This window comes from Paenibacillus sp. Marseille-Q4541 (assembly GCF_018310695.1).
Classification (GTDB): domain Bacteria; phylum Bacillota; class Bacilli; order Paenibacillales; family Paenibacillaceae; genus Paenibacillus.
Window position 1 is genome coordinate 1 of the sequence record NZ_JAGXCY010000039.1, and the last position, 41612, is coordinate 41612.

Genomic DNA, 41612 nt, shown 5'->3' on the forward strand with positions numbered 1-41612 from the left:
GGTAGAACTTCAGCCTTCCAAGCTGATAGCGTGGGTTCGATTCCCATCACCCGCTCCAATAATTAAAGTTAAAGTCTGGTGTAGTAGCTAGGCTTTTTTTTGTATATATTTATAGCCTTATGAACAATTAATTTAATTATATAAACTGTTTACTGTTTTAAAAATTAAACTTGTGATTGATGCAATTACAAATATCTTCACTAAATAGTTTATAGCGGATAAAACTAAGGATCAGAACAATTGATGAGCTCAAGGAAATCTGTAGTATTTCGATAAAAGAAGCAGTATTTTACATTAAAAGTTACAAAAAACCTGTATTTTCTATCACAAAACTAAAGATTTTCACTGATTTTTATTGTATCATGTTATGAAGGTGTCATTTTTTACGTGAAATTTGTAATTAGCTGGAGATAGGAGGATAAGCATGACAGAACTTACGGCAACCGCGAACAAAAGCAATTCAAACAACTTGTTGCGTCGAGATGTGCGGTTTCTTGGCAATATACTCGGTGAGGTTCTTGTCCATCAAGGAGGAAATGAACTTCTAGATGTAGTAGAAAAGATTCGTGAAACTAGTAAGGCTTTACGAGCTGAATATACACCGGAGTTGTATCAAGATTTCATAAACATGATTAAATGTCTAGATTCTGAGAAGCGTCATCAAGTTATAAGAGCTTTTGCGGTTTACTTTCAATTGGTGAACATCGCGGAACAGAACCACCGTATTCGTCGCAAGCGCGATTATGAAAGATCAGCAGGAGAGTCAGTTCAGCCAGGATCCATTGAAATGGCTGTTCAAACTTTGAAGGAAAAAGGGTTTGGATATAATGATGTGCAAGATATTCTAAGCACTCTTTCACTTGAGCTTGTAATGACTGCGCACCCTACGGAAGCAATGCGTCGTGTTATTCTGGATATACATAAACGTATATCGGAAGATGTCATGCTATTAGATAATCCCACGCTAACGCTCCGGGAACGTGAACAGCTGCGGGAAAAATTACTGAACGAAGTCATTACTCTGTGGCAAACGGACGAATTGCGGGATCGCAAACCGACAGTACTTGATGAAGTACGAAACGGAATGTACTATTTCCACGAAACTTTATTCCATGTATTACCTGATGTTTATGAAGAACTTGAGCGTTGTTTGCAAAAGTACTATCCAGAACATCGCTGGCATGTACCTACTTATTTGCGTTTTGGATCTTGGATTGGTGGAGACCGTGATGGCAATCCGTCCGTAACTTCTGATGTAACTTGGGAGACGCTTCGAGTACAGCGCAAACTGGCGATTCGTGAATATAAACGAATTTTGATTGAGCTTATGGGGAATTTAAGTTTCAGTACGAACATCGTGAATGTATCCGATGAATTAATTGCTTCTATTGAAGAGGATCGCAAGCATGTTGTCATTAAGAAAGCAGATATATGGCGTAATGAGAAAGAACCATACCGTATTAAACTTGCTTATATGATTACGAAGCTTAATAACGTCCTAGATGAGAGCAAATCGGGTCAACCAGATCGTTATGATTCAGCAGATGAATTAATTCGAGATTTAGAAGTGATCGATTGTAGCTTGCGTCATCATTATGCTGACTATGTTGCAGATACGTATATTAAGAAAACGATTCGCCAAGTAGAACTTTTCGGATTCCATACCGCTACACTAGATATTCGTCAGCACAGCCAAGAGCATGAGAATGCAATGAAAGAAATCTTAGCTCATATGAATATTGTTGAGGATTATTCAGCACTCAGTGAGGAAGATAAAATTAATCTACTTGCTGGCTTGCTCGATGATCCACGTCCTTTGACGTCATCCCACTTTAAATACAGTGAGAGTACGCATGAATGCTTGGAAGTATATCGTACCATTTACCGAGCACAAAAAGAGTACGGTCAAAATTGTATTAATAGTTATCTTATTAGTATGACACAAGGTGCAAGCGATCTGCTCGAAGTAATGATCTTTGCCAAAGAAGTCGGATTATATCGTACTGAGCCTGATGGCACAGTTGTATGCTCGATTCAATCAGTACCTTTATTTGAGACAATTGATGATCTGCATGCAGCACCGCAAATTATGAAACGTCTCTTTGACTTACCTGTATATCGCAGAAGCGTTCTTGCAAGAAATGATGTGCAAGAAATTATGCTTGGTTACTCCGATAGTAATAAAGACGGCGGAGTTGTTACAGCGAACTGGGAACTGCTTGTCGCAATGAATGAAATTACGGCAATGAGCGAGCAATATGGAGTGAAGTTGAAATTTTTCCATGGTCGTGGTGGAGCACTTGGACGCGGAGGAATGACACTGAATCGTAGTATCATGGCTCAGCCGCCTCATACGATTGGTGGAGGAATTAAAATTACTGAGCAAGGAGAGGTTATCTCTTCTCGCTACTCACTAAAAGGTATTGCTTATCGTAGTCTGGAACAAGCTACTTCTGCTTTATTAACGGCTGCAACAGCTGCTCGTACGGAAGAAGTAGATGTGAAGGAAGAAGAATGGAAACAGATCATTAAGACGATTTCTGAAGTGTCACTTGAGAAATATCAAGATCTAATTTTCCGAGATGAGGATTTCTTTAATTTCTTTAAAGAATCAACTCCTTTACCTGAGATTGGAGAACTTAATATTGGTTCCCGTCCATCGAAACGTAAGAACAGTGACCGTTTTGAGGACCTGCGTGCGATTCCTTGGGTGTTTGCATGGACACAGAGTCGTTATCTCTTCCCAGCTTGGTACGCAGCCGGTACGGGTTTACAGAGCTTCTATCAAGACAAAGAAGAGAACCTGAAAGTTCTGCAACATATGTATCATAACTATCCTTTCTTTAGCACCTTGATTGATACGGTGCAAATGGCTGTAGCAAAAGCAGATATGAATATCTCGAAGCAGTACACTGCTATGGTTAAAGATGATGAGGTGCGTAAGCGGATTGCAGGACTTATTAAAGAAGAATTTAAATTAACCAAAGAACTTTTGCTTAAAGTAACCGGACAGCAGGAAATACTGGATAATGTACCTGTTATTCAAGAGTCGATTCGTTTGCGGAATCCATACGTAGATCCGCTCAGTTACCTACAAGTACAGTTGCTTAGTGAACTGCGTACGCTACGTGAGCAAGACGGCGATGATGCTGAGTTACTTCGTGAAGTACTTCTTACTATTAATGGAATTGCTGCGGGGCTTCGGAATACAGGTTGATTGAATGTAAACCCAAAGCAAAATGCAGATTATAAGTTTATTCATCATTCGGGGGCCTCTTGCAAAGGAGGCTCTCGTTTTGTTTTTTTTGTGACGTTTTTAACGGATTCCGGTTGAAATGATTGCTTTTTAGCTGTACATAGATTACGATTTGAATGATGTATGTCAGGCTACACAGGGCGGTACGAAAGACCCATCAGCAAGTCTGGGGGAATAGATGGTGGACAATTTGGAGAAACGGCTGGTTAAACTCATCCTAAAAGGAGACCAGCGAGCTTTTGCTGAGATTGTGGAGTTATACAAAGACAAGTTGTTTCATTTGGCTTATCGTATGCTAAACAATCGGCACGAAGCAGAAGATATAGTACAGGAAACTTTTTTGCGGGTATACCGGAATATGGAGAAATATGATCCTGAACAGAAATTTTCAACATGGATCTACCGTATTGCTACTAATTTGTGTATCGACAGGCTAAGAAGAAAAAAACCGTCGTATTCACTGGATGCGGAAATTGGTGATCAAGAAGGAACGGATGGCTATGCCATGCTTCCAAGTGATGACCGAACTCCTGAAAGTGAAGCTCTGTTATCAGAGACACAGCGTATTATTCGGGATGCAATAGAAACTTTGCCAGCTAAGTATAAATCCATTATGGTACTGCGGTATTTGCAGGATCTTTCTCTTCAGGAGATAAGTGATGTATTGGACATGCCGGTAACAACGATCAAGACGAGAGTACATAGAGGTCGTGAGTTTTTACGTAAAAAACTTGAATATAAACTTTAGAGATCGTTTTTTATTTTTAGCGAATAAATTAATGAAACGATCTCGGTCATTACTGCGTATAAAATGAAAGCGAGTCTTATGTTTAATACGTAGTTACACAGACGAGTTTTATTATAGACGTGAGACTTCATAGATCTTGAGGAAAGGATATGCTCATATGGATTGCAACGAAATCACCTCTTTAATGCATGAATATTTAGATGATGAACTATCGGCTGCCCAGAACGAAGGGCTCGAGAGTCACCTGTCGACATGTCCCGACTGCCGCATGCTTTTTAAAGAGTTAGAACAGACGGATATGCTACTTTTTGCGATGAAACATTATTCCCCGTCTGCTTCAAATGAGCTGACTGATCGGATCATGAGTGCTGTACCACAACCGAAGAAGCAGCAACTTTGGCTGAAATGGGTGAAGAGACACCCTGCAATTACTGCTGCTGCTGTATTTTTGTTTGTTATGTTGTCCAGTACTCTTAGCTTCTGGGATCAGAACGATCAGCTGATTGTTAGAGGTAGTGACTTGGATCAAATCGTAATTGAGGGGAATAATGTAATTATTCCAGAAGGAAAGTCAATCAACGGGGATTTAACCGTAGAAAATGGAACAGCTCAGATATATGGCAACCTAGAAGGAAATCTGACCGTTATTGATGGTTCTTACAATATGAAAGCTTCTACCGCACATGTTTCTGGGCAGATCAAGAGCATAGATCAGGCGCTCGACTGGATTTGGTATAAGTTAACAGATATTATGTCCGAAGTTGCTTATCGTTAAGATGGTATTGAATTGGTAGTCGTTGATGACAATTTTTTAAGAAACATTACCAGAGCACCTCGGCTGCGAGGGGCTCTTTTTTTCATAGAAAAAGGGCATAGTTTATAATAAATGGGTATTTTGAGGGTTGCTCGCTTGCAAGTTGTACTTTAACGTTATAACCTAGATATAAAGAAGAACATACTATGACTAACAACTTATTTAGCGTTTACTCAACAAGGGGATAACGGGGGCAATAGAATGAACTATTTTGCGGACTTAACATGGCAAGAGTCCATTAAAGACATTATAGATATATTAATTGTAGGCTACATTATATACCACATAATCCTGCTTGTTCGGGGTACGCGTGCTGTGCAATTGCTTAAAGGTATACTTTTACTCGTCGTTATTTGGGTAGTGAGTACCTGGTTCAACCTCTACACTTTGAGATGGCTAATGAATCAGTTCTTTACCTTTAGTGTGGTCGGGCTATTCATTATCTTCCAGCCGGAGCTTCGCCGTGCGTTGGAGCAACTCGGACGTGGAAAGTGGTTTAATCGTATAAGTGCAGATGATGAAGAGTTTAGCAGATTTACGAATGAACTAATTAAAGCAGTGAACTATTGTTCACGCCGTAAAATTGGTGCTTTAATTGTATTTGAAAGAGAGACAGGCCTTAATGAATACACCGAATCGGGGATTAAAATGAACTCTGTTTTAAGCTCTGAATTGCTAATTAACATCTTTATACCGAATACACCGCTTCATGATGGAGCTGTTATTTTACAAGGAAAACAAATATCGGCAGCTGCTTGTTATTTACCTTTATCGGAGAATCCTTTTATCAGTAAGGGGCTAGGAACACGTCACCGGGCAGCTATTGGTGTTAGTGAGGTTGCTGATGCGGTAGCAATTGTAGTGTCTGAAGAAACAGGTCAAATTTCCCTTGCGATTAATGGACAGGTTGTAAGAGATATTAAAGAAGAATCATTAATTTCGAAATTGCATGAAGAACTTCGCCCATCTTCTACACTTAAAGAAAAGCGCAACCCGTTCTGGAGACGGAAGGGGGGACGTCAGTAATGGATAAATGGTTCAATAATAACAATTTTGCTAAAATTTTGGCACTAGCTGTCAGTGTCTTGTTGTGGGCGATGGTTCATTCGAACGATGTTACAACGACACCTACAACGAACACTTCGATAGAACCTCGTGCTATTGATAACGTCAAAATCGAACCTTATGGTATTGATACATCTAAGTATGTATTAACTTCCATGAGTAAAACGGAAGTCGAAATGCAGGTTAGAGGGCAACGATCTGTACTTACCTCTGTATTTACCGACGAATATAAAGTAAGACTTGATTTAAGTAATGTGAGTCCAGGTACAACGACATTACCGCTTAGTCATGTTGTACCAAAAGGCGTGGAATTTGTCTCGATGGAGCCATCCAGCATAACTGTAACGATTGAAGAACTGTCGACGAAAGATTACGATGTGGATATCATTACAACAGGTACGCCAGCTGAAGGACATGCAGCAGGAACCCCAGTAGTTACGCCAAACGGACCGGTTAAAGTTACTTTGCCTGATAGCCAGCTTGCTGCCGTGGGGAAAGTGCAAGGCACTGTCAATGTAGATGGGGCTACTGATAATGTATCTGAAAAAAGAGTGGAGCTTGTAGCCTATGATCTGGATGGAAATGAGATACAAGGAGCGGTAATTGAACCTGCAACGGTATCTGTCGATATTCCGATTTCGGAGCAATTTACGAAGGTGCCTTTTAAAGTTCAGTATAAGGGTCAGTTACCCGAAGGTCTTACTTTAGCTAAAGTGGAAGCAAATGTGAATGAAGTGACGCTGTTCGGGAACCAAGAAGCTATTGCAGGCATAGAGTCCTATAGTGGAGTGACTTTGGACCTTAGCACACTTAAGGAAGCCGGAACAGAGACAGTTAAGGTGGACTTGACGCCGCCGCCTGGTTTTGAGAAAATCGAGCCGAGCTCAGTCGAACTCAGTGTGACCGTTGTTTCATCGGAAGAATCGACAATTAGTGAAAAAGTAATTCGCAATGTACCTGTAACACTTCAGGAACCTGGGGGAAGTTTCACAGCAAGTATAACTCGCCCCCAGAGCGGAAAGAAGGACATAACGATTTCAGGTCCGAGTGATATGCTGGATAATGTCGATGTTAGTGACATTAATCTGGTTGCGGATGCAAAAAACCTCAAGGAAGGTAGTCATGAAGTTTCTTTGAAGGTGGAAGCACCTGATTACGTAACGGTAAAAAATTCTGCTGATGATCTTAAAGTTACGATACAGATCAAAGATAATTCTGAAGAAACGATTGTGCCGCCAACCCAACCTGAAACGAAACCAGACGAAGGAGATGGGAATGAACCTCCTGAGGAAGGTACAGAAGAAGATCCGGATTCAGGGTCAAATGAAGGGAACAATGGCGAAAATACGGAGAACGAATCTGACGTAAATGATAGTCCAACGGGAACAAATGTAACACCGTAATACAGCAACACTGTATAAGCCATAATGATGCATTTTTTCTATTTTACAAGCAGAGATGAAAACCAATTATTAATAATGATGATATGACAAAAAGGGGTATAAACAATGGGGAAATATTTTGGTACCGATGGTGTTCGTGGTGTTGCCAACAAAGAATTAACAGCTGAAATGGCGTACAGTATTGGTCGCTGTGGAGGTTATGTACTTGCTGGCGGAGTAGAGCGCCCGAAAGTAGTAATTGGTATGGATACTCGGATTTCAGGATTGATGCTGGAGTCTGCTCTTGTAGCAGGTCTCTTGTCTATCGGGGCCGATGTTATTCGTCTTGGTGTAGTTTCGACACCAGGAGTTGCCTATTTGACGCGAACACTCAAAGCAGATGCTGGTGTAATGATCTCTGCTTCTCATAATCCGGTAGAAGATAACGGTATTAAATTTTTTGGTGGAGATGGTTTTAAACTGTCTGATGAAACAGAGAACCGTATTGAAGAATTGATGGATGCTTATGAAGATGAACTTCCTCGCCCTGTAGGTGGAAACTTAGGTGCACTTACAGTGAATGAACAAGCTAAATTCGAGTACCTTGATTTCTTGAAAACAACCGTTTCTTCCCGTTTTGACGGCTTGAAGGTTGTTCTTGACTGTGCACATGGTGCAGCTTATGAGCTTGCTCCTAAACTGTTTGCAGATCTTGGTGCGGAAGTTATTACGATTGGGGCTGAACCAACAGGTCTTAATATCAATGATCATTGTGGGTCTACACATCCGGAACAATTGAAAGAGGAAGTTCTTCGTCATGGTGCAGATCTTGGTCTTGCTTTTGACGGAGATGCGGACCGTCTTATTGCCATCGATGAAACAGGGGCAGAAGTAGACGGTGACTTTATTCTTTGCATTTGCGGAGATGCGATGAACCGTGCTGGAAAATTGAAGGATGGAACAGTTGTATCTACTGTAATGAGCAATATTGGTTTTTATAAAGCAACGGAAAAATTAGGACTTAAGACGGCAAAAACAGCAGTAGGCGATCGCTATGTCATGGAAGAAATGCGCCGTGGCGGGTATAATCTGGGTGGAGAGCAGTCTGGGCATGTCATTTTCCTGGATTACAACACGACAGGTGATGGTATGTTAACTGGAATTCAGCTTGTGAATACAATCAAAGAGTCCGGTAAGAAATTGAGTGAACTCAAATCGCTGATGAAACAGTATCCTCAAGTTCTTGTCAACGTGCGTGTTGAAGACAAGAGCAAGTATGAGGGGAACAAAGTCATTGAAGAAGCAATTGCGGTTGTTGAAAACAAACTGGGTGATAACGGACGTGTGCTAGTAAGAGCATCCGGAACAGAATCTCTGATTCGTGTTATGGCAGAAGGTCCAGATCGTGATGAATTGGAACAGTTTGTTGATCAAATCGCTGTTGTCGTGAAGAAGGAACTTGCTGTCTAAATGGCTAGAAAATAAAAATGAGCCTGTGAGACTAAAGACCGTTTCGCAGGCTTCCCTTTATGGGTATAAATGATGAAAATTAATGTAAGGTATAAAGCGCCATTGCAAAACTTACATCAGATGCATATAATGAGTTGTGTGATTCAGATATAGAAAGTGAGGATCGTAAGGTTACTAAGATTTACAAAGCGCCAGAACTTGTACCAGCGTACGGAACCAGTTGTTGTTATAACAATTGGACAATGGGCAAGTTGACGAGGTGGAGGTGTTCGGATTGTTCGGCGGGGACCTCCCGGTATTCCACCATACCGCTAATTCGAGAACGGAAAAGAAGCAGGTGACTGTTTTTACAACGAATCGATAGGTGATTGACCAAAATACAAAATTAGGAACATGCACGAGGAGAGCATAATTGCTTAATACCGCATGAGATTTGATATGCATTCATCGTGACATGAATATAGAATAAATACGGATTAGCTAAAGTAGCTAGGAAGCATAGGTACTATTTTTGGGGACAACGTCTTATGAAAACAGCTGTGTAACTTACCGTAAAGGGTTTGTCACCCGCATATCAGACAATTATTTCCTCATGCCTATTTTCGCATACTATGCATATTTCTCCTTTGCATGATTCACAATCGGAGGAATTTACCTATGTGTGGAATCGTTGGATATATCGGAAATAAGAATACGCAAAATGTACTCGTGGAAGGTCTGAAAAAATTGGAGTACCGTGGTTATGACTCTGCGGGGATTGCTGTCTTTACTCCAGAAGGTCTTCAAATTACAAAATCAATTGGTCGTCTCGCAAATCTGGAAGCGAAGCTGGAAACAGCACCGCTGCAAGGTAGTGCAGGGATTGGACATACACGTTGGGCTACTCATGGTAAGCCTTCGGATGAAAACTCTCATCCACATACAGATAACAGCTTGAAGTTCTCTGTGGTTCATAACGGAATTATTGAGAACTACATGGAACTGAAAGATGAATTGATTAGCCAAGGATGTAACTTTACTTCAGAAACGGATACAGAAGTTATATCTCACCTAGTTGCTCGTGAATACAATGGCGATATCGTAAAAGCTGTACAAAAAGCAATTACGTACATGCGCGGTGCTTTTGCACTTGGAGTACTCACCGAGTACGAACCAGATAAACTGGTTGCTGTTCGTCAAGCAAGCCCGCTCATCATTGGTATTGGTGAAGGTGAAAACTTTATCGGTTCTGACATTCCTGCTATTCTCGAATATACTCGTAATGTGTATATCCTGAATGACGGTGAAATGGCAGTACTGACACAGGATTCTGTCGAATTGATGACAATCGAAGGAAATTTTATTTCTCGGGAAATGATTCGTGTCGATTGGGATGCAGTGACAGCAGAAAAAGGCGGATTCGACCACTTCATGCTGAAAGAAGTTTACGAACAGCCAAAAGCTTATCGTGAAACGATGCTCGGCCGGATCTCCGAAGATCATAAAAAGATTGTCCTTCCAGAACTGAATATGACGGAAGAGCAAATCAAAAATATTAAGAACATTCAAATCATTGCTTGCGGAACAGCTTACCATGCAGGTCTCGCTGGACGTACGATGATTGAGCAAATGGCTCGTATCCCGGTAGAAACGGATGTAGCTTCCGAGTATCGTTACCGTTCGCCAATCGTAAACTCTGACACGCTCGTTATCGTTGTCAGCCAATCTGGTGAAACAGCAGATACGCTCGCTGCATTGCGTGAAGCACAAGCAAATGGTGCACACGTACTGGCGATTACAAACGTAGTAGGTAGCTCGATTGCACGTGATGCGAACGATGTACTTGCAACACTGGCTGGTCCAGAAATCGCGGTTGCTTCTACCAAAGCATACAGCTCCCAGCTTATCGCATTTGCACTCTTTAGCTTGTATCTCGCTCAAGTTCGCGGAACACAAACGGAAGAGACGATTGCAAATATCATTGCAGCAATGCAATCTTTGCCTGAGCAAGTAGAGAAAATGCTTGATCAAGCAGAAACGATTAAAGCTTATGCAGAGCAAATCTCTACGCACAAGAACCTGTTCTTTATTGGCCGCGGCGTAGATTACGCAGTAGCACAAGAAGGTTCCCTGAAGCTGAAAGAGATCTCTTATATTCACTCTGAGGCTTATGCTGCTGGTGAATTGAAGCACGGAACACTTGCTTTGATTGAAGATGGTATTCCTGTTATTGCACTGGCTACTCAAGAAGATGTTCTTGAGAAAACAGTTAGCAACATCAAAGAAGTGAAAGCACGTGGTGCAGATGTTATGGTCATCACTCATGAAGAGCATGTAGCGACATTGCTTAAATCCGTTGACCAAGCGTACGCAATTCCGAAGACTCTGCCAATCTTGACTCCAGCATTGTCTGTGGTGCCACTTCAATTGCTTGCTTACTATGCATCTCTTGCTCTGGGTCTTGATGTGGATAAACCACGTAACTTGGCGAAGAGTGTAACTGTGGAATAATACTATTATTATTATTATTAAAATAAACCTGGCTTAGTGAAACGAAATGTTTCCTATGCCAATAAAATTAATTCTTAACACGAGTGTGAATTGGACGATTGTCCGATTCACACTCGTGTTTTTTTGTTTCTGCATAACGATTATGTTTCTATTGAAAAATAGATATTGTGTATAATAATGATACGGAATATTCCATTATCAATTATTTCGAAGAAGTAAAGTATGGAGGATGAAAATGAAGATAGTAGAGCTACCCATTGAATTTGAATTTAATGGACAAAAAAACTACATATATCCTAGCTTAATTGTATTGAATAATGAGTTAACTCTGGTCGACACGGGATATACAAATTTCATATCAATCATCGAAAGTGAAATTGAAAACAATGGGTTTGAAGTAAAAGATTTAAAGAATATCATCATTACTCATTATGATGATGACCATATAGGTTCCGTATATGACTTCAAAGAAAAGTATCCTTGGATTCGCATTATCGCTAGCGAGTGTGAGTCTACATACATTAGTGGTGAAATGAAGTCAGAGAGATTGGTTCAAGCCGAGGAAATGCTAGAAAATATGCAGGGAAATGAAGCTGAATTTGGTAGATGGTTTGTTCAGCAGTTAAACCATTTGAAACATGTTTCTATTGATGAAAAGGTACAAGATGGGGATATGATTTTGGATAATAAATGTAGAGTAATAGCAACGCCAGGGCATACTTCAGGGCATATTTCATTGTATTTTCCAAGTTTGAAAAGTGTAATTACAGGGGATGTTGCTGTTAATGAAAATCATGAATTGCAAGTTGCTAATCCTCAATTTTGTTTGGATATGGAAAAGGCGGAAGAGTCTCTAAGTAAGATTAAAAATCTTAAAGCTGAAAGTTACTATTGTTATCATGGAGGAAAGTTACATATAAATGTCTGATAAAAAAGCCTATTAGGTCACCTGAAGCGTACTCCTTGGAATAGATATTTGGCCCCCCTTGATAATTCTGATGAATTCTAGGGGGATTTTTGTGGAAACAGAGGGACTAATAATACCCAATTCCCAATAAACGATGGATTATAATATATCGGGGACAAGGCGAGCTGGGGTTATTAGGTCAACAAGGCTGCCGAGAGGAGAGGAGATATGGGGAAAGTAGTCTTCTTACGTCGCTTAAAGTATTCGCCTTAAGGCGTAATTTAAGAAAAATTTAAAGTTTACCCCACTCTTTATTTAAGAAGTTTCTTCTATTCTAAGAGAAGTAGAATAAAGGAGGAACGAAAGGTGAAGAAGTGGTTTTTTGGACTTGTCGGATTATTGCTACCGAGTATTCCGTTCATCGAGCAGCTAAGCATTCCAGAGGATACTCACTACGAGATCTTAGTTAATAATGTCGATGGTATCATAATGAGGGTGTCTCAATGATATATACACAGCCGATTCTGGGAAAAATTAAGTCATATATCATTTGGATTCTCTTGCTTCTGTATATTTATTTCATCTTTAAAGTTATATTATTCAAGTTCCATCCTGTTGATATGGGGCATTTACTAGTTCAGCTCCAAAAAAGTTTGCAACATCCCGATATGATTGTGAATAAACTGGACTCTTCTGCAAACTTGGTTCTACTGAAAACCATTAAAAAACAGGCAGCGCATGTAACGATTCATAATGTAGTGAACCTATTAGGGAATTTTTCGATTTTTGTTCCTTTTGGGTTGTTAGTATCCATCGTATCTAGAAAAGTAAGTTCCGGATTTCTTGTATTGATGATCTCTTTTGCTTTGAGTTTATGTTTAGAAAGCTTACAGCTTATGCTCTCCATGGGCACATTTGATGTAGACGATCTACTCTTGAATACGGCAGGGGGATTCGCTGGGTATGTTATTTTCTATCTAAGTATGATGTTAAGAGGGATGCTCTCAGCCAACAACGTAGCTTAGCCTTATAGAATTGGGATAGACTAAGGACGGAGTATATACAAGGCTTGAGAGATATGTGAAGATGAATGATGCAGATCTACATCTAGGTTTCCTGGGATAAGGAAATCATGAGAGTGAATGTGCGATTAAGTGCTCCCGAAAATAGAGGCATAGGAGAGATTTTAATGCAGAGTCAATGTAATACTGTAGACGAGTATATGCTCAGTCTTGAGGAAAATAGAAGGCAAGCGTTAAGTATAGTCAGACAATTAATACTTGAGAATGCTCCGAATGCCAAAGAACTCATGAACTATGGAATGCCTGCTTATGAACTAAATGGGATGTTATGTGCGTTTGCTTCTCAAAAAAATTATATGAGCCTATACATGCTAAACACGCCTGTTCTTGAAAAATATAAAGCAAAACTGGGGAAACTCAGTGTAGGAAAAGGATGCATCCGATTTAAAAAAATTGAGGATTTACCGTTAGATATAATTAAAGAAGTAATCATTGAATCGGTAATTGCCAATCAAAATAATTTTAATGATCACTGTTAGCGGGATTCGTAAATGATCAAAGCCTGCGAGAAAATTTCTAGCAGGCTTATTTTCATCCTTACAGTGATCCCTGAACAGCAGCTAAACTTAGCTGCTTACTTCTTCATTTTCAACCACTTCAATCATAATCTGCGTTACATAATTTTCATTACCGCTAACCGAAATTTCATCCAGTATGTACTCCTCATAGGAGTAGTTTCCTATATGAATGCCATGTTCACGGATATAACTCTGCATTCTTTGGTATGTCTGTGCAATATGCTCATCAGAACCTTTGTGGTAGGCCACAATATAATTGCCTTTTGGTTTGATATGATAGGGAACACCTTTCATGTGCTTGGCAGTTTTATTGTATAGAAAAGTATAGTTTCCATAATCCTCTTTCATGATATTATCCCTGCTTACCATGGCACCGATTGGATATCCTGTATCGAGTTCGTTTGTATACAAATAATCAATAAACACGGCAACAGATTTTAAAAATTCCCGATCAGAGCAATCCAAAATAGATTCACTTAGAAATAAAAGTTCTTCTTCTTGATGAGTCATTGTAATCTTCGTAATATCAGCAGACAGTGCCGATTCGGTAATGCTGATTTTGGTTTCGATAATCTTCTGAAGTTGTCGCAAATCATGTATCTTCTTCTCCATCTCTAGTGACTTGCTCTTAAGGAGATCAATTAATTCTTGTGGAGTCTTGTTCTCGAAGAATCGTTTGATTTCCTTTAGGGGCATGTCTACTTCTTTTAATAGTTCAATTACATGAAAAATATCGAACTGATGGTACGAATAATAACGATATCCGTTCTCCGTCTTGATCTCGGGGGAGAGGAGTCCAATATCATCATAATGAAAAAGGGTCTGTTTTTTCACGTTACACAGTTTAGCGAATTCTCCTGTCGTGAAATATTTTCTTGCTATATCATTCATCTCATTAATTCTCCTTGACTATATGGTTACCGGATACTTTACGATGTAACTATACCACGTAAGAAGTTACGGGTAACAGGAACAGAAGGGATTTGGAATCATGAATATTTCGTTGCGTGAGGTAACGGAAGACAACAAGAAAGACATCCTACAGATTCAAGTGAAAGAGGCGCAGTCTGGCTATATAGAGACTGTGGAAGACTGTTTAGCCGAAGCAGCAGTATGTAGGATGTACAAACCGGTTGGACTTTATTTAGGGGAGTTATTAGTGGGATTTGCTATGTACGGATTTTTCCCGGAAGAAGGGAAGCAAGGCAGAGCCTGGATGGATCGACTGGTAATTGATGCTTCCTATCAGGGACAGGGACTTGGTACCGTTATGTTGGAAGCTTTAATAGAAAAACTTATAAGTGAATATGACTGTGAGCAAGTGTACTTAAGTGTATATGAAGACAATGTCGTCGCGATAAGAATGTACGAGAAAGCAGGATTTTGCTTTAACGGAGAGCGAGATGAAAAGGGAGAGAAAATAATGGTGAAGAAACTTACGTAGATTAAGCGAGTTAGAAGATAGATGCACCATTAGGGGAACCCCATTTTATGAATGGTAACAAAATAAAAAAATGAGATTACAGGTAACAGGTGACAAAAATGACGAACACAAACAATATGAATCTTAATGAAAATAGGAATGAATCAAATCAGATAAATAATCAGGATCAAACATCCATTGATCTTAGGACGAAAGACACGAAGAAATTATACTTCTCTTATTTAGTACCTTCCATACTGGGAATGCTGCTCATGGCGATCAATATACTCGTAGATGGAATCTTTGTTAGTAACGGGATTGGAACAGAAGCGCTCGCAGGTATTAATATCGCTGTACCGATCTTTTCGGTGTTGCTATCGATCTCGCTGTGGATTGGCATGGGCGGAGCAACCCTATATTCGATTGCACTTGGTGAGAATAAGCCAGAAAAGGCGCGGTCTATATTTACCCAATCCTTCTTTCTAGCTATGATCATTGTCGGTACGCTCATTATTGTTGGGCTTTGGAAGCAGAAGGAGATCGCCTACCTTTTTGGCGCAAGTGACGAGATTTTCCCTTATGTAAAGGACTATCTATCCATTATTTTGTTATTTGGTATCATTTATGTGATGGAAAATATATTAAGTATTTTTATACGTAACGATGGCAATCCAAAACTTGCGATGCTCGGGCTTGGGATTACGGCCATTTTAAATATTGTGTTTAACTATATCTTTATTTTTATGATGGATATGGGGGTAAAAGGAGCTGCTTACGGGACCGTTGTCTCTACCGCCATTGGGTTTATTGTTCTTCTGTCTCATTTTGCTCGGAAGGATAGTATCCTGAGATTCACTTCACTACGATTCAAGAGTACAACGATTCGGGATATTCTACAAATAGGTTTACCTAGCTTTATTGTGGAAGCTTCCATTGCGGTTACTGTAATTGCTTATAACATTACCTTCATGCATTTTGTTGGTGAGATGGGCGTAACGGCTTACGCGGTAATTAACTATGTACACACTGTATTTATCATGCTGTTTATTGGAGTAGGGGCAGCACTTCAGCCACTCGTAAGTTTCCATCATGGGGCCAATTTGTATGGCAGACTCCAGAAGTTTGTAAGACTCGGTCTTGGTACAGGTATTGTACTCGGAATCGGTATTTTGCTGACAGGCTGGCTCTGGGCAGAGCAGATCATCTCGCTGTTCGGAGTCACCTCAGAAAGTGTCATTGCTTATACCAAGCAGGGAATTTCTCTTTTCTTTATCGGATATGTATTCCTTGGATTTAATCTGGTATATGCTGAATGTTTTCAGGCGATTGAAAAAATCAAACTTTCCTCGGCTATTATTTTGGCGAGAAGCCTAATTTTGTTCCTACCCCTGTTATGGATCTTGCCAACTTATTTCGGCAGTGACTACATCTGGTTGGCGTTCCCGGTAGCAGAAGGGATTACTACGCTCGGGCTTATTATCGCGAGAATGACTACGAAATCGATGCAGCTTGCTCCTGAGGACGTAACGTCTCACTCTGTGGGAAGGGCAGAAGCTTAAGTATATGTATAGCTGAAAAGGAAAGGAGCAGTTCTTATTAAAGAGCTGCTCCTTTTTTATGTTTATTCACATTTAATTCCATAGATAATCCATCTGATGAAAGATTAACCTTATGAATCTTGTACGAAGTACCGTTTACATACTTTTGCTTGGGGTAACAGGTAGATTTTTTGATTGAGCCATACTTCGCCATAAGTATATGGAATATACCAGCATAATTACAATAATGATGTAATCAGTAACGGCTGGCCCTTTTGCATTACCCATAAATTGAAAGAAATTATTCAGTCCATGAAAGAGAATAGGAATGACGATGGATTGACGATGAACAACAAGCAAGGAAAGGACAAGGCCGACCATAAATGCATAAATAATCTGAAAAATCGTATCAATTAGAGACTGCCCACCAATCAGCTGAAGGGAGTGGGTGATAGCAAAAAGAAAGCTCGTCGTAAAGACGGCAATACGAAAACCTTTGGGAAGGAGCAGCTTAAGCATAAAGCCACGGAAGAACATTTCTTCTACCAAACCAATGACTAGAATCTGTATAACAAGCATGATAAAAAGATCAGGTAGAGAGGAAGTGTTCAGCCCGTGATTTCCTGTGACAATGAGGAGGAGTACAAGCAGCAGCGGCAAGGAGTACAGCAGAGCCTTCTTCGATGAAGAGGGTGAGGTAAAGAAATAGTGTTTCCATTTGTTTCCCACAAGCAAATAGATCAGAATACCGAGTGCGAGCGGGACAACACCAATAAACTGAAGCAGAGGGCTCTCAGGTGAAGTAATGGAGACGTAGGCTCCATTCGCTGTGAAAAAGACCATTAATAACAATTCAAGTCCAATGATACTGAGTACAATCCTTGTGTTCGTTCGCAAATGATAGCGCCCCCGATATGTATAATTTGATTACTGATAATAAATAGCTAAGTGGCTATCTATTTCAATAATATGATTATATTTCAAATTTGTTGTTATATGAAGTTTTATATAAAATATTACATAAAAAGCCCATTCCTTCACTTTGGAAGAGAATGAGCTAGGCTATCAAGTAGTTCTTGAATCAAAAACGTATTATACCGTCAGTTTATGTGACTGTTTTATGGAGTGACGTTCGCTTGCGGCCAGCATGATGGCTGCAACAGTAACGAGTACGAAACAGAGTAAGAAAGAATAACGGTACCCTACAATACTGGCTAATCCACCACCAACAAGACTACCAACCAGTCTGCCAATCGTAGATGCATTAGAGTAGAGCGTGGATGCGTATCCAGGCATGCTTGGAAGCAGATCTTGCATATAGCTGATACCAATAGCTGAGATAACGGCAACAAAGAAGGCTAGCAGAATCTGGGCTGCAAGCAGCTGCCACATGGCGCCTGAGGTAACAACGACGAGATAATAAGCTCCTCCCAGAATGGCACCACACATCATCAGGATGCGGTTACTATACTTTGCGCCTAATAGGCCTAGCATAATCATAAAAGGAATTTCCAAGGCGGCACAAATACTGCTGACAAGACCGACATCTCTTGTCGTCCCTCCTAGATTATTCGTAATAAAGAGGGCGGTATTGAGGTTGCTCATCCAATGGGATACATACAGCAGTGTCAGAATAAGAAAAGGAAGCAAGATCGTCTGATTCTGATGTAGCCGGATACTTTGCACTGTTCCTCCAGTGGCATTTGTCTTCAGCTCAGCATTTGATTTCAGGAAGAAGAAGACAAGCAAGGCAACAATGAGGAAGATTCCGATCGTTCCTGAGAATATTCCCTTAAAGCCAACTGCAGCCAGAAGCAGGGTACCGATCAAGGGACCTGTAATAAAACCAAGCGAGAAGGCAGAGCGCAAGGTAGAATTGGCAAAAGCATGATCAGTAGAACGACTCGCATTCACGGCTTCTCTAGCAATCGCAAATAATTGGGGCATCCCTGGTGCGCCTAAGGCTGTGAACACGGTCATATATATAAATAGGATCGTAAAATCTTTAATAAGCAAGTATCCGCTAAAAGCCAAGGCATTACACAGGGTGGAGACAAGATAAATGCTTTTTCGATTCAAGCCGAGATCAGAGCGTTTTCCAATAAGCAAACTGATCCATATCCCGGCAATTAAAGTAACCGCAAGGAAAATACCAAACACCCCGACAGATACTCCGAGTTGCTCAGTGAAATAAATCGATAGAAAAGGTGCGCTGAGTGAAATAGCCATTCCCTGTAGTAACATACACAAAAAGAGCAAGGCATAAGAGGGAATGGAAAATAGTCCAATGAGTCGTTTTATCATGATATCAAAGTTACTCCTCTATGATGTTAGATTAGATAGTCAATCGGGTTATAGTATACTTGAAAAAGACAGTAATAATATATACGATATTTGACTGAAAACCTCAACTATTTGGCTAAGGGGTGATTTTTTTCTATGGATATAAGACTGCATGCTTGTTCCTATTCTCTACATACTGATCCATATAAAACATCCTATACTCCGCCCCCATTCTATCTGCTTCGGCTTCAGGTGCTCGGTTTCGCTAATGCTCTTGTTCATGGAGAGATGAAACAAATCGCACCTGGTGATCTTCTCATGTACAGTCCAGGGGAACCTTATCATTTAAGAGTGGGGGAAGAGGGGGAAGAAACGGAAAGCGGCGATTATTTCTTGCTATGTGACGGAACTTGGGTGGATGAATGGTGGACAAGATATGAACGTGACACGTTAAAGCGGATTCCACTCGATGATCATCTTCTGTATTTGTGGCAGCAGCTATGTACCGAACAACACCGGGTAAATCGGAACAACCAGGAAATCATAGGTCATATGCTGTGTACATTTTTACTAACGATCGACCAGCTAATACTGGATTCCGGACAAAAGCGAGGACACGGTTCCCTACGCAGTAATGAACTCGTTGTCAAAATGAAACAATACATTAACGATCATGCACTGCGTCCTCTCCGTGTGGAAGAAGTGGCTCATCATGCCGGACTGAGTGTATCGAGAGCGGTACATCTATTTAAAGAGGTGACTGGTTATACAATCATCGGATACGCGGGTGAAATCCGGATGTCGCATGCTCTTGAACGGATTCAGTATACAGAAGCGAGCCTCGAGAGTATCGCATTCAGCTGCGGTTTTGGTACGTATTCGTATTTTCATAAATGCTTTAAAGAAAAGATAGGATGTTCACCAGGAGAGTTCCGTAAACGTCCTGTTATTCTGGGAAGAGAAGAGCAACATCATAGTACGATACAGACCATGTCTGGAATTTCGCCTGATGCTTATCGGTTTCTCCGCTCCTAATTCCGTAGGGAATGCTTCATCTTCTTGTTATATGATGCGTTTGGATTAACTGGGCTAAGGTTAAATATACACACAAGGTCATTGAGATTTTCATGACACAGAGCGCAGAAATATCAGTAATGAAGATAAAAGTTTATTCCTGTAAGGAGGAGAAATCATGGGACGTTATGTACAAGTTGAAGAAAACGTAAAAATTTACGTAGAAGATATTGGGGAAGGGACCCCGGTTATTTTCCTACATGGATGGCCTGCGAATCATAAGATGTTTGAGTATCAATTTTCCCGGCTACCTGCAAATGGATTCCGTTGTATCGGTATTGATTTCCGCGGATTTGGTAACTCGGATGCTCCATGGGAAAGCTACTCGTATGATCGGCTCGCCGATGATGTAAAGGCAGTTATTGATGAACTCAAAATTACCAATGCCACACTTCTCGGCTTCTCCATGGGCGGGGCTGTGGCGATAAGGTATATGGCCCGTCATAACGGATATGGGGTTGCGAGCCTCGTATTGGCAGGTGCAGCGGCACCTGTGTTTACCAAACGAGACGACTTTGATTATGGAATGGACCCGGCAGAGTTGACAGAGCAGCTGATTGACGCCACGTATGAAGATCGTCCGAAGATGCTTGCTAATTTTGGACTTCAATTCACTAAAACAAAGAGCAAATCTGAAATGATGATGTGGCTGGAATCTCTTTGTTATCAAGCTTCGCATCACGGAACGATTAAGGCGGCCGAGTCGTTACGGGATGAAGATTTGCGTCCAGATCTGAAACAGATCAACGTACCAACGGTAATTTTTCAAGGTGCGAAGGACAAAATATGTGAACCTGATCTTGCTAGGCTGACGAATGAGGCTATTGCTGGCTCTAGACTAATCGAGTTTGAGGAAAGTGGCCATGCAATGATGTTTGATGAACAGGCTAAATTTAATGAAGAGCTTTTACTCTTCCTGAACACAGAGGATTTGCTGCATCGGGGTGAGGATATAGATCGTATGAACGGTGTTACGAGATAAAAAAAGAAAACAGCCGTTTCCTTGATATAAGGGGACGGCTGTTTTGGTTAGGAAGAAGCGATGCCATGCATAATGGTGCCTACTAAAATATCTACTTCTTGCTTTGTGTGATCCACGTCAGGATGAGGATGAAAAATATGCTGTGTTAAGAAGTAACCGAGTATATTTGTAAAAATAGTTCGCAAGAGCAAAGCGTTTGGAAGATCCTTGAGCTGTCCTCTGGCTTTAAAAGAATCCATTACCATATACATTCGTGGAGCTGCTTGCTCCAGGAAAAAAGGGATAAACTGCTCACGGATCTCTTCGCGGTACACTATTTCTTTAATGAAAACCATGAATATTTCTTTATTTTGCTGGACGAATTCCAGTCGGTTATGAATGAGCGCTCTTAGAAAGTCAGCAAAAGAAGGCTGATTCTCCGGGTCAATTGTCTGAAACAGATCATCTGCCAGAGCAGGGATAGCCTCTTTCAAAAAAGGAATAACGATAGCAATCAGCAAATTTTCCTTCGTGCCGTAGTGACGAAAGATCGTCGCTTCTGCTACGCCAGAAGCTTTGGCAATTTCGCTAGTCGATGTATTGGCATATCCTTTACTGGCAAAAAGAAAGGTTGCATTCTCCAAAATCTTTTGTTCTTTTGCTGTAGTTTTCTTGGAGAGTTTCACTTGGGAGAGCATTTCATCAAGCAGGTTTGTTGTTGATTTGTTCATTTACGCTGTAATCTCCTCTACTACAAGGTACACATGTCTTCTATTATAACTTACGATATTTTTTAAGTCCCCATACATTCAGTAAAATGAACAACGCTGCAAAACAAGCCAATATCAAAACATCGATCCCTATATCCGTAAAAGAGAATCCTTGATACATAATCCCTTTTAGTGCATGTGACGCATAATACATCGGCATAATGTGACCGATCGCCAGAAGCCAATCTGCCATTCCATCCAGCGGGAAAATCCCGGTGAAAAATACTTGCGGAATAATGGCCAGAGGGATGAACTGAATCATTTGAAATTCAGATGAGGCAAAGGTAGATAATAAGAGTCCGAGTGTTAGAGCAACAAGAGCAAGCAACAGGTTTACAAGCAGTACGTTCCAGATGGATCCAATCACTTGAAGATCAAATACCCATATGGAGAAGAAGACAATGATGAGTGTCTGCAGCAGGGCAAAGATACCATAACCTGTGACATAACCCATAACCACTTCACTGCGCTGAATAGGGGTAGAGAGCAGTCTTTCCAGTGTACCTGTAGTTCGTTCACGAAGAAGTCCAATCCCAGAGATCAGAAATACAAACAAGAATGCGAAGAATCCGAGCAAAATAGGACTAATGACGTCAAAAAGGTCCGTATCTTCCTGACCGTATACATAGGTAGTGTGAAGAAATTGATCCAAAACGGGTGTGTGTTCGCCCCCGTTCATTCCTGAAGGTATTTGCTGCTGGGTAATGTAATTCTGCACCGCCTGTTTAACGAACATCGCAAGACGCTGGGATGTCGTTGGATTTTCATTGACGAGCAAAAGTTCATAACTACCATCTTTCTGATAGAGGGCACCGTCTGCTTCATTTGCCAAATTCTCTTTTGTAGGTGGAGCGTCCATTTCAGTTACATTCATTTGTTCACTTAGAAGCTCAGCAAGCTTTTGATCTACTCCGCTAATGACGAGGTCCGGTTTCGCTGCTTCACCGCCAAGCAATACAAACATGAGGGAAAGAACGACTAATGGTGCGACGAATAACATCGCGAGAGTACGTTTGTCCCGCAGCATCTGTTTACAGATACGCTTATAGACGGCTTGTATTCTAGACATTTTCATCATGAACACCTCCCGTCTGCAAAAATATTTCTTCAAGTGTTTCAACTTGATAGGAAGTTTTGAGTGCATCAGGTGCACCTTCGGCTAGAATTTGGCCTTCACGAACCATTGCAAGACAGTCACAGCGCTGAGCTTCATCCATGACATGTGTAGTAACAATGATCGTCTTCTGCTTTTCATCCTTTAGACGAATTAGTTCCTGCCAGATGATTTGCCTAAGTTTCGGATCGATACCTACCGTTGGTTCATCCAATATGAGAATTTCAGGATCATGGACGAGTGAAATAGCCAGGGACAGTCTTCGTTTCATTCCTCCTGAATAAGTACTAACTTTCCGCTGTAGATCGCTGCTTAACCCAACCAATTCAGCCGCATATGCAATTCTTTCTTTCTGCCTTGCTTTAGATAGGGAATAGAGTTCTGTAAAGAACTGAATGTTCTCAAGACCGCTTAGTTCAGGGTAGAGTGCATCTGACTGAGCCATGTAACCGATCTTACTAAGGACAGACATATTAGGCATTTGCTCGCCTAGCACATACAGTTGGCCGGCATCAGGTGTGTCCATGCCAACCATCATTTTGACAAGGGTCGTTTTACCTGCACCGGATGGACCGATAAAGCCATAAATTTGTCCTTTGGGGATGGATAGAGATACATCTCTTAAGATGACGCGGGAACCATATTGTTTCATGAGATGAGATATGTGTATCGTAGGCAAGGATATCACCTCCTTTATTTAGAATGTTAAAATGTGAGTAATCACTCACAAAAATAATATAGGACTTTCTTGGTAAAGAATCAATGTCATTTTCTCTTCATGTATACGTTTTCAAATCACTAATATACAATGATATAAGGGAAGATTTTACATTAGGGAAAAAGGGGCGGTACGATTGATAAATACGAAGGCTACATCCCGGATTACACCCGACGTAAAAAAGGCACTGATCGAAATTGTTGGAGATAGGGCATATCTTGACTCTCCAAATGAACGATATGTCCATTCTTATGATGCAACACCACTGTACCAACATATGCCTGACGCTGTAATGAACCCCCAAAATACAGAGCAGATATCTGCCATATTAAAAATAGCGAATGCCCATCAAATTCCTATCATACCGAGAGGGTCAGGTACGAATCTTGCAGGAGGTACGATTCCGATCGAAGGCGGAATCGTATTAAATATGAATCGGTTCAATGAAATCTATGAAATAGATGAACAGAATCTAACGGCAACCTTGGGGCCGGGTGTCATTACTGCCGACTTGCACGAGGCGGTGGAAGCGGTAGGGTTATTTTATCCACCTGATCCTGGCAGCATGCGTATCTCAACCATTGGCGGTAACATGGCACAGTGTGCCGGCGGGATGAGGGGACTCAAGTATGGAGTAACGAAAGATTATATTATGGGTCTTGAATATGTACTACCATCCGGTGAAATTTTGCGAAGCGGTGGCAAAAATGTAAAGGATGTTGCTGGTTACGATATGACTAGACTGCTAGTCGGTTCGGAAGGGACCCTTGCGGTGATCACGGAAATTACAGTTAAGCTTGTGCCATTGCCCGAGACGAAGCGGACGCTTGTTGCTTATTACAATAATCTAGTCGATGCAGCGAGAACCGTTGAAAAGATTATCGCAGCAAAGGTGATCCCAGCGACTATGGAGTTTCTCGATCAAGGTACAATGCAAGTCGTTGATGATTACGCTAAGCTGGGCTTGCCTCTGGAGATGAAATCGATGCTGCTTATAGAGCAGGATGGAGAAGAGGAAGCGGTGGTGCGGGATATTCAGCGAATAGCAGAGATTGCGAGACAACAAGGAGCTGAGCGAGTTGAGATTGCTAGTACGCTTGCAGAAGGAGCGAAACTCATGGCCGCACGACGTGCAGCGTTATCTGCTTTATCTAGGTCGAAGCCGACGACAATTATGGAAGATGCAACGGTACCGAGGTCCAGACTTGCCGAAATGGTAGAGACAGTAGAACGGGTAGCGGAGAAATATCACTTGTGGATCTGTACTTTTGGCCATGCAGGGGACGGCAATCTCCACCCTACTTGTATGACGGATGAACGTGATCAAGAAGAGATGCAACGGGTGGAGCAGGCTTTTGATGAAATTTTCAGATCTGCGATAGAGCTCGGGGGTACCATTACGGGTGAACATGGTGTGGGACTGGCCAAAATGAATTATCTTCATTTAAAAGTAGGAGCAGGCGGAATTGAACTTATGAAGCAGATTAAAGCCGCTTTTGACCCGAATCATATTATGAACCCAGGCAAAATGTTTGCTGGTAGCGAGCGTCGGAGATTGGTGGTGAAGAGATGAGCGGAACACGGGTACGTAAAGAACAAATCCACGATGAGGACCTGCTTAAAAAGTTCGATCAGGACGAACTGCTGAACTGTATGCATTGCGGGTTCTGTCTGCCTGCTTGTCCTACGTTTCGTCAGACCGGTCTTGAATCGTACAGTCCCCGCGGAAGGATCGCACTCATGAAGGGGGTAGCGAATGAACAGTTGCCCCTTGACCCTGAATTCGAGAAAAATATGTATGCCTGCCTTGGATGCCGTGCTTGTGAAACAGCTTGTCCAGCCGGTGTCCAGTATGGCAGTTTAATTGAGACAGCGAGAGAAGTCATCGAAGAGGACAAGAAGCGCCATAAGAAACCCGGCATCATACGAAGAGCTGTCTTTAAAGAATTGTTTCCAAACACAGGACGTATCAAGGTACTGGGGAATGTGCTTTGGGCTGCACAGGCTGTAGGTCTTCAGCGGATTGCTGACATAACAGGACTCATTCGTATCCTGCCACGTGAAATGGCGGAAATGCAGCAAGCTGTAGACCAAGTAGCTTCTCCTATCGCTAGGAAGAAACGACTGCCCCGGATGAAAGCGGAGCAGGAAACAAAGGTAACGGTAGGTTTCTTCAGTGGATGTATTATGGACGTCATGTTTTTTGAAACGAATCAAGTAACGGCTAAACTGCTTACCAAAGCAGGATGCGATGTTGTCTTCGCTGAGAACCAAGCTTGCTGCGGGGCGCTACATGCCCATTCAGGAGAAATGGATGGAGCGATTGACCTTGCCAAACGAAATATAGAAGCCTTTGAAAGAGCAGGCGTTGATCTGATTGTAAATAATGCTGGCGGCTGCGGTGCTGCACTGAAAGAATATGACCACTGGTTTAAGAACGACCCCGAATGGCACGAGCGAGCTATGGAATTTACCGCCAAAACAAGGGATGTCAATGAACTGCTTGCCGAGCTTCCTCCACTTGAGTTTACTAAATCTTTGCCCGTCCGCGTAACTTATCAGGATTCATGTCATTTAGCACATGGACAGGGGATAAGGACGCAGCCAAGACAACTAATTGGCCAGATTCCGGGCATAGAGTACATAGAGATGAACGGAGCGGATCAGTGCTGCGGTTCAGCAGGAATTTATAATATAACGAACTATGACATGTCCATGGATATTCTCGATGATAAAATGAAAGAAGTAGAAAAAACGAAGGCTCATCTCATTGTCACGGCAAATCCGGGATGTTTACTTCAGATGAAGCAGGGGATATTGCGGGCAGGGATGGAGGATCAGATGGAGGCAGTCCACATTATGGACCTGCTTAATCGAGCGTTATAAGGGCGACTGGCGAGAATAACAAGGATATTAAGTGTAAAGTTAGAAGAAGCTAATGTGCTTCTTCTTTTTTTGTTTTTTAGTAAGAGTGTTGCGTTTCTTGATGAAGGCATGTATATTATTAATATCTTAAAATTAAGATAAATTATTTGAGAGGGATGAAGGTTATGACTAACGATTCATTATCGCTGAAATTGTTCGTCATTCTCTCCAAAGCTTATAAAGTAATCATGGAACAAGCTGTGAAGGATATGAAGAAACATGGATTATCGGAAACCGAATTTGCTATGCTGGAGCTTTTGTATCATAAAGGGAAATTTCCCATGCAGCAAATGGGTGAGAAACTGCTGATTACAAGTGGAGGGATTACATATACCGCTGATAAGCTTGAGAATAAAGAGCTGCTTCAAAGGGTTGCTTGTCCGAGCGATCGCAGAGTTACCTATGCGGAGATTACAGAACAGGGAAAAGAGTTGTTTCAGGATATCTTTCCAGCTCATCAGAAAGTGATTGCATCTATGATGACAGGACTTACCCAAGAAGAAAAGGCAGAGGCAATGTATTTGCTAAAGAAGCTCGGTTTATCCGCTCAAAACATGTAGCTACTCTCTATTAGTTACCCCTCCGTGCAGAGCCGGAATACTTGTAAAAAGGGATCATTTGAACAGTAACAATCAACAGGAAAGGATCTTTTTTTGAATTAATATCTCAGTATTAAGATAAAATGATTCTGAAAATGTTGATCAATATACAAACTTGAACGAAAAAGAAAAGGGGAATGATAAAATGGTAGGAACAGGATTACTAATAATTCGCTTGGTGGTTGGATTTATTTTTGCAGCACACGGTGCACAGAAATTATTTGGATGGTTTGGTGGGTACGGACCGAAAGGTACAGGAGGATGGATGGAGTCCATCGGAATTAAACCTGGGGTAGCAGCAGCAGTTATGGCAGGACTGGTTGAGTTAGTAGGCGGGCTTGCTTTTGCGGCAGGACTCTTCACTCCGATTGTTGCTGTACTTCTCGCGCTTACGATGGTGGTAGCGATGATCAAGGTGCATGGACCAAACGGTTTCTGGGCGACAGCGAATGGGGTAGAGCTGAATGTTATTCTAATGGCTGTGTTCATTGGAATCGCCTTTACTGGCGCAGGTGCTTACTCTATTGATGCTCTGCTGCAATAATTTCATCCTGTGAACACTTGATGATCCGGAATAAAACTCTTGTATTAAGAAAAGCCGACAGACATAAGTCTATCGGTTTTTTTGCCGTATTAGGATCTCCTTACTGTAACAGGAATGTTTTTGAAGAGTTGGGGAAACAATACACCAGAAACTACATCATGTTTTTACTGGAGGTGAAACTGTTTTGTGGCATCTAAATATATCTAATCTTATGAATTTAAACATTATACTACAGTCTTTCATCGTTCTGTTGGTTCCAATCTTGCTGATGAAAGGATTCGGAAGGATCAATGCTTGGGTACATTCCTTTCCTGCAAAAAGGAAGAAGCAATCTTCTATTACTAATACTAGCTCCAATGTAGCTTCTAGTGAACTTACAGGACAATACGTGGCAGATATGGCATTGATTCGAGCAGCAATCGGTAAAAATGCGGATGTGAAAAGTAGGGAATTTATGATCCAAGGATTTCACTATCAAGCCGCTGTTATTTATGTTGAAGGTCTTACCGACTTGAAGCAACTCCATATGAATATCCTTAATCCTTTAATGATGGAAGGTGTGAAGCAAGAGGAAAAAGAGCGGTTCCTTCATTCAGGTCACTCTCTTAAGGTATATCTCGAAGAGTATCTGCTGCTGACAACAGAATTACTGGAAAGCCGCTTAATAGATGAACTAACAGAAAATATTCTTGTCGGGCATACTGCATTAATTGTGGATGGCGTCAAAGGGGCTTTTTTAGTTCAGGCACCTAGTGGGGTATCGCGTACTGTCGAAGAGCCGTTATCAGAAGCTTTACTAAGAGGTCCACGTATCGGATTCACTGAGAAACTGAGTGAAAATATGGGCCTACTTCGAATCCAAGGGAAAAATAATAGTCTCTTTTTTTCAGGTCATGAAATAGGCGAAAGAACCAAGAAAAAAATGGTGATTGCCTATATGCAGGATATCGTGGATCCGATGCTTGTCACTGAGGTAGAGAGACGTATCAGCAGAATTCATATTGATGATGTTCTTGAGTCAGGTTACATTGAGCAGCTAATTGAAGATGACTGGATGAGTCCTTTTCAACAGGTTCAGAATACGGAACGTCCCGACCGTGTCATGAGTGCATTGCTTGAAGGACGGGTAGCTATATTGCTGGAAGGAACCCCCTTCGCGCTTATACTTCCTGTTACATTTAGCATGCTTTTACAATCTCCAGAAGATTATTACGAAAGATGGATAGGAGGTAGTTCCATTCGGCTGCTTCGTTTTGGAGCTGCACTTCTTGCTTTACTTGCCCCAGCCTTATATATTTCGTTTATTTCATTTCATCCTGGGCTAATTCCAACGAAACTTGCGCTTTCGATTATTAAGACCAGACAAGGCGTTCCGTTTCCTTCTATTATTGAAGCATTAATTATGGAAGTGGCACTTGAAATTTTGCGAGAAGCAGGCATTCGTTTACCTAAGCCAATTGGACCTGCTATGGGAATTGTAGGGGGCCTTATTATTGGAGATGCTGCTGTTAGAGCAGGTATTGTTAGTCCTTTTCTAGTTATCATCGTGGCGGTAACGGCAATTTCTTCCTTTACGATCCCTATGTACAGTGCAGGCATAACACTACGTTTTCTGAGATTTCTGGCCATGATCAGTGCAGCTTTATTTGGCCTATATGGCGTCATTATGTTTTTCCTACTGCTTTGCAGCCATCTCGTTCGGTTAAAGAGCTTCGGTGTGCCTTATGCTACACCACTTATTCCGTATAAATTAAGTGACTGGAAGGATTTCTTCGTAAGGGCACCTCTCCAATTGATGAAACAAAGACCGACCATTTTTAAGAATAAAGATAAAGATCGAGCTTAGGTTGTGATGACTGTGGAGGGGAGGAAGTCTAATGAGTAATCATCCAAAAGATGAAATATCAACAGTTCAGGCAGCAGTTATCATCATTAGCTATATGCTGGGTGCAGGAGTACTTACCCTTCCTCGGACGACAGCTCAAGCCGCTAGGACACCTGATGTATGGATCTCGGTAATTGTCGCAGCAGTGCTGGTTATCCTCGCCGGTTTAATTATCGTACATTTAGGTCGGCGTTTTCCCGGTAGAACCTTTTTTGAATTCACAAGGGAAATTGTAGGCAAGTGGATTGCTTTTCCTCTTGTAATTACAGTTATCGGGTATTTTCTTGTTATTTCTGCTTTTGAAACGAGGGTGATGGCTGAGGTAACCAGCCTCTATCTTCTTGAAGGTACACCGATGTGGGCCATTATTATGGTCTTTATGTGGATTGGGTTTTACCTAATGAATGGGGGAATTAACTCTATGGCAAGACTTTTTGAGGTCATACTTCCCATTACCCTCATCATTTTTGTCATCATCATTTTGCTTAGTTTAAAAGTATTTGAATTTGACAATTTAAGACCTGTACTCGGTTCAGGGGTGATGCCAGTTTTGAAGGGGATTAAGCCTTCTTTTTTATCTTATGCAGGGTATGAAATCCTATTAGTATTGTTGGCATTTATGAATAAGCCGAGTAAAGGAAACAAGGCACTTATACTGGGGACATGTGTACCACTTGGAGTCTACCTTCTTACTTTAGTCATGGTAATTGGAGGTCTTTCCGTAGACGGAGTTATATCTAGAACATGGCCAACTTTGGACTTAATGCGGAGCTTCGAAATGCAGGGTTTATTATTCGAGAGATTTGAATCTTTGCTGTTAGTGATCTGGATTATGCAGATGTTTGCTACTTTTACGATTACACACTATGCTGCATCCTTGGGACTTGCCCAATTGTTTAAAGGAAAATTAACTTTGTTTTTACTAATTCTTTTGCCCATAAACTATATCATCATGATGTTGCCAAAGGATGTGAATACCGTTTTTTCTATGGGTGATTTCTTGGGCAATTGTTCATTAGTATTGTTTGGGGGAATTCCTCTACTTCTTCTGATCGTAAGTGTGTTGCGTAAGAAAGGAGTCAAGCCAAAATGAAGCATATCCAGCTTAAATTAATCCATATTGTAAAAGTTTTTGTCATTCTGACAATGCTTTTTCTTACAACAGCTTGCTGGAGCAGCAGGGAAATCGAAGACCTGAGGGCCTATCTCGGAATAGGTATCGATGTAGCTGACGAGACGAAATTTGAAAAAGAAGTGAACATGCTAGGTGGACATTATCCAAAGAAAAATATTCTCACCGCTACGGTTCAAGTTGTTCCTGGCGTTTATGGCAGGTCTGATCAATCACAAAATACAGGCAGCCAAACTCCTGAGACCTTTTTTAATGAGAAGTTAACAGGCGATTCAATATTTCAAATCTTTCGTCAATTTTCCTTAAGAAGAGACCGGCCAATTATTGGACATCATCTCAAGGTCGTTGTGGTTTCACGTGCTTTATGTGAAAAATATGGTTTGGAAAAAATATTAGACTTTTTTCTGCGTGATAACGATATACGCCCAAGTGCACTTATACTAATCAGTCAGGAAAAGGCTATGGACGTGTTGAGCTCTAGTCAGCCCGGAGAGATTCCTGCTCTAAATTTAAAAGGACTCGTGAATAATCGACATCGAACCAATCGGATTCTTCCACCGGTTAGCCTTAGCAGGTTAGAAGCATACATGCAGTCTAAAAGAAGTTTTATTCTACAAAATGTAATAACGGCTGAGAATGAAATTAAATTTTCTGGTGCAGCTATTTTCAAGGGAGAAGCCAATCAGTGGATCGGTCAGCTTAATCAAACGGATTTAGAAAGTATTTCTTACATCTCCGGGACAGCAAAAGGCGGAGTGCTCAAAACCTATGATCCTGAAAATGGGCAGTCGATCGTATACGAGGTAAAATCGGCTGACAGTGTCATCACCCCTAAAGTAGAAGGGGATAAAATATCTTTTCATGTAAGTATGAGGACAACAGGAGAAATTATGGAAGATTGGAGTGAACCAGATCGTTTAGTAGATGAGGATTATATGAATAAGCTAACAACTTTATTTAAAAAGCAATGCCAAAAGCAAATTGATGAGACATTATATAAACTGCAAAATAAATATCGTGTGGATGTAGTCGAGTTTGGAAATCAGCTCCGTATAGATCATCCCAAGGTATGGAACCGGGTGAAGGATCATTGGGATGAGGTATTCAGTACAGCTCCGATTACTTATGATTTAGAAGTAGATATTACAGACTATGGATCTGCGATACATTAAAAAGAGCCTCTTACGGTGGTAAGAGGCGCAGGTATTTATATCATCTGTTTACCAGACTAGAGAATTGCCAAATACAAGTCCATTACTTATCAGTCTGCCTGGTGAAGTAATGGTCCGCCCATTTGCATACAACCCGGATGAGGCTCCGCCATCCATATTCATAGCTTGGTATGCTCCAAGCTCTACCATAATACTTCCCCACTGTTTTATCGTGGCGCCAGATACCGTGGCGAGCATGATTGATCCATCCTTCTTAATCGCAATCCCACTTCGAGCCCCACTGTCCGTGAGGATTTTGGAACTGCTGAAACCTTCACTTGCTGGATTTACACTTAGTTTCCCATTGGTTACAAGTCTTGGTCCTGCTCCTATTGCAGTGTGTACATCGTCCCAATCGATCTTTTTCCCTGATTCGGTATTATATGTAATGTTGTAGTCTACATAGGCTCCTGTCTTGAATTTGTCTGCCATCTTTTCTTCCGTCCCCGTAAATACAAGCACATATCCGTCTTTTGGAATGGTGGCATTCGTATTTTTGGCTACCTTTGTAACGATATCCTTGCGGACAGTTACTGCCGTTCCATAGGCAAATCCGACGCTATTTCCACGTTTAGGAGTATACATTACTGCTGATGTTTTTCCTTTTGTAGGTGTTCTGTTAACAAAATAAGCGTACCAATTTTGTGCGCGACCCTGACCCTCTCTTACCGTCCCGAGCAGTCTTACACGCAGCGTATCCATTACCGCTGATCCATCCCATTTAAAACCAATCGAGGTACCGCTGTTTCCGATATGTTCTAAGGTCCCGTCACTGATAATCATGCCATATGGGTCGGGTACACCGCCGTAAGCTTCAAAGTAAGTCCCGTTTAAGGCAGCTTGTGCTTGATATTTGCTTACAACAGAGGACAAGGACTGCGTTGCACCAACACGGCCACTCGCAAGTCCGGCAGTAACAGGCATTCCTTTAGGTAAAGTGACAGTTTGTACTGTAAACGTTTTGCCTGCAGCTTTCACTTTTTTTGCGGCATATACCGGTTTAGCAGTAGAAGAAGTTTTCTTGACGGTCACAGGGATAGAAAGTTTTCCTTTGTAACCGGGAGTAGTAACGGTCATGTTGATGTTCGTTGTACCTTTAGAAATCGGGATAATTACCCCGTTGGCATTCACTTTTACAATGTTGGTATTGCCAGAAGTGTAGGCGATGCGAACTTGCTCTGATCGTTTAAGCTTTGCTTCTAGAGGGAGTCGTTTGTCCATGGTAAGCGTGACCGATGAAGCTGGATAGGTCAATTGAACTTCTTGGGCTGCTGCTGCTGCCTTTGCTTGGAAAGGCAATACAGAAATGAATGAGGCGGGAAGAGCCAATGAAACGAAAAGTGCTGTACTTACAATAAAGGCAGTACGTTTTACATAAGGGTAGAAAGACATGTCAGAATGAATCCTCCTTTTTGATATGAAATCCAAAGATATTATCGGCAGATCAGGAGGATTCGCTTACAAGCTAAGGATGTATTTTTATTTTATTGCATTAATTTACAGTTGGTGATTATGGTTAACTATGTTTTTATAGTGACTATATTTTAGTATCTAATGATCTCTATCATTTAGGGGATAAATCATTTTGTTCACGAAATGAATTAACGAAAAGGCGTTTTTTTGTACTTCCTCAGAATCTGTGATATGATCACGTAAGTAATACCAGTTACAATAAGTAAGTAACAATATTTTGGGAGGTATATGATGAAAATCGAAATTTGGTCGGACTATATGTGTCCTTTTTGCTATATTGGAAAACGTCGCTTCGAAGAAGCGCTGGAGTTATTCCCTAACAAGGATAACGTGGAAGTAATCTATCGAAGCTTTGAACTGAATCCGAACGAAGCTAGAGATACCGATCTGACGACTTACGACAGTCTTGCACAAAAATATGGTATGTCTGTCCAAGAAGCAAAATCGATGACAGAAAATGTCGTAGCGCAAGCTCGTACTGTCGGATTGAACTACAATTTTGACGTCGTTAAACCGACAAATTCCTTTGATGCCCATCGTTTGACTCATTATGCAGCTGAGCAGGGTAAGGCAAAGGAAATAACAGAGCGACTGTTTTCTGCTTATTTTGAGGACGGCGAACATGTGGGTAGTCCAGAAGTGTTAGTTCGTTTGGCAGAAGAGGTTGGAATTGATGCGCTACAGGCACAAGAAGTTGTGGCAGGTTCTGCCTATGCGGAGGAAGTACGCAGGGATGAAAAGGAAGGGGCAGAGCTAGGTATTCAGGGAGTTCCATTCTTTGTGATCGACCGAAAATATGGAATTTCCGGCGCTCAGCCTCTTCAAGTATTTACGGATGCATTAACGCAGGCATGGTCGGAATCTCAGCCATTGAAAGTCTTCGGGGGGACAGACGATGCGCTTTGCACAGATGATTCCTGTGTTATGCCGGACAAAGAGAAGTAAAAAAAGCTAAATTTCCTTTCACTTAAAAACCGCTTAGCCGTATTAGGGCCGAGCGGTTCATTTTTTTATTTACATTATCATTGTATTTTGAGTCATAAAACTTGATAACGCTTACTATATATGGAAAGGAGACGAAAGAAGAGGAGGTTTACGCAGGTGGAGAATTACAAGGGCTCTATTCCGCTGGGTGTGATTTTGTGTCGGGACTGTTATAGTGAGCTCGGTGTGCAGGAAACAAACCGTGTCCAGGTTTTCTACTCTTCATGCGGTTCAGCGCATTGCAAGGACGCAAAACTGAATTCGGAGTACGAACAGTATACGGACGAATAATGATCTATCTCACGCTAATATAGGTAGATGACGATACAGTATATCCGGTAACACAAACATAAAAAAAAACAGGCTTATGCATCCTCGTTATTTTGCAGGATGCGTTCGCCTGTTTTTTTGTTCTATAAATACCTAGTTGGATTTCTCCAGTTTCGATTCATATTTGTTTGAGAACATGATTTTCAATAGTGGCGGTGTTACTAGTGTAGTGACAATGACCATAATGATAACAGAGGTATAGTATTCTGGATCAAGTAATCCTGCACCAAGTCCAGTACCTGCGATGATTAGTGCAACTTCTCCTCGAGAAATCATACCTGTACCGATCGAGTAGGACGAATGCCTGCTGAAACCAGTCAGACGAGCACCAAGCGCACCACCCAGTAGTTTGGTCAAGATGGCAACAATACTGATTACAATAATGAATCCGATTTGGGACCCTACCCCTTCAAAATCTACGTTGAGTCCAATACTTACAAAAAATACGGGTACAAATAAACTGTATGCAATCGGCTCAAGTTTCGTTTCAACCGTATGCTTGTATGGTGTTTGCGAAATCGCGATACCTGCTGCAAAAGCACCGATGATCCCCGCTATACCCATCCATTCGGCAAAATAAGAAAAGGCAAGGGCGATAATGATTCCGCCGGAAATAACCGTTTCCGACACTTTCAATTTCGCAAACCATTTCATTAGCACAGGCACTACCCAGATGGAAGCTGCGATGATAACCCCAAAGAAAAGTACTTTCTTCCCAATAAGGGAACCAATACTTACACTTTCTCCACTTGTTCCAAGAACACTCATCATGACCGCAAGCAAGACGACAACAAGAATATCATCGACAACAGCTGCGCCTAAAATGGTCGTACCTTCACGAGAGCTAAGTTTGTTCATTTCCTTCAGCGTCTGTACGGAGATACTTACCGAAGTAGCACAGAATAGAAGTCCGAAGAAGAGTGCATGATGATTCTCCATTCCGAAACTCAAGGCTGCTCCATATCCTCCAAAGAACGGAAGAATAACGCCTCCTACGGCAACAGCAAAAGCGGCTTTCCAGTTCTTACGAAGCTGTTCTAGATCTGTTTCCAGCCCCGCAATAAACATCAAGACAAGCACGCCAATTTCAGCGAATTCATGTATAAAGGAAGTTTGTTGTACCCAGCCTAGAATAGCAGGCCCCAAAATAACCCCCGCAATTAATTCACCTAGAACAGAAGGCTGCCCCAGTTTGACTGACAAATGACCTGCAATTTTTGTGAAAATAAGAATGAGCACAAGGTGTAAAATAAAAATAAATTCCATCGTTGTTCCCCTTTCAAAGTAGGTTTATATTGCCCTCAGTGAGGCACTCTTCATGCATGAACACACAAAAAAAGCCTATTTACGCAAGGTCCCCGTAAATAAGCCTAAAGATAGACAGAAGGGGGCCTTGGTGCCAGACTCCTCCTGTGAACAATATATGTATTTGTGATGTAATTAACGTTTCTATTTTTATTGTACCCTTTTTTGTAACAGTTGAAAAGGTTAATTGTTTTGGATCAAAAAATTCATACAAATAAAATCAAAATATGTATAAATTTAGTGTGATAAAGAGACCATACATTAAATGGTCTTAATATTGTTCAGAGTGTTGTCACTTAACAATTAGGGAATATGAAGTCTATAATTGTAGTTAGTATTTACCTATAGAGGAGGATTACGCTGGTTATGAGCAACGGTATTAAAGAAAGTGACTACGTCCCGACAAGTAAAAAGAATTTTGCGGGAATTATTATTACGGTGTCATTGATTGCTAATGTTATTATATTGCTGCTCTTTTTTGCACCGGTAGGTTATAACGGTGAAGTACAGTTTGATTATACTGTGCTTCCACGGATTAATGCCGTACTGAACAGCTTTACCTTTATCTTTTTGGTGGCAGCTCTTGTGGCTATTATGAAGAAAAACATTAAGATCCATAAGCGATTCGTCATTGCGGCGTTTACTTCAACCTTATTGTTTTTGGTCACGTACCTTACTTTCCACTACATTTCCCCAGAGACAGCTAAGTTTGGAGGAGAGGGCTTTATTCGTCCTGTTTACTTCACCATTCTGATTACGCATAGCTTTTTAGCGGCTGTTATAGTTCCGCTTGCGCTCTTCTCACTAGTTTGGGGCTGGACAATGCAGGTAGCAAAACACCGGAAAATTGCTCGCTGGACGATGCCTATCTGGTTATATGTAAGCTTTACAGGTGTTATTGTTTACCTTATGATGGCGCCTTATTATTAAGTTTAATTAAGTTTAAGTAGATTGAATTTCTAAAAGAAAATCATGCAATTACAATTGTCTGAAAAGACCGATGAGGTTCCCTGAACGGAAACTTCGTTGGTCTTTTTCTGTAAAAGGACTTGATTTTCTGAAAATAAAGGTATATGATTGACCCATCAACCATTGATGCGTCAATGAATTGAAGGAGGTCTTTATCATCTCTACATGCCATACAGAAGACCTGCTTTACTTGCTAATGCATTTGAACAAGCATATTGCGACCCGGTTCGAACGATGTGCTGGAGTTAGTCCCAATCGGCTGGAACTCCTTTGTAAACTGAAGGGTGGCCAAATTAGCCAGTCGGATCTGCAGAAAGCAGTGTCTATTGATCCGGCTGCGGTGACTCGTCATGTTCAGCAGTTGGAAGCGGAAGGAATGCTTCTGCGAACTAGATGTGAGAACGACAACCGGATTACGTTAGTTCAGCTAACCGAAGAGGGCGAAAGTAAATTAGCGATGTTTAAAGCAGAGAAAGATCGATTTATGGAGAAACTGCAGGTAGACCTCACTGAATCAGAACGACTAGAGTTTGTTCAAACTCTACGGAAGCTGAACAGTCAGATTCAACTAATGAAAGAACCAAGTAAGACCAATTAACTATAGAGATATAAGGAGAGAATATTATGACTGTAACTTCCCTAAACAATGATTATAAAGAAATTATTACTTCCCGCCGCTCTGTGCGTATGTACGACCCTTCGGTCAAAATCAGCCGTGAGGAAATGACTGAAATTTTGGAAGAAGCGACTTTGGCACCGTCATCCGTTAATCTTCAGCCTTGGAGATTTCTTGTCGTTGATAGCCCAGAAGGTAAAGCAACTCTCGAAGAGCTTGCACCAGGCAACAAAACACAAGTTACTACTTCTTCTGCAGTCATTGCAGTATTCGCAGATATGAACGCATTTGATAATGCTGACGAAATTATGGGTACTGCTGTGGCAAAAGGCTATTTGCCGCAAGAGATTAAAGATCAGATGATGGCTAATTATACCGATCTATTCGGACGTATTCCGGCACAAGCATTCCGCGAAATGATTCTTATTGACAGCGGTTTGGTATCCATGCAGCTGATGCTTGCTGCTCGTGCTCGTGGATATGATACAAACCCAATTGGTGGATATGACAAATCCAGAATTGCAGAAGCATTTGGTATGGAGAAAGAACGTTATGTACCGGTTATGCTCATCTCAGTAGGTAAAGCCGCTAAAGAAGCACGTATGACAACTCGTCTTCCTATTGACCGTATTGCGGAGTGGAAGTAAGGTTATGGCGATGATTATTATTCATGCAGAAATGAAAGTAAACCGTGAAGTAGAGGCAGAATTTCTGGAATCCGTACAAGAACTTATTGAGGCTTCCTGCGCGGAAGAAGGGAATATCTCGTATAAGCTCCTTAAGGATACGAACCAGGATGACACGTATCTCATGGTTGAACAGTGGAAAGATCAAGAAGCAGTAGGGGCTCACAATGCAAGTAGCCATTTTCAGGCGTTCGTTGCTAAAGCTCCAAAGTATTTGACTGCTCCGTTACATGTTCAAGCATTTACAGGTCAACCCATCAGTAAATAATTAATGAATTAAAGTAAAAGAAGGTCAATCGACGGGATTGATCTTCTTTTTTTGCTTGCTTTATTTTATAAAAGGTTGACAGATGAGAACGGAATGATAAAATGTAACATGTGCCTAAATGATAATGAATATCATTATCTGAGTCAAATAATTCCATCTATCTACATAATGCTACACCCTTCTTTACGGAATGAATGTAGCTATCCTATCCTCCTAAATTGACGGGGAAGAGGAAGGAACGGTTATGAAGAAGCGATACTTATTTACACTACTTATCATTTTGTCCCTTCTTTCCGTTTTTATCGGAGTAAAGGATATTCAGCCATGGCACTTATTAAACCTGGATGACAGTCAGAAGCAGATTCTGCTGGAAAGCCGGTTGCCACGGCTCGCAAGCCTACTTATCGCTGGGATCAGCATGAGCATCTGCGGACTCATTATGCAGCAGATTACACGGAACAAATTTGTATCTCCAACAACGGCAGGTACAGAAGATTCAGCAAGGCTCGGGATTTTGGTATCTATGTTGCTATTTGCTACCGCCTCCCCGCTTGTGAAGATGATTGTTGCTTTTGTGTTTGCGCTTGCAGGGACGTTTATATTTACGAAGATACTAGAGAGAGTTAAATTCAGAGATTCCATTTTCATTCCACTCGTGGGCATCATGTTTGGTAATATTGTCGGATCAATCACTACATTCTTTGCATACAAACATGATCTGATCCAGAATATTTCCTCTTGGCTGCAAGGAGATTTCTCAATGATTATTTCCGGCCAATATGAACTCATCTATATCAGTATACCGCTAGTCATCGTCGCTTACTTTTACGCGAACAAGTTTACGGTAGCTGGTATGGGAGAAGAATTTTCTGTTAATCTCGGTCTTAACTATAAGTGGATTGTAAATCTCGGTCTTGTCATTGTTGCGATGGTTACTTCTGTCGTTATTTTGACAGCGGGTATGATCCCTTTTCTCGGTCTAATTATTCCAAACATCGTTAGTATGTATATGGGGGATAATCTCAAGAAAAGTCTCTCTCACACTGCGCTCGTGGGTGCCATATTCGTTCTGATCTGTGACATCCTTGGACGGGTGATCATTTACCCGTATGAGATACCGATCGGCTTAACGGTTGGTGTGCTCGGCAGTATCATCTTTATTTTCTTGCTGATGAGGAGAAAGGCCTATGAATAACAAGACCAAGATTGCTCTACTCGCTGCTGTCGCTGTTGCACTTATTGGCATCTTTGTCTTTGTTGATTTAGGCAGTAGCTGGCGCTATGTACTTCCTAGAAGGGCTATGAAAATTCTAGCCATCATTTTAACGGGAAGCGCCATTGCTTTTTCATCCATGATATTTCAGACCGTTACGAATAACCGAATTTTGACTCCAAGTGTGCTGGGACTGGATTCACTGTATATGCTCATCCAAACTTTTATTATTTTTGTATTTGGATCAGCACAGATTTCTTCTTTCAGCAAAAATGTAAATTTCATTATTTCTGTAGGTCTGATGGTGATGTTTGCAGGGGTTCTGTATAGACTGCTGTTCAAGCGGGAAGGACGAAATTTATTCTTCTTGCTACTGATTGGTCTTGTCATGGGAACCTTATTCCAGAGCATGTCGACCTTTATGCAGGTCATTATGGACCCGAATGAGTTCTTGATTGTGCAAGATCGGATGTTTGCCAGCTTCAATAACGTCAATACGGATCTTGTTATCGTATCAATCATTGCTTTTGCGATTATCGGTATTTATTTCTCAAGATTCAGCAAGTATATGGACGTCATGTCGCTAGGACGTGAACACGCGGTGAATCTCGGCGTTCCTTATAATCTGATTGTAAGACGAATGCTGATTATTGTGGTTATTCTCGTCTCTATCTCTACAGCACTTGTAGGTCCTATTACTTTTCTAGGATTGCTGGTCGTGAATGTAACGTATCAAATGTTTAAAACTTATCAGCACAAGCTGATGATTCCTGCTGCGATGCTAATCAGCATTATTGCACTCGTAGGAGGGCAGATGATTGTTGAGAGAGTCTTTACTTTTGCAACAACACTGAGTGTCATCATTAACTTTGTCGGCGGTGTGTACTTTATTTATCTGTTACTTAAGGAGAACAAATCGTGATAGATGTGAAAGAGGTATCCAAACTATACGGGAACAAGTATGTGGTGGAGAATGTATCCGCCAGCATCCAGAAGGGGAAAATCACTTCTTTTATCGGACCGAACGGTGCGGGTAAAAGTACCTTGTTGTCTATGGTAAGTAGACTCATTAGCAAAGATCACGGTGAAATCTTCATTGATGGACTGGATGTATTCAATACGAAAAGTGGCGATCTCGCAAAGAAAATTGCCATATTGAAGCAATCAAACCACATCAACGTAAGGCTGACGATTCGTGATCTGGTTAGTTTTGGCCGGTTCCCTTATTCTCAAGGCAAGCTGACCAAAGAAGACTGGGCTTATGTTGATGAAGCAATCGAGTATATGGAACTTCAAGATATGCAGGATAAATACTTGGATCAACTAAGTGGAGGGCAGAATCAGCGCGCTTTCATCGCCATGGTTATCGCTCAGAACACAGATTACATTTTGCTAGATGAGCCATTGAACAATCTGGATATGAAACACTCCGTTCAGATTATGAAAGTGTTAAGGAAGCTGGCAGATGAACTAGGAAAGACAGTAGTCATCGTCATCCACGACATTAACTTTGCGTCCTGTTACTCGGATTACATCGTAGCCCTAAAGCATGGCAAGATCGTTAAAGAAGGAACTACCGATGAAATCATCGATACGGCGGTGCTAAGAGAAATTTACGATATGGATATTCCGGTCCAGACCATTGATGGCAACAAAATTTGCGTATACTTCCGGTAGGAAGAAGGTTCTATCATACTTAGTTTCATCATAGGAAATTCTTGCAACAGCAAGGAAAACAGGATTTCCTAATCCTATATATGTAAAAATATTATATTTATTTTAGTATTAGCCAAAATAATAGTATGAGGTGATTATTCATGAAAAAATTTAAATTATCTTCTATATTTACACTTGTTATG

General features: G+C 41.2%; 39 protein-coding genes. 31 read left to right on the forward strand and 8 right to left on the reverse strand.

Going from position 1 to position 41612, the window contains the following annotated elements; translation table 11 throughout:
- Positions 1 to 424 precede the first annotated feature (424 nt).
- The 11 genes from ppc (at position 425) to KFT32_RS23450 (ending at position 13693) form a co-directional block, all read left to right on the forward strand.
- The gene (gene ppc / locus KFT32_RS23400; RefSeq protein WP_211749852.1) at positions 425 to 3217 is read left to right on the forward strand and encodes a phosphoenolpyruvate carboxylase; all 2793 of its coding nucleotides are present in this window, start codon (positions 425 to 427) and stop codon (positions 3215 to 3217) included.
- A gap of 220 nt (positions 3218 to 3437) precedes the next feature.
- Positions 3438 to 4004 carry an RNA polymerase sigma factor SigW gene (sigW, locus tag KFT32_RS23405; protein WP_211749881.1) on the forward strand — a complete coding sequence of 189 codons (567 nt, stop codon included), beginning with the start codon at positions 3438 to 3440 and terminating at the stop codon, positions 4002 to 4004.
- A 157-nt stretch (positions 4005 to 4161) separates the two neighbouring features.
- The gene (locus tag KFT32_RS23410) at positions 4162 to 4779 is read left to right on the forward strand and encodes a zf-HC2 domain-containing protein (RefSeq protein WP_211749853.1); all 618 of its coding nucleotides are present in this window, start codon (positions 4162 to 4164) and stop codon (positions 4777 to 4779) included.
- Positions 4780 to 5019: 240 nt separating this feature from the next.
- The gene (gene cdaA / locus KFT32_RS23415) at positions 5020 to 5844 is read left to right on the forward strand and encodes a diadenylate cyclase CdaA (RefSeq protein WP_211749854.1); all 825 of its coding nucleotides are present in this window, start codon (positions 5020 to 5022) and stop codon (positions 5842 to 5844) included.
- Positions 5844 to 7286: a CdaR family protein gene (locus tag KFT32_RS23420; protein WP_211749855.1), complete on the forward strand. Its 1443-nt coding sequence runs from the start codon at positions 5844 to 5846 to the stop codon at positions 7284 to 7286. The genes cdaA and KFT32_RS23420 overlap by 1 nt, the downstream gene beginning before the upstream one ends.
- 105 nt (positions 7287 to 7391) lie before the next feature.
- Entirely contained in the window at positions 7392 to 8735 is a 1344-nt protein-coding gene (gene glmM / locus KFT32_RS23425; protein WP_211749856.1) for a phosphoglucosamine mutase, read from the forward strand.
- A 657-nt stretch (positions 8736 to 9392) separates the two neighbouring features.
- Positions 9393 to 11225 carry a glutamine--fructose-6-phosphate transaminase (isomerizing) gene (gene glmS / locus KFT32_RS23430; protein ID WP_211749857.1) on the forward strand — a complete coding sequence of 611 codons (1833 nt, stop codon included), beginning with the start codon at positions 9393 to 9395 and terminating at the stop codon, positions 11223 to 11225.
- Between the two features lie 235 nt (positions 11226 to 11460).
- A complete protein-coding gene (locus KFT32_RS23435; RefSeq protein ID WP_211749858.1) occupies positions 11461 to 12153 on the forward strand; it encodes an MBL fold metallo-hydrolase in 693 nt (230 codons plus the stop codon).
- Between the two features lie 345 nt (positions 12154 to 12498).
- A complete protein-coding gene (locus tag KFT32_RS23440) occupies positions 12499 to 12639 on the forward strand; it encodes a hypothetical protein (protein WP_211749859.1) in 141 nt (46 codons plus the stop codon).
- Positions 12636 to 13157 carry a VanZ family protein gene (locus tag KFT32_RS23445; RefSeq protein WP_211749860.1) on the forward strand — a complete coding sequence of 174 codons (522 nt, stop codon included), beginning with the start codon at positions 12636 to 12638 and terminating at the stop codon, positions 13155 to 13157. The genes KFT32_RS23440 and KFT32_RS23445 overlap by 4 nt, the downstream gene beginning before the upstream one ends.
- A gap of 107 nt (positions 13158 to 13264) precedes the next feature.
- On the forward strand, positions 13265 to 13693 hold the full coding sequence (locus KFT32_RS23450) for an iron chaperone (protein ID WP_211749861.1): 429 nt from the start codon (positions 13265 to 13267) through the stop codon (positions 13691 to 13693).
- Between the two features lie 87 nt (positions 13694 to 13780).
- Here KFT32_RS23450 and KFT32_RS23455 read toward each other — a convergent pair whose 3' ends face one another.
- Positions 13781 to 14623: a MerR family transcriptional regulator gene (locus KFT32_RS23455; protein ID WP_211749862.1), complete on the reverse strand. Its 843-nt coding sequence runs from the start codon at positions 14621 to 14623 to the stop codon at positions 13781 to 13783.
- Between the two features lie 100 nt (positions 14624 to 14723).
- Here KFT32_RS23455 and KFT32_RS23460 point away from each other — a divergent pair, with 100 nt between their 5' ends.
- On the forward strand, positions 14724 to 15176 hold the full coding sequence (locus KFT32_RS23460) for a GNAT family N-acetyltransferase (RefSeq protein WP_211749863.1): 453 nt from the start codon (positions 14724 to 14726) through the stop codon (positions 15174 to 15176).
- A gap of 116 nt (positions 15177 to 15292) precedes the next feature.
- Positions 15293 to 16714 (forward strand): MATE family efflux transporter, encoded by a 1422-nt coding sequence (locus KFT32_RS23465; protein WP_211749882.1) that lies wholly within the window; start codon positions 15293 to 15295, stop codon positions 16712 to 16714.
- Positions 16715 to 16849: 135 nt separating this feature from the next.
- Here KFT32_RS23465 and KFT32_RS23470 read toward each other — a convergent pair whose 3' ends face one another.
- Both KFT32_RS23470 and KFT32_RS23475 read right to left on the reverse strand, forming a co-directional pair.
- Positions 16850 to 17590, reverse strand: a complete 741-nt coding sequence (locus tag KFT32_RS23470) for a CPBP family intramembrane glutamic endopeptidase (RefSeq protein WP_211749864.1) — start codon at positions 17588 to 17590, stop codon at positions 16850 to 16852.
- 195 nt (positions 17591 to 17785) lie between these two features.
- Positions 17786 to 18997: a sugar efflux transporter gene (locus KFT32_RS23475; protein WP_211749865.1), complete on the reverse strand. Its 1212-nt coding sequence runs from the start codon at positions 18995 to 18997 to the stop codon at positions 17786 to 17788.
- Positions 18998 to 19132: 135 nt separating this feature from the next.
- On the opposite strand from KFT32_RS23475, the gene KFT32_RS23480 reads away from it, so the two are divergent.
- Complete coding sequence (locus tag KFT32_RS23480; RefSeq protein ID WP_211749866.1) at positions 19133 to 20011, forward strand: helix-turn-helix transcriptional regulator; 879 nt, start codon at positions 19133 to 19135, stop codon at positions 20009 to 20011.
- A 157-nt stretch (positions 20012 to 20168) separates the two neighbouring features.
- Entirely contained in the window at positions 20169 to 21032 is an 864-nt protein-coding gene (locus KFT32_RS23485) for an alpha/beta fold hydrolase (protein ID WP_211749867.1), read from the forward strand.
- A 47-nt stretch (positions 21033 to 21079) separates the two neighbouring features.
- On the opposite strand, the gene KFT32_RS23490 is transcribed toward KFT32_RS23485, so the two are convergent.
- From KFT32_RS23490 to KFT32_RS23500, 3 genes are read right to left on the reverse strand one after another with little or no spacing between them, the layout of a single operon-like run.
- Entirely contained in the window at positions 21080 to 21742 is a 663-nt protein-coding gene (locus tag KFT32_RS23490) for a TetR/AcrR family transcriptional regulator (protein WP_211749868.1), read from the reverse strand.
- A gap of 43 nt (positions 21743 to 21785) precedes the next feature.
- Positions 21786 to 22859, reverse strand: a complete 1074-nt coding sequence (locus KFT32_RS23495; RefSeq protein ID WP_249436099.1) for an ABC transporter permease — start codon at positions 22857 to 22859, stop codon at positions 21786 to 21788.
- On the reverse strand, positions 22843 to 23547 hold the full coding sequence (locus tag KFT32_RS23500; protein WP_211749884.1) for an ABC transporter ATP-binding protein: 705 nt from the start codon (positions 23545 to 23547) through the stop codon (positions 22843 to 22845). The genes KFT32_RS23495 and KFT32_RS23500 overlap by 17 nt, the downstream gene beginning before the upstream one ends.
- 202 nt (positions 23548 to 23749) lie before the next feature.
- Between KFT32_RS23500 and KFT32_RS23505 the strand changes: the two genes are divergently transcribed.
- The 7 genes from KFT32_RS23505 to KFT32_RS23535 all read left to right on the forward strand — a co-directional run bounded on the left by KFT32_RS23505 (position 23750) and on the right by KFT32_RS23535 (position 31870).
- Positions 23750 to 25186, forward strand: coding sequence for an FAD-binding oxidoreductase (locus KFT32_RS23505; protein ID WP_249436100.1), 1437 nt, complete (start codon positions 23750 to 23752; stop codon positions 25184 to 25186).
- Positions 25183 to 26499, forward strand: coding sequence for a (Fe-S)-binding protein (locus KFT32_RS23510; protein ID WP_211749869.1), 1317 nt, complete (start codon positions 25183 to 25185; stop codon positions 26497 to 26499). The genes KFT32_RS23505 and KFT32_RS23510 overlap by 4 nt, the downstream gene beginning before the upstream one ends.
- Before the next feature lie 164 nt (positions 26500 to 26663).
- Entirely contained in the window at positions 26664 to 27098 is a 435-nt protein-coding gene (locus tag KFT32_RS23515; protein ID WP_211749870.1) for a MarR family winged helix-turn-helix transcriptional regulator, read from the forward strand.
- Between the two features lie 184 nt (positions 27099 to 27282).
- Entirely contained in the window at positions 27283 to 27681 is a 399-nt protein-coding gene (locus KFT32_RS23520; RefSeq protein WP_211749871.1) for a DoxX family protein, read from the forward strand.
- Between the two features lie 184 nt (positions 27682 to 27865).
- Positions 27866 to 29527 carry a spore germination protein gene (locus tag KFT32_RS23525; RefSeq protein ID WP_481856366.1) on the forward strand — a complete coding sequence of 554 codons (1662 nt, stop codon included), beginning with the start codon at positions 27866 to 27868 and terminating at the stop codon, positions 29525 to 29527.
- A gap of 31 nt (positions 29528 to 29558) precedes the next feature.
- Entirely contained in the window at positions 29559 to 30659 is a 1101-nt protein-coding gene (locus KFT32_RS23530; protein ID WP_211749872.1) for a spore germination protein, read from the forward strand.
- Positions 30656 to 31870, forward strand: a complete 1215-nt coding sequence (locus KFT32_RS23535) for a Ger(x)C family spore germination protein (protein WP_211749873.1) — start codon at positions 30656 to 30658, stop codon at positions 31868 to 31870. Before KFT32_RS23530 ends, KFT32_RS23535 begins: the two co-directional genes overlap by 4 nt.
- Before the next feature lie 48 nt (positions 31871 to 31918).
- Here KFT32_RS23535 and KFT32_RS23540 read toward each other — a convergent pair whose 3' ends face one another.
- Positions 31919 to 33301, reverse strand: a complete 1383-nt coding sequence (locus KFT32_RS23540) for a phosphodiester glycosidase family protein (protein WP_249436101.1) — start codon at positions 33299 to 33301, stop codon at positions 31919 to 31921.
- A 312-nt stretch (positions 33302 to 33613) separates the two neighbouring features.
- Between KFT32_RS23540 and KFT32_RS23545 the strand changes: the two genes are divergently transcribed.
- Positions 33614 to 34327 (forward strand): DsbA family oxidoreductase, encoded by a 714-nt coding sequence (locus KFT32_RS23545; RefSeq protein ID WP_211749888.1) that lies wholly within the window; start codon positions 33614 to 33616, stop codon positions 34325 to 34327.
- A 156-nt stretch (positions 34328 to 34483) separates the two neighbouring features.
- Complete coding sequence (locus tag KFT32_RS23550) at positions 34484 to 34657, forward strand: GapA-binding peptide SR1P (protein WP_211749874.1); 174 nt, start codon at positions 34484 to 34486, stop codon at positions 34655 to 34657.
- A gap of 132 nt (positions 34658 to 34789) precedes the next feature.
- On the opposite strand, the gene KFT32_RS23555 is transcribed toward KFT32_RS23550, so the two are convergent.
- Positions 34790 to 35962 (reverse strand): cation:proton antiporter, encoded by a 1173-nt coding sequence (locus tag KFT32_RS23555; protein ID WP_211749875.1) that lies wholly within the window; start codon positions 35960 to 35962, stop codon positions 34790 to 34792.
- Positions 35963 to 36367: 405 nt separating this feature from the next.
- Here KFT32_RS23555 and KFT32_RS23560 point away from each other — a divergent pair, with 405 nt between their 5' ends.
- The 7 genes from KFT32_RS23560 (at position 36368) to KFT32_RS23590 (ending at position 41430) form a co-directional block, all read left to right on the forward strand.
- Positions 36368 to 36931 carry a DUF420 domain-containing protein gene (locus tag KFT32_RS23560; protein WP_211749876.1) on the forward strand — a complete coding sequence of 188 codons (564 nt, stop codon included), beginning with the start codon at positions 36368 to 36370 and terminating at the stop codon, positions 36929 to 36931.
- Between the two features lie 235 nt (positions 36932 to 37166).
- Entirely contained in the window at positions 37167 to 37568 is a 402-nt protein-coding gene (locus tag KFT32_RS23565; RefSeq protein WP_211749889.1) for a MarR family winged helix-turn-helix transcriptional regulator, read from the forward strand.
- A gap of 26 nt (positions 37569 to 37594) precedes the next feature.
- A complete protein-coding gene (locus KFT32_RS23570) occupies positions 37595 to 38233 on the forward strand; it encodes a nitroreductase family protein (RefSeq protein WP_211749877.1) in 639 nt (212 codons plus the stop codon).
- A gap of 10 nt (positions 38234 to 38243) precedes the next feature.
- A complete protein-coding gene (locus tag KFT32_RS23575) occupies positions 38244 to 38540 on the forward strand; it encodes a putative quinol monooxygenase (protein ID WP_211749890.1) in 297 nt (98 codons plus the stop codon).
- A 244-nt stretch (positions 38541 to 38784) separates the two neighbouring features.
- Positions 38785 to 39735, forward strand: coding sequence for an ABC transporter permease (locus KFT32_RS23580; RefSeq protein WP_211749878.1), 951 nt, complete (start codon positions 38785 to 38787; stop codon positions 39733 to 39735).
- Positions 39728 to 40675, forward strand: a complete 948-nt coding sequence (locus tag KFT32_RS23585) for an iron chelate uptake ABC transporter family permease subunit (protein ID WP_211749879.1) — start codon at positions 39728 to 39730, stop codon at positions 40673 to 40675. Before KFT32_RS23580 ends, KFT32_RS23585 begins: the two co-directional genes overlap by 8 nt.
- Positions 40672 to 41430, forward strand: a complete 759-nt coding sequence (locus KFT32_RS23590) for an iron ABC transporter ATP-binding protein (protein WP_211749880.1) — start codon at positions 40672 to 40674, stop codon at positions 41428 to 41430. Before KFT32_RS23585 ends, KFT32_RS23590 begins: the two co-directional genes overlap by 4 nt.
- The last annotated feature ends 182 nt before the right edge of the window (positions 41431 to 41612 follow it).

What these genes read in the sequence shown, in the direction of transcription:
- ppc (WP_211749852.1), top strand. Translation starts at nt 425, where the DNA reads ATGACAGAACTTACGGCAACCGCGAACAAAAGCAATTCAAACAACTTG.
- KFT32_RS23410 (WP_211749853.1), top strand. Translation starts at nt 4,162, where the DNA reads ATGGATTGCAACGAAATCACCTCTTTAATGCATGAATATTTAGATGAT.
- cdaA (WP_211749854.1), top strand. Translation starts at nt 5,020, where the DNA reads ATGAACTATTTTGCGGACTTAACATGGCAAGAGTCCATTAAAGACATT.
- KFT32_RS23420 (WP_211749855.1), top strand. Translation starts at nt 5,844, where the DNA reads ATGGATAAATGGTTCAATAATAACAATTTTGCTAAAATTTTGGCACTA.
- glmM (WP_211749856.1), top strand. Translation starts at nt 7,392, where the DNA reads ATGGGGAAATATTTTGGTACCGATGGTGTTCGTGGTGTTGCCAACAAA.
- glmS (WP_211749857.1), top strand. Translation starts at nt 9,393, where the DNA reads ATGTGTGGAATCGTTGGATATATCGGAAATAAGAATACGCAAAATGTA.
- KFT32_RS23435 (WP_211749858.1), top strand. Translation starts at nt 11,461, where the DNA reads ATGAAGATAGTAGAGCTACCCATTGAATTTGAATTTAATGGACAAAAA.
- KFT32_RS23445 (WP_211749860.1), top strand. Translation starts at nt 12,636, where the DNA reads ATGATATATACACAGCCGATTCTGGGAAAAATTAAGTCATATATCATT.
- KFT32_RS23450 (WP_211749861.1), top strand. Translation starts at nt 13,265, where the DNA reads ATGAGAGTGAATGTGCGATTAAGTGCTCCCGAAAATAGAGGCATAGGA.
- KFT32_RS23455 (WP_211749862.1), bottom strand. Translation starts at nt 14,623, where the DNA reads ATGAATGATATAGCAAGAAAATATTTCACGACAGGAGAATTCGCTAAA.
- KFT32_RS23460 (WP_211749863.1), top strand. Translation starts at nt 14,724, where the DNA reads ATGAATATTTCGTTGCGTGAGGTAACGGAAGACAACAAGAAAGACATC.
- KFT32_RS23465 (WP_211749882.1), top strand. Translation starts at nt 15,293, where the DNA reads ATGAATCTTAATGAAAATAGGAATGAATCAAATCAGATAAATAATCAG.
- KFT32_RS23475 (WP_211749865.1), bottom strand. Translation starts at nt 18,997, where the DNA reads ATGATAAAACGACTCATTGGACTATTTTCCATTCCCTCTTATGCCTTG.
- KFT32_RS23480 (WP_211749866.1), top strand. Translation starts at nt 19,133, where the DNA reads ATGGATATAAGACTGCATGCTTGTTCCTATTCTCTACATACTGATCCA.
- KFT32_RS23485 (WP_211749867.1), top strand. Translation starts at nt 20,169, where the DNA reads ATGGGACGTTATGTACAAGTTGAAGAAAACGTAAAAATTTACGTAGAA.
- KFT32_RS23490 (WP_211749868.1), bottom strand. Translation starts at nt 21,742, where the DNA reads ATGAACAAATCAACAACAAACCTGCTTGATGAAATGCTCTCCCAAGTG.
- KFT32_RS23495 (WP_249436099.1), bottom strand. Translation starts at nt 22,859, where the DNA reads ATGATGAAAATGTCTAGAATACAAGCCGTCTATAAGCGTATCTGTAAA.
- KFT32_RS23500 (WP_211749884.1), bottom strand. Translation starts at nt 23,547, where the DNA reads ATGAAACAATATGGTTCCCGCGTCATCTTAAGAGATGTATCTCTATCC.
- KFT32_RS23510 (WP_211749869.1), top strand. Translation starts at nt 25,183, where the DNA reads ATGAGCGGAACACGGGTACGTAAAGAACAAATCCACGATGAGGACCTG.
- KFT32_RS23515 (WP_211749870.1), top strand. Translation starts at nt 26,664, where the DNA reads ATGACTAACGATTCATTATCGCTGAAATTGTTCGTCATTCTCTCCAAA.
- KFT32_RS23520 (WP_211749871.1), top strand. Translation starts at nt 27,283, where the DNA reads ATGGTAGGAACAGGATTACTAATAATTCGCTTGGTGGTTGGATTTATT.
- KFT32_RS23530 (WP_211749872.1), top strand. Translation starts at nt 29,559, where the DNA reads ATGAGTAATCATCCAAAAGATGAAATATCAACAGTTCAGGCAGCAGTT.
- KFT32_RS23535 (WP_211749873.1), top strand. Translation starts at nt 30,656, where the DNA reads ATGAAGCATATCCAGCTTAAATTAATCCATATTGTAAAAGTTTTTGTC.
- KFT32_RS23540 (WP_249436101.1), bottom strand. Translation starts at nt 33,301, where the DNA reads ATGTCTTTCTACCCTTATGTAAAACGTACTGCCTTTATTGTAAGTACA.
- KFT32_RS23545 (WP_211749888.1), top strand. Translation starts at nt 33,614, where the DNA reads ATGAAAATCGAAATTTGGTCGGACTATATGTGTCCTTTTTGCTATATT.
- KFT32_RS23555 (WP_211749875.1), bottom strand. Translation starts at nt 35,962, where the DNA reads ATGGAATTTATTTTTATTTTACACCTTGTGCTCATTCTTATTTTCACA.
- KFT32_RS23560 (WP_211749876.1), top strand. Translation starts at nt 36,368, where the DNA reads ATGAGCAACGGTATTAAAGAAAGTGACTACGTCCCGACAAGTAAAAAG.
- KFT32_RS23565 (WP_211749889.1), top strand. Translation starts at nt 37,167, where the DNA reads ATGCATTTGAACAAGCATATTGCGACCCGGTTCGAACGATGTGCTGGA.
- KFT32_RS23570 (WP_211749877.1), top strand. Translation starts at nt 37,595, where the DNA reads ATGACTGTAACTTCCCTAAACAATGATTATAAAGAAATTATTACTTCC.
- KFT32_RS23575 (WP_211749890.1), top strand. Translation starts at nt 38,244, where the DNA reads ATGATTATTATTCATGCAGAAATGAAAGTAAACCGTGAAGTAGAGGCA.
- KFT32_RS23580 (WP_211749878.1), top strand. Translation starts at nt 38,785, where the DNA reads ATGAAGAAGCGATACTTATTTACACTACTTATCATTTTGTCCCTTCTT.
- KFT32_RS23585 (WP_211749879.1), top strand. Translation starts at nt 39,728, where the DNA reads ATGAATAACAAGACCAAGATTGCTCTACTCGCTGCTGTCGCTGTTGCA.